The 56,667-nt window shown below is 62.8% G+C and carries 49 protein-coding genes, 1 tRNA gene and 4 pseudogenes (1 of these 54 only partly in view); 27 read left to right on the forward strand and 27 right to left on the reverse strand.

All coding sequences use genetic code 11. The features are described 5' to 3' along the window. The 6 genes and pseudogenes from C7G61_RS15870 to pcsA all read right to left on the reverse strand — a co-directional run. Positions 1-115 (reverse strand): annotated as a pseudogene (locus tag C7G61_RS15870) (IS110 family transposase); the annotation flags it as partial. Between the two features lie 98 nt (positions 116-213). Further along, a complete protein-coding gene (locus tag C7G61_RS43935; RefSeq protein WP_145963629.1) occupies positions 214-567 on the reverse strand; it encodes a hypothetical protein in 354 nt (117 codons plus the stop codon). Positions 568-622: 55 nt separating this feature from the next. Beyond that, a complete protein-coding gene (locus tag C7G61_RS15875) occupies positions 623-1,096 on the reverse strand; it encodes a hypothetical protein (protein WP_108515746.1) in 474 nt (157 codons plus the stop codon). Between the two features lie 363 nt (positions 1,097-1,459). Next, positions 1,460-2,434 carry a quinone oxidoreductase family protein gene (locus C7G61_RS15880; RefSeq protein ID WP_108515748.1) on the reverse strand — a complete coding sequence of 325 codons (975 nt, stop codon included), beginning with the start codon at positions 2,432-2,434 and terminating at the stop codon, positions 1,460-1,462. Between the two features lie 94 nt (positions 2,435-2,528). Further along, positions 2,529-3,254, reverse strand: a complete 726-nt coding sequence (locus tag C7G61_RS15885; RefSeq protein WP_108515750.1) for a TerC family protein — start codon at positions 3,252-3,254, stop codon at positions 2,529-2,531. After that, the gene (gene pcsA, locus C7G61_RS15890; RefSeq protein WP_108516306.1) at positions 3,251-3,985 is read right to left on the reverse strand and encodes a phosphatidylcholine synthase; all 735 of its coding nucleotides are present in this window, start codon (positions 3,983-3,985) and stop codon (positions 3,251-3,253) included. Before pcsA ends, C7G61_RS15885 begins: the two co-directional genes overlap by 4 nt. A gap of 134 nt (positions 3,986-4,119) precedes the next feature. On the opposite strand from pcsA, the gene C7G61_RS15895 reads away from it, so the two are divergent. Continuing rightward, positions 4,120-5,310, forward strand: a complete 1,191-nt coding sequence (locus C7G61_RS15895; protein ID WP_108515752.1) for a UbiH/UbiF family hydroxylase — start codon at positions 4,120-4,122, stop codon at positions 5,308-5,310. Between the two features lie 136 nt (positions 5,311-5,446). Here the strand turns inward: C7G61_RS15895 and C7G61_RS15900 are convergent, their stop codons facing one another. Continuing rightward, positions 5,447-6,400: an AEC family transporter gene (locus C7G61_RS15900; RefSeq protein ID WP_108515754.1), complete on the reverse strand. Its 954-nt coding sequence runs from the start codon at positions 6,398-6,400 to the stop codon at positions 5,447-5,449. Positions 6,401-6,523: 123 nt separating this feature from the next. Here C7G61_RS15900 and hspQ point away from each other — a divergent pair, with 123 nt between their 5' ends. Further along, positions 6,524-6,856 (forward strand): heat shock protein HspQ, encoded by a 333-nt coding sequence (gene hspQ / locus C7G61_RS15905; RefSeq protein WP_108515756.1) that lies wholly within the window; start codon positions 6,524-6,526, stop codon positions 6,854-6,856. Between the two features lie 115 nt (positions 6,857-6,971). Here hspQ and C7G61_RS15910 read toward each other — a convergent pair whose 3' ends face one another. Continuing rightward, positions 6,972-7,742 (reverse strand): invasion associated locus B family protein, encoded by a 771-nt coding sequence (locus C7G61_RS15910; protein WP_108515758.1) that lies wholly within the window; start codon positions 7,740-7,742, stop codon positions 6,972-6,974. 260 nt (positions 7,743-8,002) lie between these two features. On the opposite strand from C7G61_RS15910, the gene C7G61_RS15915 reads away from it, so the two are divergent. The 3 genes from C7G61_RS15915 to C7G61_RS15925 all read left to right on the forward strand — a co-directional run bounded on the left by C7G61_RS15915 (position 8,003) and on the right by C7G61_RS15925 (position 12,719). Continuing rightward, a complete protein-coding gene (locus C7G61_RS15915) occupies positions 8,003-9,829 on the forward strand; it encodes an extracellular solute-binding protein (protein WP_108515760.1) in 1,827 nt (608 codons plus the stop codon). 46 nt (positions 9,830-9,875) lie between these two features. Beyond that, a complete protein-coding gene (locus C7G61_RS15920; RefSeq protein ID WP_108515763.1) occupies positions 9,876-11,381 on the forward strand; it encodes an AMP-binding protein in 1,506 nt (501 codons plus the stop codon). A 93-nt stretch (positions 11,382-11,474) separates the two neighbouring features. Beyond that, positions 11,475-12,719 (forward strand): hypothetical protein, encoded by a 1,245-nt coding sequence (locus tag C7G61_RS15925; protein ID WP_108515765.1) that lies wholly within the window; start codon positions 11,475-11,477, stop codon positions 12,717-12,719. Between the two features lie 123 nt (positions 12,720-12,842). Here the strand turns inward: C7G61_RS15925 and mfd are convergent, their stop codons facing one another. Together mfd and C7G61_RS15935 are read right to left on the reverse strand one after the other, a co-directional pair. Next, on the reverse strand, positions 12,843-16,361 hold the full coding sequence (mfd, locus tag C7G61_RS15930; protein WP_108515767.1) for a transcription-repair coupling factor: 3,519 nt from the start codon (positions 16,359-16,361) through the stop codon (positions 12,843-12,845). After that, positions 16,358-16,648 (reverse strand): FAD assembly factor SdhE, encoded by a 291-nt coding sequence (locus C7G61_RS15935; protein ID WP_108515769.1) that lies wholly within the window; start codon positions 16,646-16,648, stop codon positions 16,358-16,360. The genes mfd and C7G61_RS15935 overlap by 4 nt, the downstream gene beginning before the upstream one ends. A 233-nt stretch (positions 16,649-16,881) precedes the next feature. Here C7G61_RS15935 and recG point away from each other — a divergent pair, with 233 nt between their 5' ends. After that, positions 16,882-18,990, forward strand: coding sequence for an ATP-dependent DNA helicase RecG (gene recG / locus C7G61_RS15940; RefSeq protein ID WP_108515771.1), 2,109 nt, complete (start codon positions 16,882-16,884; stop codon positions 18,988-18,990). Here recG and C7G61_RS15945 read toward each other — a convergent pair. From C7G61_RS15945 to glmS, 3 genes and pseudogenes are all read right to left on the reverse strand, one after another. Further along, a pseudogene (locus tag C7G61_RS15945) lies at positions 18,942-19,927 on the reverse strand (dihydrodipicolinate synthase family protein). The gene recG and the pseudogene C7G61_RS15945 sit on opposite strands and share 49 nt — an antisense overlap. A gap of 7 nt (positions 19,928-19,934) precedes the next feature. Next, entirely contained in the window at positions 19,935-20,717 is a 783-nt protein-coding gene (locus C7G61_RS15950; RefSeq protein WP_108515773.1) for a DUF502 domain-containing protein, read from the reverse strand. Between the two features lie 145 nt (positions 20,718-20,862). Further along, positions 20,863-22,689 carry a glutamine--fructose-6-phosphate transaminase (isomerizing) gene (glmS, locus tag C7G61_RS15955; RefSeq protein ID WP_108515775.1) on the reverse strand — a complete coding sequence of 609 codons (1,827 nt, stop codon included), beginning with the start codon at positions 22,687-22,689 and terminating at the stop codon, positions 20,863-20,865. Positions 22,690-23,325: 636 nt separating this feature from the next. On the opposite strand from glmS, the gene C7G61_RS15960 reads away from it, so the two are divergent. After that, on the forward strand, positions 23,326-23,904 hold the full coding sequence (locus tag C7G61_RS15960; RefSeq protein ID WP_145963630.1) for a hypothetical protein: 579 nt from the start codon (positions 23,326-23,328) through the stop codon (positions 23,902-23,904). Between the two features lie 178 nt (positions 23,905-24,082). Here the strand turns inward: C7G61_RS15960 and C7G61_RS15965 are convergent, their stop codons facing one another. Both C7G61_RS15965 and glmU read right to left on the reverse strand, forming a co-directional pair. Beyond that, a complete protein-coding gene (locus tag C7G61_RS15965; RefSeq protein WP_108515779.1) occupies positions 24,083-25,060 on the reverse strand; it encodes a Bug family tripartite tricarboxylate transporter substrate binding protein in 978 nt (325 codons plus the stop codon). A gap of 256 nt (positions 25,061-25,316) precedes the next feature. Next, positions 25,317-26,675 (reverse strand): bifunctional UDP-N-acetylglucosamine diphosphorylase/glucosamine-1-phosphate N-acetyltransferase GlmU, encoded by a 1,359-nt coding sequence (glmU, locus tag C7G61_RS15970; RefSeq protein WP_108515781.1) that lies wholly within the window; start codon positions 26,673-26,675, stop codon positions 25,317-25,319. A gap of 169 nt (positions 26,676-26,844) precedes the next feature. Between glmU and C7G61_RS15975 the strand changes: the two genes are divergently transcribed. Both C7G61_RS15975 and C7G61_RS15980 read left to right on the forward strand, forming a co-directional pair. Further along, entirely contained in the window at positions 26,845-28,149 is a 1,305-nt protein-coding gene (locus tag C7G61_RS15975) for a hypothetical protein (protein ID WP_108515784.1), read from the forward strand. Between the two features lie 96 nt (positions 28,150-28,245). Next, on the forward strand, positions 28,246-28,626 hold the full coding sequence (locus tag C7G61_RS15980; RefSeq protein WP_108515786.1) for a hypothetical protein: 381 nt from the start codon (positions 28,246-28,248) through the stop codon (positions 28,624-28,626). On the opposite strand, the gene C7G61_RS15985 is transcribed toward C7G61_RS15980, so the two are convergent. Then, a complete protein-coding gene (locus tag C7G61_RS15985; protein ID WP_108515788.1) occupies positions 28,586-30,211 on the reverse strand; it encodes a glycoside hydrolase family 17 protein in 1,626 nt (541 codons plus the stop codon). The genes C7G61_RS15980 and C7G61_RS15985 overlap by 41 nt on opposite strands. Before the next feature lie 245 nt (positions 30,212-30,456). Between C7G61_RS15985 and C7G61_RS15990 the strand changes: the two genes are divergently transcribed. The 3 genes from C7G61_RS15990 to C7G61_RS16000 all read left to right on the forward strand — a co-directional run bounded on the left by C7G61_RS15990 (position 30,457) and on the right by C7G61_RS16000 (position 34,147). Further along, a complete protein-coding gene (locus tag C7G61_RS15990) occupies positions 30,457-31,029 on the forward strand; it encodes a beta-1-3, beta-1-6-glucan biosynthesis protein (protein WP_108515790.1) in 573 nt (190 codons plus the stop codon). 219 nt (positions 31,030-31,248) lie between these two features. Further along, positions 31,249-33,927, forward strand: a complete 2,679-nt coding sequence (locus tag C7G61_RS15995; protein ID WP_108515792.1) for a glycosyltransferase — start codon at positions 31,249-31,251, stop codon at positions 33,925-33,927. Positions 33,928-34,071: 144 nt separating this feature from the next. Beyond that, positions 34,072-34,147: transfer RNA gene (locus C7G61_RS16000), tRNA-Lys, on the forward strand. A gap of 87 nt (positions 34,148-34,234) precedes the next feature. On the opposite strand, the pseudogene C7G61_RS47400 reads toward C7G61_RS16000, so the two are convergent. Then, positions 34,235-34,426 (reverse strand): annotated as a pseudogene (locus tag C7G61_RS47400) (hypothetical protein); the annotation flags it as partial. A 174-nt stretch (positions 34,427-34,600) separates the two neighbouring features. Between C7G61_RS47400 and C7G61_RS16010 the strand changes: the two are divergent. Genes C7G61_RS16010 through C7G61_RS16020 form a run of 3 tightly spaced genes read left to right on the forward strand, consistent with a single transcriptional unit; the run spans position 34,601 to position 36,566 of the window. Next, complete coding sequence (locus C7G61_RS16010; RefSeq protein WP_190241842.1) at positions 34,601-35,473, forward strand: class I SAM-dependent methyltransferase; 873 nt, start codon at positions 34,601-34,603, stop codon at positions 35,471-35,473. After that, positions 35,470-36,159, forward strand: a complete 690-nt coding sequence (locus C7G61_RS16015) for a glycosyltransferase family 2 protein (RefSeq protein WP_108515797.1) — start codon at positions 35,470-35,472, stop codon at positions 36,157-36,159. The genes C7G61_RS16010 and C7G61_RS16015 overlap by 4 nt, the downstream gene beginning before the upstream one ends. Beyond that, a complete protein-coding gene (locus C7G61_RS16020; protein ID WP_108515800.1) occupies positions 36,156-36,566 on the forward strand; it encodes a DUF2304 domain-containing protein in 411 nt (136 codons plus the stop codon). The genes C7G61_RS16015 and C7G61_RS16020 overlap by 4 nt, the downstream gene beginning before the upstream one ends. 43 nt (positions 36,567-36,609) lie before the next feature. Here C7G61_RS16020 and C7G61_RS16025 read toward each other — a convergent pair whose 3' ends face one another. Continuing rightward, a complete protein-coding gene (locus tag C7G61_RS16025; protein ID WP_108515802.1) occupies positions 36,610-38,307 on the reverse strand; it encodes a hypothetical protein in 1,698 nt (565 codons plus the stop codon). 142 nt (positions 38,308-38,449) lie between these two features. Between C7G61_RS16025 and C7G61_RS44670 the strand changes: the two genes are divergently transcribed. Then, positions 38,450-38,599 carry an NAD-dependent epimerase/dehydratase family protein gene (locus C7G61_RS44670; RefSeq protein ID WP_108515804.1) on the forward strand — a complete coding sequence of 50 codons (150 nt, stop codon included), beginning with the start codon at positions 38,450-38,452 and terminating at the stop codon, positions 38,597-38,599. Between the two features lie 97 nt (positions 38,600-38,696). Here C7G61_RS44670 and C7G61_RS16035 read toward each other — a convergent pair. Beyond that, a pseudogene (locus tag C7G61_RS16035) lies at positions 38,697-39,012 on the reverse strand (NAD-dependent epimerase/dehydratase family protein); the annotation flags it as partial. A 2,309-nt stretch (positions 39,013-41,321) separates the two neighbouring features. On the opposite strand from C7G61_RS16035, the gene C7G61_RS16050 reads away from it, so the two are divergent. From C7G61_RS16050 to C7G61_RS16070, 5 genes are all read left to right on the forward strand, one after another. Further along, the gene (locus C7G61_RS16050) at positions 41,322-42,377 is read left to right on the forward strand and encodes a glycosyltransferase 61 family protein (protein ID WP_108515809.1); all 1,056 of its coding nucleotides are present in this window, start codon (positions 41,322-41,324) and stop codon (positions 42,375-42,377) included. Positions 42,378-42,963: 586 nt separating this feature from the next. Further along, positions 42,964-43,410 carry a GtrA family protein gene (locus tag C7G61_RS16055; protein WP_108515811.1) on the forward strand — a complete coding sequence of 149 codons (447 nt, stop codon included), beginning with the start codon at positions 42,964-42,966 and terminating at the stop codon, positions 43,408-43,410. Further along, a complete protein-coding gene (locus tag C7G61_RS16060) occupies positions 43,394-44,053 on the forward strand; it encodes a haloacid dehalogenase-like hydrolase (protein WP_108515813.1) in 660 nt (219 codons plus the stop codon). The genes C7G61_RS16055 and C7G61_RS16060 overlap by 17 nt, the downstream gene beginning before the upstream one ends. A 920-nt stretch (positions 44,054-44,973) precedes the next feature. Then, positions 44,974-45,414, forward strand: coding sequence for a hypothetical protein (locus C7G61_RS16065; protein ID WP_108515815.1), 441 nt, complete (start codon positions 44,974-44,976; stop codon positions 45,412-45,414). 188 nt (positions 45,415-45,602) lie between these two features. Next, positions 45,603-46,010: a hypothetical protein gene (locus C7G61_RS16070; protein ID WP_108515817.1), complete on the forward strand. Its 408-nt coding sequence runs from the start codon at positions 45,603-45,605 to the stop codon at positions 46,008-46,010. 64 nt (positions 46,011-46,074) lie between these two features. Here the strand turns inward: C7G61_RS16070 and C7G61_RS16075 are convergent, their stop codons facing one another. From C7G61_RS16075 to C7G61_RS16085, 3 genes are all read right to left on the reverse strand, one after another. Continuing rightward, positions 46,075-46,554, reverse strand: a complete 480-nt coding sequence (locus C7G61_RS16075) for a response regulator (protein ID WP_108515820.1) — start codon at positions 46,552-46,554, stop codon at positions 46,075-46,077. Positions 46,555-46,565: 11 nt separating this feature from the next. Continuing rightward, positions 46,566-48,563 (reverse strand): PAS domain S-box protein, encoded by a 1,998-nt coding sequence (locus tag C7G61_RS47820; protein WP_108515822.1) that lies wholly within the window; start codon positions 48,561-48,563, stop codon positions 46,566-46,568. A gap of 265 nt (positions 48,564-48,828) precedes the next feature. Then, complete coding sequence (locus tag C7G61_RS16085; protein WP_108515825.1) at positions 48,829-49,227, reverse strand: hypothetical protein; 399 nt, start codon at positions 49,225-49,227, stop codon at positions 48,829-48,831. A gap of 222 nt (positions 49,228-49,449) precedes the next feature. Here C7G61_RS16085 and C7G61_RS16090 point away from each other — a divergent pair, with 222 nt between their 5' ends. Beyond that, positions 49,450-49,695, forward strand: a complete 246-nt coding sequence (locus C7G61_RS16090) for a hypothetical protein (RefSeq protein WP_108516310.1) — start codon at positions 49,450-49,452, stop codon at positions 49,693-49,695. Here the strand turns inward: C7G61_RS16090 and C7G61_RS16095 are convergent. Continuing rightward, entirely contained in the window at positions 49,687-50,091 is a 405-nt protein-coding gene (locus C7G61_RS16095) for a DUF5413 family protein (RefSeq protein ID WP_108515827.1), read from the reverse strand. The two genes, C7G61_RS16090 and C7G61_RS16095, sit on opposite strands and share 9 nt — an antisense overlap. 398 nt (positions 50,092-50,489) lie before the next feature. Here C7G61_RS16095 and C7G61_RS16100 point away from each other — a divergent pair, with 398 nt between their 5' ends. From C7G61_RS16100 to C7G61_RS16110, 3 genes are all read left to right on the forward strand, one after another. Then, positions 50,490-51,089 carry a formyltransferase family protein gene (locus C7G61_RS16100; RefSeq protein ID WP_108515829.1) on the forward strand — a complete coding sequence of 200 codons (600 nt, stop codon included), beginning with the start codon at positions 50,490-50,492 and terminating at the stop codon, positions 51,087-51,089. Positions 51,090-51,291: 202 nt separating this feature from the next. Further along, positions 51,292-51,645, forward strand: a complete 354-nt coding sequence (locus C7G61_RS16105; protein ID WP_108515832.1) for a hypothetical protein — start codon at positions 51,292-51,294, stop codon at positions 51,643-51,645. Beyond that, positions 51,590-52,144, forward strand: coding sequence for a hypothetical protein (locus tag C7G61_RS16110; protein ID WP_190241843.1), 555 nt, complete (start codon positions 51,590-51,592; stop codon positions 52,142-52,144). The genes C7G61_RS16105 and C7G61_RS16110 overlap by 56 nt, the downstream gene beginning before the upstream one ends. 133 nt (positions 52,145-52,277) lie before the next feature. Here C7G61_RS16110 and C7G61_RS16115 read toward each other — a convergent pair whose 3' ends face one another. Together C7G61_RS16115 and C7G61_RS16120 are read right to left on the reverse strand one after the other, a co-directional pair. After that, the gene (locus C7G61_RS16115; RefSeq protein WP_108515834.1) at positions 52,278-52,478 is read right to left on the reverse strand and encodes a hypothetical protein; all 201 of its coding nucleotides are present in this window, start codon (positions 52,476-52,478) and stop codon (positions 52,278-52,280) included. A gap of 111 nt (positions 52,479-52,589) precedes the next feature. Then, complete coding sequence (locus C7G61_RS16120) at positions 52,590-52,988, reverse strand: RidA family protein (RefSeq protein WP_108515837.1); 399 nt, start codon at positions 52,986-52,988, stop codon at positions 52,590-52,592. Between the two features lie 249 nt (positions 52,989-53,237). Here C7G61_RS16120 and C7G61_RS16125 point away from each other — a divergent pair, with 249 nt between their 5' ends. Further along, complete coding sequence (locus C7G61_RS16125; RefSeq protein ID WP_108515839.1) at positions 53,238-54,116, forward strand: DMT family transporter; 879 nt, start codon at positions 53,238-53,240, stop codon at positions 54,114-54,116. Positions 54,117-54,291: 175 nt separating this feature from the next. After that, the gene (locus tag C7G61_RS16130; RefSeq protein ID WP_108515841.1) at positions 54,292-55,713 is read left to right on the forward strand and encodes a caspase family protein; all 1,422 of its coding nucleotides are present in this window, start codon (positions 54,292-54,294) and stop codon (positions 55,711-55,713) included. Positions 55,714-55,802: 89 nt separating this feature from the next. On the opposite strand, the gene C7G61_RS16135 is transcribed toward C7G61_RS16130, so the two are convergent. After that, on the reverse strand, positions 55,803-56,042 hold the full coding sequence (locus tag C7G61_RS16135; protein WP_108515844.1) for a BrnA antitoxin family protein: 240 nt from the start codon (positions 56,040-56,042) through the stop codon (positions 55,803-55,805). 2 nt (positions 56,043-56,044) lie between these two features. After that, a protein-coding gene (cysK, locus tag C7G61_RS16140; RefSeq protein ID WP_108515846.1) for a cysteine synthase A crosses the window boundary here: on the reverse strand, positions 56,045-56,667 show its 3' portion. The gene runs 355 nt beyond the window's last position; 623 of the gene's 978 nt are visible here — the last part of the coding sequence; its start codon lies beyond the right edge, outside the window — the gene reads right to left on this strand; it ends in the stop codon at positions 56,045-56,047.

Consider the following 56,667-nt stretch of genomic DNA (forward strand, 5'->3'; position numbering starts at 1 on the left):
ACCACCTCTGCCGCAGCACGATGGCGCCGCGGTCATCATGACCCACGAGGTGGAACGAGTTCTTGCCGATATCGATGCCGATCACGGCGATCGCTGCGTTGAGTTTCTGAGACATGGCGTGCTCCTCGTCTTGAGCGCCCCTTGCCAGTTTCTCGTACTGGCAGGGCCGGAGCACGGCCGGACCATTCCATTAGCAGATATGGAGCCTCGCCATTACCAGTTGGGGAACTTGAAACGTAAATAGGAAGAAAGCACTACCGCAAATATGCCAACTACCGTTGTTGCCGCGCCTGCATATTCTCTTGCCCGCCGCTGTAGCGGATCGAAAGCCGCGCAAACTAAGCAAATTGCGACGACGGCAATCGCAATTGAAACGATCAACCCAACCGTGACATTCATGCCCGGCTGTCCGACAACACTGCCAATCTTATCAGATAGCGGTGCGATCTTTTCGTGAACCGTGAGGACCGGCATTGCAGAAGCTGTAATCACCACAATGGCGATATACGGACCGACTATGGGCGACCAAATCGCAGCGAGCGAGCAGGATGCCGAAAATGACTGCAATGGGCTTCATGATGCTATCTCGTACCTCACTATCGAGGCACTTCCGCCATTGTCTCTAGCCGACTTCGGACGCAATCGCCGCTGATATCCGAGATTGGGCGGGCGGGTGCAGCCATCTATCCAGATAGTACAACGGCACCATTCCGACCAAGTGAATCGCTGTGCCGGCCATCAGTGGAACAGCGCCATAGACCAGACCCAAGTAAAATGTGACCGGAGCGAGGGTAAACGTGAGCAGGGAGATGATAGTCAGAAGCGTCAGAAAGATGCAGATAGGAGCGCCGAGGAAGTAGCGGGCGAGCATCCATTTATCAATTGCGTTGCGCTTTCGTGTCACGCTCATTGCCTGGCCGAAAGCGAGGAAGAATGCGATGAATGGGGTCAGCGTCGGAAGCAACCCCAACGCGCCTATCCAAACGCGCACTAGGTCAGGATAGAGTGGCCGAATCGTCACCACAGCCAGATATGCCACGGTCGTGGTCCAGATCGTCAGGTAGGCGACAACAACTGCCTTCGTTCGAACGTTCATGACCTGTCTCATGCGCAACAAGCGGGGCCGAGCAACCCAAAGATCAAAAATCGCCTCATGAGGCAAATTTAGTCGAAACTGCCGAGATGATCGTGGTCTGGACGGGTTTACCGTTAACAAACTCAACATCCACCGAATTAAAGTGGCACTTCCGCTGTTGGCACATCGCGAAATTTCCTGCCATGCAAAACTCGGTCGCTATCGGGGCATGGCGGACATCGAGCAAGCCCTCACCCCGTTCAATTTGGCTGAAGCTACCGACTAGAGGTCCCGGCCATCTACGTCTTTCTTTCCGGCTGCAAAGACGTGGATGCCCGGCACAAGGCCGGGCATGACGAGTCTGAGGTGCGATCTTGCGTAAGACTACGGCCGCAAAATCGCCGCCCCCGTCGTCGCACGGCTCTCAAGCTCCGTATGCGCCTTCGCCGCATCCTTCAGCGCATACGCATGATTGATCGGCACGTGGAGCTTGCCGTTGATGACGGCGGCGAACAGCGTGTCGGCGCCTTCGAGCAGTTCCTTGCGGGTAGAGACGTAGTCGTTGAGTTTTGGCCGCGTCGCGAACAGCGAGCCGTGATTGTTGAGTTCGGCGAGCGGGAACGGCGGTACCGGGCCGGAGGCGTTGCCAAAACTCACGAACAGGCCGCGTGGCCGCAAGCACGACAGCGAGCCCGGGAAAGTGGTCTTGCCGACGCCGTCATAGACGACATCGCAAAGTTCGTTGCGGCTGATCTGTTTGACCCGCGCCACGAAGTCCTCCTCATTGTAGAGGATGACGTGGTCGCAGCCATTGGCGAGCGCGAGGTCGGCTTTTGGCTTGGAGCCCACGGTACCGATCACATGCGCGCCGAGCGCCTTTGCCCACTGGCAGGCGAGTAAGCCAATGCCGCCCGCGGCGGCATGGATCAGCACCCGGTGGCCGGGCTCGACCTTGAAGGTCTTGTGCAGGAGGTACCAGACCGTCAGCCCCTTGAGCATCAAGACGGCGCCCTGCTCGTAGGTGATATGGTCGGGCAGCTTGACCAGCTTGTCCGCCGGGATCACCCGCTCGCTGGCGTAGCCGCCGAGCGTGAAATAGTAGGCGACGCGATCGCCGGGGTGAAAATTGGTGACGCCCGTCCCGACCGCCACGACCTCGCCCGCGGCTTCGTTTCCGGCGATGAACGGCAGTCCCGGCGCCTTGTAGAGGCCGGTGCGGAAGTAGACGTCGATGAAATTCAGGCCGACGGCGTGCTGACGGATACGGACCTCGCCCGGTCCCGGCGCCGGCACGTCCACGTCCTCATACACCAGGGCTTCCGGACCCCCCACCTTGTGCACGCGCACGGCCTTGGTCATGACAGTCTCTCCCTCGGTATTTCCTGAAGCACCCAACTTGAAAGCGAAACGAAAGCCATCGCCGCCCGGATGTCAACTCGCCGGCCGAAACCGGCTACCGGGCGGCCTTCCGGCGGTTGCGCCTGGCGAGCACATTGAACAGTTCGACGGCGGCCGCGAACAGCATGGCAAAATAGATGTAGCCGCGCGGGATATGGAATTGGAAACCGTCCGCGACCAGCGCCACGCCAATCAGCACCAGGAACGCCAGCGCCAGCATTTTTGTGGTCGGATGATTTGCCACAAACCGCGCCACCGGGCCCGACGAGACGTACATGACGATGCACGCGATCACGACGGCCGCGATCATGATTTCGAGATCCTGCGCCATGCCGATCGCGGTGATGATTGAGTCCAGCGAAAACACCATGTCGATGATGATGATCTGAACGATCACCCAGAAAAATGCGCTGGCCTTTGGTTCGCCATCAGGTTCGGCGTCGCCGGCCTCGACCTCGCCATGTATTTCATGCGTCGCCTTGGCAATCAGGAACGCCCCGCCGCCTATCAGGATGATGTCGCGCCACGAAAACTCGACGTTTCTCACGGTGACGACGGGCTCCGTCAGGCCGATCAGCCACACCAGCACGCTGAGCAGTATGATGCGAAACACCAGCGCAAGAAGCAAACCGATCTGGCGTGCGCGTTTGGCCTGCGCGGGAGGAATGCGCGACACGATCACCGAAATGAAAATGACATTGTCGATGCCGAGCACGATTTCCAGCGCCGTCAATGTCAGCAGCGCTGCCCAGGCTTCCGGGCTCGTCAGTAATTCCATCATGCCTTGAACGACTTTATTCGCCGGATCACCGCGTCACTTCCTATTATGTAGACCGCGATAGCGCACAACCCCGCGACGATCGGAGCGCCCACGTCGAAATCGCGGGCGAGCGTATATATCGCGAGCACGGCTCCGATGGCCATCAGCCACAGGGTCAGCCAGCGCAGACGCACCACCCGGACCGGGTGCACGACATGAAACGGGGCGAATGTGAGCGCGATCAGAACAGCGATGCCGAGGCTGGAAAGCACGGGCGGCAAGTGTAGCAAGAACAAATAAAACGCCGCGACGTTCCACAGCGCCGGGAAGCCGCGGAAGTGATTGTCCGACGCCTTCATGCGCCGGTCCGCGAAATAGAGCGCACCCGACACCATAATGCCGATGCCGAGAATCGGCGCCACCACCGGCAGCAGCATCCCGCTAGCGGTGATGGCATAGGCCGGCACGAAGACGTAGGTCACGTAATCGACGACGAGATCGAGCACCTCGCCCGACCAGTTCGGCTGCAACCGAACGACCTCCAGTTTTCGCGCCAGCGGGCCATCGATCGCATCGATGATCAAGGCGACGCCAAGCCAGCCGAACATGTTGGCCCAGTGTTCGCGCACGGCCTCCAGCATCGCCAGCAACGCAATGCCCGCGCCCATCGCCGTGAAGACATGCACGGCGAATGCTGCGGTCCGCATTCGGTTGGTCGCGGGTGCGGAATCTGGCTCGGTTGTCGGGTCCATTGCTCCGGCAGTGCTATCAGGAATCGCTTCGATTTGCATATCGGCGCTTGCGGCGTTCCGCCGCGCGATAGGGCGGAAACATTTCGGCCAGTTGATGGCTTGAAAATGCCGCCCCGAACGTCGATTGTCCCAATATGAACGATGCATCGCAAGTTTATGACGCCGCCGTGATCGGCGGCGGTCCGGCGGGATTGACCGCGGCCATCGCGCTGGCCGCGACTGGCGCGAGAACCGCCCTGCTCGCCCGCCGTGTCCCCTATGCCGACAACCGCACCACGGCGCTGCTCGGGGCTTCCACCGAGCTGCTCGAACGCCTGGAGGTCTGGTCCCGCTGCCGCGACAAGGCCGCCGCCTTGCGGACCATGCGCCTCGTCGATGACACCGGCCGGTTGATCCGCGCGCCCGAGGTGCGATTTTCCTCGGAGGAGATCGGTCTCGAACAGTTCGGCTACAACATCGACAACCGCTCGCTGATGGTCGCCCTCGAAGAGCGCGCCGCCGGGCTTTCGAACCTGACCCGATTTGACGATGAGGCGGCAACGATCGATCCGCAGGACGCGATCGTCACCATTCATACCGGCAAGGGCGAGCAGCTCACCGCGCGGCTGGTGATCGGCGCCGACGGGCGGCAATCGCCTTCCCGCGAGGCGGCCGGAATCGGCATCAGCCGCCGCGACCTGCACCAGTCGGCGCTGACCTTCAACATTTCCCATTCGCGGCCGCACAACGGCATCTCCACCGAGTTTCACACTCCGCAAGGTCCGTGCGTATTCGTGCCCCTGCCCGGCAACCGCTGCAGCGTGGTGTGGGTCTCGGCGACCAGGGAAGCCGAGCGGTTGATGTCGCTCAGTGACGACGAATTGTCGGAGGCCGCGGAAACGCAGTCGCACTCCATTCTCGGCCGCGTCCAGGTTGAAGCCGGCCGCAACATCTTTCCGCTGACGATCGAGCGTCCCGACCAATTCGCCAGCCATCGTGTCGCGCTGGTTGGCGAATCCGCCCATGTGGTGCCGCCGATCGGCGCGCAGGGCCTCAACATGGGATTGCGCGATGCCGCCGATATCGCCGATATCGCAGGCGGTGCGATCTCGCTCGGGGAGGATCCCGGATCGCTGGCGGTGCTGGCGCGTTATCAGTCCGCCCGCCGCGCCGACGTCGCAAGCCGGCTGATCGCCATCGATGTCGCCAACCGTTCATTGCTCAGCGATTTCTTGGGCATGCAATCGCTGCGCGCGGCGGGCATGCACCTGCTGGGTTCGTTCGGCCCGCTGCGGCGGCTCGCGATGCGCGAGGGGCTGGCGCCGACCTGGAAGCGCGTCAGCTGACTACACTGCCGTAGCCCGGGCGAGCGAAGCGACCCCGGGAACCGGTCCCCGGGGGTGCTTCGCTCGCCCGGGCTACGCGTGTTTTCTACTTTGCATGGGGTTGTTTTCGATCTTTTATGTTTCGAGAACCCGCCCCCTACGGAAACACCAGCCGGCCGCTCTGGATGAACCACATCACGCTGGTCAGCGTGACCACGGAGGCGAAGGTCCCGATCAGGACGGCGACCGACGCCGGCTCGATCCAGGTATTGTTCTGCCGCGCCATCACGAACACGTTCAGCGCCGGCGGCAGCGCTGCCATCAGGACCGCGGTCGCCGCCCACGGCTGCGCGAACGGCCCGAACAGCAGCATCAAGCCGAACACGATCAGCGGATGGACCAGCAGCTTGATCGCGATCACGCCGGGCACTTCCCAGGGCACGCGATCGAACGGGCGCAATGCCACGGTGACGCCGAGCACGAACAGCGCGGTCGGGGCGGCCGCGTTCTGCAGGAACAGCAGCGTTTTGTCGACCGCAACGGGTAATTGAATTTGTAGCGCCGCAGCGAGCGCCCCGGCGGCAGCCGACATGATCAGCGGGTTCAGCACGATCTGCCGCACGGCGACGCCAATCGCGTGCAGGAAGGACGGATGCTTGCGATCGGTCAGCGCCATCAACAGCGGCACGATCGAGAACAGGAAAATGCTGTCGCAGCAGAAGATCAGCGCCGTCGGCGCCGCCGCCTTGCTGCCAAGCACCGCCAGCGCCAGCCCCGGTCCCATGTAGCCGATATTTCCGTAGGCACCGGCAAGGCCCGAGATCGTCGCCTTGCGCAGCGAGAGGTCGCCGATGATCCGCCCTGTCACCATCGCCAGCACGAAAGCGCTGACCGTGCCGACCGTCGTCGCGATCAGGAATGGCGGGTTGTTCAGTTCGGAAAACGGTGTCTCCGACATGATGCGAAACAGCAACGCCGGCAGAGAAACGTACAGCAGGAAGAAGTTCATCCAGGCGAGCCCCGATTCCGGCAGCCCTCTGGTCTTGCCGCAGGCAAAGCCGATGAAAATCAATCCAAAATAGGGAAGCGCGAGGTTGAGGATATCGACCATCTCGAAAACGTCTTTTCGTCAGTGATTTCTGGGGCATGGCGCCGGACGTGGCCACCACATGTAAAGGTTAATTCGTCCTATTGCCCCTAGCATCGGCCACAATCATGGTCTATTCGACGGAACATGATCAAAGCGCGCACCGCCAAATTTCAGATCGGGCAGATCGTCCGCCACCGGGTGTTTTCATTCCGGGGCGTGATTTTCGACATCGATCCGGAATTCAACAATACCGAGGAATGGTGGTTGTCGATTCCCGAGGAGCTTCGGCCTCACAAGGATCAGCCGTTCTATCACCTGCTCGCGGAAAATTCGGAGTCCGAATACGTCGCCTATGTCTCCGAACAAAACCTGCTGCCGGACGATTCCGGCGAGCCGATCCGCCATTCGCAGGTGGCCGAGATCTTCGTGAAGGACAAGTCGGGCGGCTATCGCCCGCGCAATCCGTCGCTGAATTAGCGCGGCCGACGCGAGGCCGCGGGTCGGGCCTCCTCACTGACCGGCACGATAGAAGCCGAAATAAAAAAGGCGCCCTGCCCGGGCGCCTTTTGTGTTTTGTCGAGCGATGCGGCTCTTACTTCGCCGCCGGATTGGCGCCGCCGCCACCCTCGAGCTTCTTGCGCTGCTCTTCAGCACGCTTCTGCAGCTCTTCCTGCAGCTTCTTCTGGTTTTCCTCGAACACCTTCGGATCGGTCGGCGGACCGTCATAGGCCTTGGCGAATTCACCCGTGAGCGGCAGCGGCAGCGTCAGCGGCGCGCCGTTGGAATTGATCGCCTGAACAACGAGATTCTGGCCCTTCTTCAAGCTGGCGATCAGCTCGGGCGTTGCTTCGTAGTCGGACATGCAGCCGTTCTGGAAGCAGATGACGTAGGGGCCCTGCAGCGGCGCATTGCTGTCGACGATGATCCGGGTTCCGTGCACCAGCTGCATGCCGAGCGGCAGTGTCACGCGCAAGAGCTTCTTCGGCTCGCCTTCCGGCTCGATGATGACGGCGGCGATGACGGGCTGGCCGGACTCGATGCGGCCGTCCTTGCCGGTGAAGCAAACCTGCTTGGCGCCGGCTTCCTGACCCTTGAGGCAGAACTTGGTCCAGGGCGCGTAGATCAGCTGGACTTGCTGTTCCTGCGGCTGGGGGGCAGCGCCGGCGGGAGGAGCGCCAGCCGGAGGGGCTTGCGCGGCCGGAGCCTTGGGAGCGGCCTTCGGAGGCGCCTTCGGCGCGCCGGGCGCCGGCTGCTGGGCCTGCGCGCCCGAAGCGATCAACGTTGCCGACAATGCCGAGGCCGCCAACAGGGCGATGATCTGCCCACGCGGCCGGATCGACCCGGCCAAGATACGGAAATTCATTGCGGAAAACCCTTTCTGAACCGCAGCGCCCGAAACCGCTACAGGCACCGACACCTAGCCGCGCTGAGGCGGCTGTCTCGTTGGCAATTGAGGCGGATACGTGACAGGTGTTCCCGCCATCATCAATTGCCCGCCTTCAATACAGCGACAGGCGAAAAGATCAATGCCGACAGGCATCTTTGGCATTCCCCGAAGGTCCAGGCCGAAGCCTATGGTAAAGCTTTCGGGTGCGCATTTTCGAATCAAATCCCTGCCAGCCTATGACCGTTTGCGGGCGTATTCGCCTGCGTGTGTTGGCGTGTGTTGCCCTCGCGCTGGGTGTAACGCCGCTCGCGCCGTTCTGCGCAGCAAAGGCAGCCGAAAGCCACGCGCTGGCGATGCACGGCGCACCGGCCCTTCCCCCCAACTTCACGCATATGCCCTACGCCAACCCCGATGCGCCGAAGGGTGGGCGGCTGGTCTGGGGCATACTCGGAACCTTCGACAGCCTCAATCCAATGATCGTACGCGGCATCGCCGTTCAGCAGATGCGGGGCTTTGTGGTCGAGAGTCTGATGGCGCGCGGCAATGACGAGGCTTTCACGCTTTACGGCTTGCTGGCCAAAAGCGTCGAGACCGACGACGCGCGCAGCTATATCACCTTCCGCCTCGACCCCAAGGCGCGCTTCGCCGATGGCAAGCCGGTCACGGCAGACGACGTCCTGTTTTCGTGGGAGCTGCTGCGCGATAAGGGCCGCCCGAATCACCGGCAGTATTATTCCAAGGTCGCAAAGGCCGAAGCGCCAGACCCACTCACCGTGCGGTTCGATTTCGGCGGCGCCAACGACCGCGAGCTGCCGCTGATCCTCGGCCTGATGCCGGTCCTGCCGCGCCACGCGGTCGATCCCGCGACGTTCGAGGAAACCACGATGACCGGACCGATCGGTTCCGGCCCCTATAGCGTCACCGCCATCAAGCCGGGCGCCAGCGTCACGCTGACCCGCAATCCCGAATACTGGGGCCGCGACCTGCCGGTCAATCGCGGGTTGTGGAACTTCGCCGAGATCAGGCTCGACTTCTATCGCGAATCCAACGGCCTGTTCGAGGCGTTCAAGCGCGGCCTCTACGACTTCCGCGTCGAGCACGAACCGCTGCGCTGGCACGACGGCTACGATTTTCCGGCGGCCCACAACGGCGAGGTGATCCGCGATACCATTAAGATCGGGATGCCGCAGCCGTCGGAATTCCTGGTGTTCAACACGCGGCGTCCGATCTTTTCCGATATCCGCGTACGTCAGGCGCTGACGCTGTTGTTCGATTTCGAGTGGATCAACCGGAATTACTTTTTCGGGCTCTATACGCGCTCAGCGGGCTTCTTCGCCGGGTCGGAACTCTCAGCCTATGGTCGTCCGGCCGACGATCGCGAGCGCGAGCTTTTGAAACCGTTCACCGAGCGCATCCGGCCGGATATTCTCGACGGCAGCTACCGCCTGCCCGTCACCGACGGATCGGGCCGCGATCGCACGACGCTGCGCAGCGCGCTCAAATTGCTGTCGGAAGCCGGTTACGAGCTTGATGGAACCGTGTTGCGGCAGCGCGCGACCAAAGTCCCCCTCGCCTTCGAAATCCTGGTGACGACGCGCGATCAGGAGCGGATCGCACTGGCCTATCAGCGCGACCTCAAGCGCGCTGGCATCGAGGCCAGCGTTCGCGCGGTCGATCCTGTGCAGTTCGACCAGCGCCGGCTCGGCTACGAGTTCGACATGCTGCAGAACCGCTGGGATCAATCGCTATCCCCCGGCAACGAGCAGTCCTTCTACTTTGGCAGCCAGGCCGCCGACATTCCCGGCACGCGGAATTACATGGGGGCGAAGGAGCCCGCCATCGACGCCCTGATCGCGGCGCTGCTCGAGGCACGCGAGCGCCCGGCTTTCGTCTCCGCGGTACGGGCGCTCGACCGCGTCCTGATGTCGGGCTTCTACGCTATCCCCGTTATTAACGTGCAGGAGCAATGGATCGCGCGCTGGAATCGGGTAGAACGACCTGTAGCGACCGCGTTGACGGGCTATCTGCCGGAAACCTGGTGGCAGAAGCCGGGAACGAAGTGAACTCACCCAAGTGATGCAACCCCCGTGACAGAGCCGAAGTAACGCCGTGACCCAGCCCACCGCTTCGCCAACGCTCGATACATTGTTCAAACGGAACCTGGCGCGACAGCCGGATGCGCTGGCGCTGGTCGACCCCCTCAACAAGCAGCGCATCACGGGGCAGCCGCCGAAGCGTCTTACCTTCGCGCAGGCCGACCGCATGATCTCGTCGCTATCAGCGCATTTCATCGAATCCGGCTTGCCGTCGAATTCCGTGATCGCGGTTCAACTACCCAACACCATCGAATTCGCGCTCACCGTGCTCGCCGCCTTCCGCGCCGGCCTCGTCGTCGCGGTGTTGCCGCTGCTCTGGCGGCAGTCGGAATTGACCATGGCGCTCAACCGCACCGCCGCGCGGGGGATCGTGACCTCGGGCAAGATCGACGGCGTGGTCTATTCGGACATCGCCATGAACGCCGCCGCCGAAGCGTTCTCGATCCGCCATGTCTGCGGCTTTGGCAGCGACCTGCCCGAAGGCATGGCCTCGCTCGACAACGCGATTTTCCGGGAATCCCTGACCTCGCGCGCCGTGATCCAGGACGGCCGCAAGGCAGCGCTGATTTCCTTCGACGTCACCTCGGACGGCTTCCGGCCGGTTCCGCGCGCCCATCTCGGCCTGATTGCCGGCGGCCTTTCCATGTCGCTCGAAAGCGACGTGCCGCAGGGCGCAACGGTGCTGTCGGCCTTCTCGCCGATGTCGTTTGCCGGCCTTGCCTCGTCGCTGGCGGTCTGGCTCTTGTCGGGCGGAACGCTGGTGCTGCACCATCCGTTCGACGAGGAGGCGCTGGAACAACAGATCATCGAGCAGGCCTGCGATACGCTGATTGCACCGGCTCAACTGGCGCTGCGGCTGGACGAAATGGACCTCGCTGCGCGGATGCCGAGCCTGCGCAATGTCGTCGGCCTGTGGCGCACGCCGGAACAGGTCGGCTCCAGCGCGTGCTGGACCGCGCAGCAGGCGACGCTGACGGATGTCTATCTGTTCGGCGAGGCCGGATTGTTCGGCGCGCGCCGGATCGCGGAGGACGGCTCGCCGGCGCTGATCAAGCCCGGCCCCCACGGCGCGCCCCGCGAGTTGCCGGGATCGTCGATCGCGGGCGAGATCCTGCTGACGCCGCGCGGCACGTTGGGATTGCGCGGGCCGATGGTGCCGGTCGCAGCCTATGCACCGCCTCCGCCGCCGAGCGACTCCCTGATCGCCTCGCCGCCGCGCGACTACGTCGATACGGATTACGCAGCGCGGCTCGACCGCGTGACCGGCGCGATCAACATCACCGCGCCGCCGTCCGGCGTCATGGCCGTCGGCGGCTACCGCTTCCTGGCGCAGGACCTGCAAGAGTGGGCGCGGCGACTAGGCCAAGGCGCGCTCTTGACCGCATTGCCCGACCGCCTCAGCGGCCACCGGCTCGCCGGCCGCGCGCTCGACAATGCGCGCGCCCGCGACGCGCTGACAGAGCTCGGTCTTAACCCATTGATGGTAGAAGCATTTCGCGATCGGAGCAGCGCGGCCTGAGAGCCTCCAGGCGAGGCCGGCGTTGACGCCGCATTAAGCGCCGCAAACTAGAGTCGCAGGCTCCAGATGCGCGCTTGATCCGAGTTTCCCAAGATGTCCCAGCAAGGTCCGATCCTCGTCGTGTCGACCGCGAGACGGCCGTCCTTTGCCGCCACGCTCGACCTCGCGAAGCTGTTTCCGGTGGTCGAGACCGAGTGGGCGGACGCGGTGCGCGCCGTCGAACAGGTGCAACCGGCCGCCGTGCTGGCTGATACCTCCGACACCGATGCAGCTGGCCTCGCGGAGCTGGCAGCGCGGGCTGCAGCACGCCAGCCATATCTGCCGCTGATCGCGGTCGACCCGCGGCTCCCGCATCCGGACAACGTTATTCCCTTCTTTCAGACCCAAACCTCGCACCCTCAAGGCGGCTCCGACCGTCTGGTGGCCCGCCTGCGTGCCGCGCTACGCGTGCGCTCGCTCCATGCGACCGTGATGCGCCGGCGGCTGGTGCCCGCAACGTCGATGGCGCTGTCGCATATCGATCCGGCGCGCGACGCTACCGTGCTGCTGATCGGCCGCGGCGGCGCCTATCCGACATTGTCGGTCGCGCTTGGCGAGCGCACCGGCGTGGTCGGCGCACTTTCGATCGAGGCGGCGGCGAAGCATCTCAACGTCAGAGACATCGACGGCATCGTGCTCGGTGAAGGTTTCAGCCCGCGCGTGGTCGACGCCTTCCTCACCGTGCTGACGGAGGATGCCCGTTTCCGCAACCTTCCCGTCGTCGTGACGGCAAACAATCTGGCGCCGGCCTACGACCTGCCGAACCTCGAAATCGTCTCCGACGACGCCACCCTGGTGGTTGCGGCGGCGCTGCCACTGATCCGCCAACATGCCTTCGAAGCGCATCTGAGCCGCACGCTGAAGGCCATCGACGCCGACGGCCTGATCGACGCGCGGACCGGCCTGCTCACCCGGGAGGCTTTCGAGCGCGATTTCGCCAGCGCCATCTACCAGACGCAGCAGCGCGGCGGCGGATTGTCGGTTGCACGCTTTGCGTTCGATCCCGAGCATCCTCGCGCGCAATTCGACGGTGCGCGGATCATCAGCCGCCTGATGCGGCAAATGGATTTCGGCGCCGCCCAGCAAGACGGCTCGGTTGTCGTGGTCTTTGCCGAAACCGACCTGAAGACGGCACACACCATCGCGCGGCGGCTGTCGAGCGTGATGCGCCATACCAGCCACGGCACGCGCGACGCTCGATCGGAGCCGGCGGTCACCGTGGCAACGCTGCTGCCGAACGATTCCGCAAAATCGCTGCGGTCACGACTGCAGGAAGAGGCGCATCGCGCGGCGTCGTGAAGCGCCGCCAGATCTATCCCCGTCATTGCGAGCGAAGCGAAGCAATCCACGGTTCGGCTCGGGGATAGATGGATTGCTTCGCTTCGCTCGCAATGACGCGGAGATGGCGCTGCGCCTAACCATTTACGCCGCCTTCTTGCTCTCCGCGAGATTGGCGAGTTGCCGCAAGATCTCGGTCGTGCCCATCAACCGCTCCTCCGGCGTCTTCCATGTCTGCAGGAACACCACCTTCATGTCCGGTCGCACCTTCGCGGCCTGGCCGTGCTGGCGGATGAAGAACACCAGCCGGTCCGGTTGCGCGAATTTGTTGTCGCGGAACGAGATCACCGCGCCCTTCGGTCCGGCATCGACCTTCTCGACATTGGCTCTGCGGCAATAGGCCTTGATGGCCGCGACCTTGAAGAGATAGCGCACTTCATCCGGCAGCACGCCAAAGCGGTCGCGCATTTCGGCGGCGAAATTGTCGATCTCCTCGTCGGTCTCGAGATCGGCGAGCCGCCGGTACAGCGACAGCCGCACGGCGAGGTCGTTGACGTAATCCTCGGGGATCAGCACCGGCATGCCGATGGTGATCTGCGGCGACCAGCGGTCGGCCGCGGGCTCCACCACGCCGGCCTTGAGGTTGAGGATCGCCTCCTCCAGCATCGACTGATAGAGCTCGAAGCCGACTTCCTTGATGTGGCCGGACTGCTCCTCGCCGAGCAGATTGCCGGCGCCGCGGATGTCGAGGTCGTGCGAGGCCAGCTGGAAGCCCGCGCCGAGCGTTTCCAGCGACTGCAGCACTTTCAGCCGCCGCTCGGCCTGGGCTGTGATCTTCTGCTGCGCCGGCAATGTGAACAGCGCATAGGCCCGCAGCTTCGAACGCCCCACCCGGCCGCGCAGCTGATAGAGCTGCGCCAGCCCGAACATGTCGGCGCGGTGCACGATCAGCGTGTTGGCGGTCGGGATATCGAGGCCGGACTCGATGATCGTGGTCGAGAGCAGGATGTCGTATTTGCCATCGTAGAACGCCGACATGATGTCTTCGATCACGGTCGGCGGCATCTGGCCGTGCGCGACCGCGACCTTCATCTCCGGCACGTTCTTGTCGAGGAAATCCTTGACGCTGGCGAGGTCCTCGATCCGCGGCACCACGTAGAACGCCTGGCCGCCGCGGTAGCGTTCGCGCAGCAGCGCCTCGCGAATCATCAAGGGATCGTGCGGCGCCACGAAGGTGCGCACCGCGAGGCGATCGACCGGGGGCGAAGCGATGATCGAGAGGTCGCGCACGCCGGTCAGCGCCAGCTGCAGCGTGCGCGGGATCGGCGTGGCGCTCAGCGTCAGCACGTGTACTTGCGCGCGCAATTGCTTCAGCCGCTCCTTGTGGCTGACGCCAAAATGCTGTTCCTCGTCGACGATCAGAAGCCCTAAATCTCTGAACTTGATCGCCTTGCCGAGCAGCGCATGGGTGCCGACCACGATGTCGACATTACCGTCGGTCAACCCCTTCTTGACCTGCGTCAGTTCCTTGGCCGGAATCAGACGGGAGGCCTGCGCGACATTGACCGGGAAACCGCGAAAACGTTCGGCAAAATTCTTGCTGTGCTGCCGCGCGAGCAGCGTGGTCGGCACCACGACGGCGACCTGCTTGCCATCGAGCGCGACGGCAAACGCCGCGCGCAGCGCCACTTCCGTCTTGCCGAAGCCGACGTCGCCGCAGATCAGCCGGTCCATCGGCCTGCCGCTTTCGAGATCCTTCAGCGTGGACGTGATGGCCCCTAACTGGTCCTCGGTTTCCTCATACGGGAAGCGCGCGCAGAACTCGTCATAGACATGCGGCTGCACCGGCATTTTCGGCGCTTCATGCAAATGCCGCTCGGCCGCGATCTTGATCAGTTCGCCGGCAATCTCGCGGATGCGGTTCTTGAGTTTCGCCTTGCGCGCCTGCCAGCCGCCGCCGCCCAGCCTGTCGAGTTCGACATTGGCGTGGTCGGAGCCGTAGCGTGACAGCAGTTCGATGTTTTCGACCGGCAGGAACAGTTTTGTTTCGGCGGCATAATGCAGTTCGAGGCAGTCATGCGGCGCGCCGCCGACCTCGATGGTCTGCAATCCGACGAAGCGTCCGATGCCGTGCTCGACATGGACCACGAGATCGCCGGTCGAAAGGCTCGTGACCTCCGAGATGAAGTTGTCGAGCTTGCGGCTCGATTTGCGCGGCCGTACCAGGCGGTCGCCGAGAATGTCCTGCTCGCTGATGACGGCGAATTCGTCGGTCTCAAAACCGCTCTCCATGCCGACAACCGCCAGCATGGCCTCGTTACGCGGCGTCGCCTGCACCGTACGCCAGGCGTTGACGCTGGTGAGATTGGCGAGCTTGTGATCCCGCAGCATGCTACCCATGCGGTCGCGGGAGCCTTCGCTCCACAGCGTGATCACCACCTTCTTGCGCTGCGCCTGCAACGCCAGCACGTGCGCCACCACGGCTTCGAACACGTTGACCGAACCGTCGGCGCGCTCGGGCGTGAAATTGCGGCCCTGCCGCGCACCGGCGTCGAACACATCAGCGCTGCCCTCAGGCACCGCAAATGGCGTCAACCGTGCCAGTGCGGCCTCGCTGAGGCGCTCGGTCCACTCGGCTTCCGTCAGGTAGAGCCGATCCGGCGGCAATGGCTTGTAGATCGCGCCGGAGCTTGGGTGTTCCAGCGCCTCGCGCCTGGCCTCATAATAATCCTGGATCTGCTTGAAGCGTTCGCGCGCGGCGTCCTCGCTCTGCGGCTCGATCGCAACCGGCGCGCCGTCGAGATAGTCGAACAGCGTATCCATCCGCTCCTGGAACAGCGGCAGCCAATGCTCCATGCCGGGATGGCGGCGGCCCTCGCTGACGGCCTCATAGAGCAGGTCGTCGCGCTGCGGCGCGCCGAAGGTCGCGACATAGCCCATGCGAAAGCGACGGATGGTTTCGGTGACGAGCTGAAATTCCGAGACCGGAACCAGATCGAGCGCGCGCATGTCGAGCAGCGTTCGCTGGGTTTCCGCGTCGAACGTACGGATCGATTCAAGGCTGTCGCCGAAGAAGTCGAACCGCACGGGCTGGTCGAGACCGGCCGGAAACAGATCGAGGATACCGCCGCGCACAGCGTATTCGCCGGGCTCGCGCACGGTCGAGGAGCGGTTGTAGCCATTGTGCTCCAGCCAGGCCACGATCGAGTCCATCGGCACGACATGGCCGGGCGCCACCGACAGCGCCTGCGCCGCCACCACCTCGCGCGCCGGCACGCGCTGCACGATGGCGTTGACCGTCGTCAGCACGATCAGCGGCTTGTCGCTGCCCTGCAGGCGCGCCAGCCGCGCCAGCGTGGTCAGGCGCTGCGCCAGGATGCCGCCATGCGGCGATACCCGGTCATAGGGCTGGCAGTCCCAGGCCGGAAACTGCATGACCGGCAAATCGGGGGCGAAGAACTCCAGCGCCCGCGCGAGTTGCTGCATCCGCGGGCCGTCGCGGCAGACGACGGCAAGGCTGACTGCCGGCGGTTTTGGCCGTGCCGCCACCGCGCGCGCCAGATCGGATACGACCAGCCCCTCGGCGCCTTCGGCAACGTTGGCAAAGGTCAGCGCACGGCCCGGAGCCAGCAGCGCGGCAGGCGATTTGACAGGCGACTTCATGCGTCGTGATCCACGGCGCGAAACGCCTTGATGCGGTCGAACAGCGCGGTCGCATATTCCGGATCGAGCGGCGTGTCGCCGATCACCGCGGCATAGAGATCGGGATCGGGTACCTCGATCAGGCGTTCGAGTTCGGCCAATTCGTCATCGCGCATGCCCGATATCTCGGCATCCGCGAAACGGCCGAGAATGAGATCCATCTCGCGGGTACCGCGATGCCAGCAGCGGAATAAAAGCCGCTTGCGGCGGTCGTCGAGGCCACCGCTTGATCGTGTCGTACCCGTCATTTCTCTGATCCCATCCGAACGCCAAAAGCCCGGACGTTGCCGGGCGGGGTTGATATAGCGGTCGGGATCGCCAATGTCAGCCCTTGTTCCTACGTTACCTGCGCAAATGCTCGTCATGGCCGGGCTTGTCCCGGCCATCCACGTCTTGACCTCAACACGGGGCCAAACAAAAAAGACGTGGATGCCCGGCACAAGGCCGGGCATGACGGCGAGAAACGGATTTAAGTCTTCTGATGCGCCCCACCTTGCTCAATCCGCTGTTTGCACCGGTCACGACCCTTCCCGGCGTCGGACCGAAGCAGGACAAGCTGTTGCGCTATCTGCTGTCGCGCGATGAGACGCCGCGGCTGGTCGATCTGCTGCTGCATCTGCCCGCGAGCGTGATCGATCGCCGGGCGCAGCCGAAGATCCGCGAGGCGGTACAGGGAACCATGGTGACGCTGGAAGTCACCGTGGATCGCCACCGGCCGCCGCCGCCGCGCAATTCCCGCGCGCCCTACCTCGTCTACGCAAGCGACGATACCGGCGACGTGGTGCTGACGTTCTTCCGCGCCAAGCCCGGCTATGTCGAAAAGCTGCTGCCGGTCGGCGAGACGCGTTACGTTTCCGGTACGCTCCAGATGTATGACGGCATTCCGCAGATTGTGCATCCCGATCGCGTCGTGGATGAAGCAGCGTTTTCAAAACTGTCCGGCATCGATCCTGTCTATCCGCTTACCGAAGGTCTCGCGCTGGGTTCGCTCCGCCGGGCGATCGCGCAGGCGCTACTAAAGCTGCCGGAACTGCCGGAATGGATCAGTCCGGAAGTGATCCGCCGATGCAGCTTTCCGCCGATCCGGGAAGCGCTGAACCGCGTCCATGTGCCGCTCGAACTCACCGACATTTTGCCCGATGGCCCGTTCTGGTCACGGCTCGCCTTCGACGAACTCTTGGCCGGTCAACTGGCGCTGGCGCTGGTGCGCGCGCAATTGCGGCGCCCGGCGGGCGACCGCAACGCCGGCGACGGTCGTCTGCGCCACAGGATCATTGACGCGCTGCCTTATGCCCTCACCAACTCGCAGCGCGAGGCGATGGCCGCCATCGCCGAGGATCTGCGCCAGCCGGTTAGGATGCTGCGGCTGCTGCAGGGCGACGTCGGCTCCGGCAAGACGGTGGTGGCGCTATTGGCCGCCGCCGCGGTTACGGAAGTCGGCAAGCAGGCCGCCCTGATGGCGCCGACCGAAATCCTCGCCCGCCAGCATATCAAGACCATCACGCCGCTGGCCGAACGCGCCGGCCTGCGCGTGGCGATCCTGACCGGCCGCGAGAAGGGTAAGGAGCGCCGCGAGATACTGGCGCAGCTCGAAGCTGGCGAGATCGATTTCCTGGTTGGCACCCACGCGCTGATCCAGGACGACGTGATCTTCAAGGCGCTCGCGCTCGCCGTGGTCGACGAACAACACCGCTTCGGCGTGCGCGAACGGCTGGCGCTGACCAACAAGGGCGAAGCGGTCGACGTGCTGGTCCTGAGCGCGACGCCGATCCCCCGCACGCTGGTGCTCACATATTTCGGCGACATGGACGTCTCCGAGCTGCGCGAGAAGCCGGCCGGCCGCCAGCCGATCGAAACCCGCACCATATCGATGAGCCGCCTCGACGAGGTGACCGATGGCATCGGCCGCGCGCTGCAGGCCGGCAAGCTGGTCTACTGGATCTGCCCGCTGGTGGAGGAATCCGAAGCCGAAGGGACCGAGCACCTCACCAACGCGACGGAGCGGTTTGAAAAGCTGCGGCAACGCTTCGGCGACAGGGTTGGTCTCGTCCACGGGCAGATGAAGGGCACGGAGAAGGACCGCGTGATGGCGCAATTCTCCGCCCACGAGATCGGGCTCCTGGTGGCGACCACGGTGGTCGAGGTCGGCGTCGACGTCCCGGCCGCGACCATCATGGTGATCGAGAACGCCGAGCGCTTCGGGCTCGCGCAATTGCACCAGCTGCGCGGCCGGATCGGGCGCGGCTCGGAGGCGTCTACCTGCCTGCTGCTCTACAAGGAGCCGCTCGGCGAAATGTCGAAGGCGCGGCTGAAGGTGATCCGCGAGACCACCGACGGTTTTCGGATCGCCGAGGAGGACCTGAAGCTGCGCGGCGAAGGCGACGTGCTCGGCATCCGCCAGAGCGGCCTGCCCGGCTATCGCATCGCCCGCTCCGACGTGCACGCGCAACTGATCACGCAGGCCCGCGACGAGGCGCTTCGGATCATGAAGGACAATCCAAAACTCAAGGGCGAGCGCGGCGAAGCGCTGCGCTGCCTGCTTTACCTGTACGAACGCGACGAGGCCGTGCCGCTGATCGGTGCGGGATAGCGCGCTCCGGCGGCGGCGATGCGAAGCCGGTAGTGCTCGGTGCCCTCGACGATCTTGTCGATCAACGCCTCCAGCGCCCAGAATTTTTCGTGGACATCGAAGGTGACGGCGCGGCTGTGTCGGTGCAGGCAAACGTGCCGAGACGCCGGTGGTAGAGCTTTGCGAGCTTCGGATAGCCCATCGGTTCGGCCATCGCCGACAGCGCGAGGTAGACGGAAAGCTCGTCCGCCAGCGCCGGATGGGCGGCCGCCTCGGTCATCAGCCACTGGTAGAGATCGGGATGAAAGTTCGTGAACACGCCGGTAAAGCCGCGCGAACCGGCTTTCATCGCCTCATAGGCAATCGCCGCATTGGCGTTGACGATGGCGAGCGGCGTGCCTCTCGTCAGCGCCACCCGGCGCTTTACCGTTTCGAGGTCGCAGGAGACGTCCTTGAGGATGACGAAGCGGCCGGTACCCGCGCAGAAGGTCAGTTCATCGTCGGTGAGCAGACGGCGATAGGGCGCCGGGCACTCGTAGAGGCCGAGGGGAATTTGCTTCGGCAGCCGCGCGAGGAGCCAGGTCAGATCGTCGATGAACTTGCCGCCGCCTTCCCGCCTGGCGTCGAGACGGTTGGTGACGAGCACCATGCCGTCGACCCCGGTCGCGGCAATCGCGGTCAATTCGGCAAGCTGGTCTTCCAGGCTCTCGCTGATGTGGCCGGAAGCGATCACCGGCACGCGGCCCGCTGCGGCTTGTCTGACGAAGTAGGCGAGTTCAACCCGTTCTTCCAGGTTGAGATATTGCATCTCGCTGGACTGACAGACCGCAAACAGCGCGTCGGAACCATTGTCGATGTACCATTCCACCAGCCGGCCGAGGCCCGGATAGTCGATCTTGCCGTTCGCAGTGAACGGCGTGATCATCACGGGAATGATGCCTTCGATCTTCTTCGACACGGAGACCCTACTCCACCTTCACCTTCGCCGGAGCCGGCGCCAGCGCGGCCGAATTGGCCACACGCGCCGCGTTCGCCATGCCGGCCAGCGCGCCGTTGCGTTTCTGTTGATCGGAGCCGGGCTGCACCACGCCGGCAGACATGATCAGGGTCGCGGCGTCTTCGGTGCTCATGTCGACTTCGATGATCTTGCTCTTCGGGACGTAGAAGAAGAAGCCCGTGGTCGGGTTCGGCGCGCAGGGCAGGAACACCGAGATATGCTCCTCCTGGCCGGGAAGCTGGCTGGCGATGTTCACGCTCGGCGACTGCGAGATCAAAACGATCGACCACATGCCCGGCGAGGGAAATTCGACCAGGCCGACCTTGCGAAAGCTCGACCCCTTGCCCGAGAACAGCGTCTCGAACACCTGCTTCAGGCCGCGATAGATCGCGCGCACCACCGGCATGCGGCCGAGCAGGCGTTCGCCGAGATCGACCAGCGTCCGCCCGATCAGGTTGGCGGTGAGGAAACCGAGCAGCGTCAGCGCGATCACGGCGACGATCAGCCCCGACCCGGGCAGGCCGAATGGCAGGTAGGTTTCCGGCCGGTAGACCGTCGGCACGAACGGACGGACGATGCTGTCGACCCAGTTCACGAACCACCAGGTCAAATAGAGCGTGATCGCGACCGGCCCTGCGACAATCAGTCCGGTCAGGAAATAGTTCCGGAAACGGGCCATCAGCCCGGCATGGTGCGCGTCCGGCAGGGGTTCCTCCGGGGACGCGGTCGGGGGCAGTTCTTCGCGGTTCATCGTGGTTCCAGGTCAGGGCAGCCGAACTCGACATTCGGGCGCGATCGGACGCAAAACCGGGTCCCACTTTTGCTGATCGCGCCTATGCCAGCTAAGCCATCCTAGCAGGTTTTTGAAGGGCCAGCGTGACAGTCGATTGACTTGACTATTCGACCGTTACCGATTTGGCGAGATTTCGCGGCTGATCGACGTCGGTCCCCATCACCACGGCGGTATGGTAGGCCAGCAGCTGCACCGGGACGGCGTAGACCATCGGGGTGAACGCCGCCGCCATGTCGGGCAGCACGATGGTGACCAGGGATTCGATGGTGGCTTCCGCCGCCCCCTTGGCGTCGGTCATCAGGATGATGTTGCCGCCACGGGCTGCGACTTCCTGCATGTTGGAGACGGTCTTCTCGAACACCCGGTCGAACGGCGCGATCACCACGACCGGCATGTTTTCGTCGATCAGCGCGATCGGCCCGTGCTTGAGTTCGCCGGCGGCATAGCCCTCGGCGTGAATGTAGGAAATTTCCTTCAGCTTCAGCGCGCCTTCCAGCGCCAGGGGATAGCTGGTGCCGCGGCCGAGATAGAGCACGTCCTTTGATTTCGAGATGTCGCGCGCCAGTTTTTCGATCTGCGGTTCTGCTGTCAGCGCCGCCGCCATCAGGCGGGGAATCTCAACGAGGCCGTGGACGAGTTTGGTTTCGTCCTCCTCCGACAACTCGCCGCGCGCCTTGCCGGCGGCGACCGCGAGCGAGGCCAGCACCATCAACTGGCAGGTGAACGCCTTGGTCGAGGCGACGCCGATTTCGGGACCGGCCAGCGTCTGCAGCACGGTTTCGCTTTCGCGCGCGATCGTCGAGGTCGGCACGTTGACCACCGATACGGTGTGCACGCCCTCGGCCTTGGCGTAGCGCAGCGCGGCCAGCGTGTCGGCGGTCTCGCCCGACTGCGAAATGAAGATCGCGAGATCGCCCTTGCGCAAGGGCGCCTCGCGGTAGCGGAACTCCGAGGCGACATCGACTTCGACGGGTACGCGCGCGAACCGCTCGAACCAGTATTTGGCGACGTAGCCGGCATAGCTCGCGGTGCCGCAGGCGGTGATCGAAATGCGCTGGATGTCCTTGAAGTCGAACGGCAGCTTGACCGGCAACATCACGCGCTCGCTCGCCATGTCGACGTAGCGCGCCAGTGTATGGCCGACCACTTCCGGCTGTTCGTGGATTTCCTTGGCCATGAAGTGGCGGTAGTTCGCCTTGTCGACCAGCGAGGTCGAGGCCGTGTGCTTGACCGCGTCGCGGCGAACGATCGCGTTGTTCTTGTCGTAGACGGTCGCGCCCTTGCGCGTCAGCACCACCCAGTCGCCGTCTTCGAGATAGCTGATCGTATCGGTGAACGGCCCGAGCGCGATCGCATCCGACCCCAGATACATTTCGCCGTCGCCGTGACCGATCGCCAGCGGCGGGCCGTTGCGGGCGCCGATCATCAGGTCGTCGTCGCCTGAGAAGATGAACCCGAGCGCGAACGCGCCGCGCAGTTCCGACAGCGCCGCCCTCACCGCCTCGACCGGCTTGATGCCCTGCTGCAGCAAATTGTCGACCAGGTGCAGAACGATCTCGGTATCGGTTTCGGTCTTGAACACCACCCCCTTTTTCTCGAGCGCTTCGCGCAACTCGCGGAAATTCTCGATGATGCCGTTGTGAACAACGGCGACGCGATCGGTCGCATGCGGATGCGCGTTGTTCTCGGTCGGCTTGCCGTGGGTTGCCCAGCGGGTGTGCCCGATTCCGGTGTTGCCCTTGAGCGGTTCGGCATCCAGCCGCTTTTCGAGGTTCTTCAGCTTGCCCTCGGCGCGGCGTCGCGCAAGGCGGCCGCCTTCCAGCGTGGCAACGCCTGCGGAATCATAGCCGCGATATTCAAGCCGCTTGAGTGAATCCACCAACTGCTCCGCGACCGGAGCTTTCCCAAGAATGCCGACAATTCCGCACATGCGGTTCAATTTCCCCAAATCGACGAATAGCGTCGCAACCCGCTAGTCTCTTAACGAGAAATGAAGTCCGACAGATACTCAATAATTGTTGCGTATTGCGACAGTCTTAAGCGGAAAGCGTAACGGCCAGCCTAACCAGGGATTACCCTGTCACATCTGCGAGGCGTACGGGCCATGCCGCCAGGGCGCAGGCCTCACTTGGGCCGATGCTTGATCCGATGGGTGTCTGGCGCGATCCGTGATGCGGACGCAGCCATCAACCGAAGAAACGGGCGCGGTACGAGCACAGTAGCTGAAAGCGACCAATCAAAGACGTTGGCAGCTGCCGCTGCCAAAAAAATTGCTCTGCATCTTGACGACCGGCCGGCTAATGGGTGTCACCGTAATCCCGTAATTCGATCGACCGCGCGGACACGTTGACGGTGCCCTTGACGACTTGCAGGGCTAATCGGGATGCGGAACCATGATTTAGATCAAGATGGTCGCTCGACAGTCGCCCAAGGAATTCGCACAGTAAAGTTGCTCAACCCGTTTTTCTGGGCTGGACGCTTCGCGGCCGGGTCGCCGCGCTGGTGTCGGCCACCGCGATCCCAACCCCGCCGCCGCTTGCTGTTCGGTGATCTGGAGCATGTCACCATGAAACGCCGTCTCGCTGCTTTCGCAATCGTCGCCAGCCTGTACGCACCGGTTGCGCCCGCCAACGATGCCTTGGAAGCCAAGGTGCGGGCCTACGTTCCGGTCGTCTCCCTCGCCAAAGTATGTGACATCAGGATCAATGACGCCACCGCGGGTGACCACCGCGCCATGCTCGAAGCGGTGAAATCCGACCCGAACGCCAACAAGCTCGCCTACCGCCTCCATTACGAAACGCAGACGGCCTACATCAAGGCCCGCGACGGAGGTCAACGGGTCGCCTTCTGCAGGGACTTCATCGCAGCCAACAGCCAATACGCCAAGGCGCGCTTCACCGCCGTGGTCGAGGACCACATGAGCGACGTCAGCACTGGTGTGCAGAAAGCGATTGCCCACAACGTCTGCGGTGCGCCCCCCGTCAAGCTATCCAAGGCCGACTGGAAGCCGTACGCGCACATCAAGAAGATGCTTCAGACCGAGCATAAGCTGGCCAAGGAAAACGCCGAGACGAACGGCTGGAACGTCACCGAGGAAACGGCGGCGGTCACGGAACAGTTCTGCGCGGCGGTAAAAACCCGATGAGCATCAGCGCCGCCAATTGTCCGAGCCCGCTGATGCGTCTTTCCATTACGGTGACAGTGCTGGACTGCACCCCATCAGTGAGACACGATAATTTCTGTGACAGGTTGTCCCTGAGGTTGACCGATGACGGACAAGATGGCGATCAGAACGTTTCCGACGGCGTACAAATCGAAGGCACTCAAGGCACCTTGATCCCGGCACGCTCGATCACACGTGCGTACCCTGCGCGCTCCTTGGCGAGCGCCTCGGCGTAGGCCGGACCGGGCAGTTCGGTCTGGAGTACACCAAACTTTTCGAGTGCGGTGCGGACTTCGGGGATCTTGCCGACCGCGACAAGCTCTTCAATGAGGTTCTTCACGATGTCGGGCGGCATGTTGGCGGGGCCGACCCAGCCGAATGCCGGCATCAGTTCGAAGCCCGGTAGGGTCGCGGCTGTCGGCTCGATCTCCTTGGCGAGCGGATAGGGCCCAGGCGACGTGATCGAGACGGCACGCAGCTTGCCGCCTTTCACCTGCTCGTATGCCACGGCGAAGTTGTCGCAGGCGAGCCGGATCTGACCACCAATCAGATCCTGGATGCTGATGTTCGATGCGCGGTAGGAGACGGCCGTCATCTTGACCCCCGCGGCGTCCTCCAGCATCGCGCCGCAGATATGCTGCGTCGTGCCGGGGCCGGATGTCGCATACGGCGTCTCCGGGTTTGCCTTCAGCCAGGCGATCAGCTCCGGCATGGTGTTGGCCGGGACGGAAGGGTTGACGAGCCAGATGTTCGGCTGTGCTGCCATGCCATAGAGGTAGGTGAAGTCTTTCTCGACGTTGTAGGGGATCTTGTCCTTGATCAGGATCGGATTGATGGCGATTCCACCGGAGGTCGCCACCGCAATGGTGTAGCCGTCCGGCGCCGCGCGCGTCATCGCGTGCAGGCCGTTGACCCCGCCCGCACCGGCCTTGTTCTCGACGACGAACTGCTGGCCGAGCCGCTTCGTCAGTTGCTCTGCAAAAATGCGCGCCATGACGTCCGTGTTGCCGCCGGCGGCGAACGGTACGATGATCGTCACGGGCCTCGATGGCCACTTGTCTTGAGCCGTCGCAGCGCCAGCGAGCAAGCCGAGCGTCGAGGCCACCACGGCGAGTCTTGCGAGAATACGGTACAGCATTTTGTTCTCCGGCCTCTGACGAGTTGCATTGCAGCAAGAAAGTCGGTCAGCCCGAGGATCGACTGGTCGTTCCGAAGGATATTTTGCCAGACGTAAATATGTCAATGACGCGTAGGATTTCGAACCCTTCCCGTGGTCCTTTGGGTCCGAGAGGTCAAATTCACAGGGGGCGACTCTCGCTAATCCTTCAACTCTTGACGATAACCATATTGCGGCTTGCGACAGTCCTAAGCCGAAAGCTTAGCAAGCCCCGCGCTCACCCCTCTTTCGGAGCCTTCGCCCGCATCTTCATCTCGCGATACCTTGCCGCCCCGCCCTCGCGGTTGCTCTGCGGGCTGCGCTCCACGGCCATCGCGTCGTCGGGCACGTCCTTGGTGATGACGGAGCCCGAGCCGATATAGGCGCCGTTGCCGATTTTCACCGGCGCTACCAGCGAGGAGTTGGTGCCGATGAACGCGCCGGTGCCGATCGTGGTCTTATGCTTGAAGAAGCCATCGTAATTGCAGGTGATAGTGCCGGCGCCGAGATTGGCGTTGGCGCCGACATGGGCGTCGCCGACATAGGAGAGATGGTTGACCTTGGCGCCCGCCTCTAACGTCGCGGCCTTGGTCTCCACGAAATTGCCGATGCGAACGCCCTCGCCGAGCGAGGTGCCGGGGCGCAGGCGCGCATAGGGGCCGACGGAGGCTTTCTTTCCGATCGAGGCCTGCACGATGTGCGAGAACGAATGGATCACCGCGCCATCGGCGATGGTGACGCCGGGGCCGATCACCACGAACGGCTCGATGGTGACGTCGTTGCCGAACGTGGTGTCGGCGGCGAGATAGACCGTCTCCGGCGCGATCAGCGTCACGCCGGCGTCGAGGGCTGCCTTGCGCAGCCGCGCCTGCATCACCGCTTCGGCTTCGGCGAGCTGGCTCTTGTTGTTGATGCCGCGCACTTCGTCTTCGCTGGTTTCGATCACGACGGCCTCCAATCCCATTTCCCTGACAATAGCGACGGCATCGACCAGATAATACTCGCCCTTGCTGTTGGCGTTGCCGATCCGGTCGAGAATTTCCAGCGCGCGGCGGCCGTCAAACGCCATCACGCCGGCATTGCACAGCGTCACCTTGCGCTCTTCTTCGGTCGCGTCGGCATGCTCGCGGATTGTCACCAGGCGGCCGCCCTCGAGCAGCAGCCGCCCATAGCCGGTGGGGTCCGCGGCACGGAAGCCGAGCACGGCAAGGGCTGCGCCCTGCTCCAGCGGCGCGCGCAGCCGCGTAAAGGTTTCTGCCGAAATCAGCGGCGTGTCGCCGAACGCCACCAGCAGATCGTCGGCGCCGCGGGCGATGGCGTCGCGGGCGGCGAGCACGGCATGGGCCGTGCCGAGGCGCTCGGCCTGAATGAACGTTGCTGCATCGGTGCGGATGCGCGCGACCTCGTCGGTGACCGCCTTGTGGTCCGGCCCGATCACGACCGCCAGCGCAGCGCCCGTTCCGTGCGGGGCCGCGTCCAGCACATGCGCCAGCAGCGACTGGCCGGCGACCGGGTGCAACACCTTCGGCAGCGAGGATCGCATGCGCGTCCCCTCGCCGGCCGCAAGCACGACAGTCAGGCTGGATCGAGCGGTCATTCTATTCCCTAGCGGACAATACGGATGGGCGCCGGCCGTCTTTAATTGTTTTCCCCCGGAGATCAAACCGATTCGCCGCCCCGAAAAGGTCCGGATTCAAGTGGCCGGCGCTTTTCCTGTTAATGTTTGCCGTGTGATTCGGCAGGGCCTTGAGGAGGGCCAGGGGCGCTTGGCCAAAAAACCAGACCATCTCGCGGACTTCGAGGCGGATGACACCGGTGGCGTGCTGAGCAACCTGTTGGCCGACGAGGACGATCTTGACCGCCGCGCGCTGTGGCGGATCGGATCATGGGGCGTCGGCGCCACGGCCGCGGTGATTCTGGCAGTGATGGCCAACCAGTCGTCGCTCGGATTGAAGCGGGAACAGGTCGCCGCCGCCGATCTGGCCCGGCAAGCGCAGCAGATCCAAATGGTTGCGAGAGAAACCCAGAACGAGGCACGACGGCTTGCCGCCGCCATCGACACGCTCAATAGCGATCGCGACAGGCTGTATTCCCGGGTCACCGGTCTGGAACAGGGGCTCGACTCCGTCACCGGGGCTATCGCCCGGCAGGGTTCCGCTACGGCCTCGCCGCCGGTTGCACATGCGGAACCGCAGGCCGCCCAAAGCCTGCAGCCGTCGCCAGCCGTTGCGCCGGTAGCAACCGCCCCGGGCACGGCGCCCGTTGCCGCCACCCCGGAGCCCGCCCCTGCTGCGGTTTACTCCGCCGCAAAGGATGCCGCGAAGACCGAAGCAGCCAAAGCGGATAGCGCCAAGCCGGAAGCGGCAAAGGCGGAAACGGCAAGAGCGGAAATGGCAAGAGCGGAAATGGCAAAGGCCGACGCCGTTAAGCCGGAGCCCGCCACGCCGCTGATGGCGTCGCAGTCGATGATGGCCCCGCCCGATCCCGCCGCCGGCAAGCTGATCGAGCCGGGCAAGGCGCCAAACCCTGTCATCGCGAGCCCGATCCCTGATGTCGTGGCGGCGGCGCCATCGGCGACCGATGCGGAAACCGACGATGACACCGCGCCGAAAGTCTCGCTGCGGCGAACCGAGTTCGGGGTCGATCTCGGCAGTGCCAATTCGGTGAACGGGCTGCGCGCGTTGTGGCTCGGGCTGTTGAAATCGAGATCGAACGCCCCGCTGACGGCGTTGCGTCCGATCATCGTCATCAAGGAAAACACCAATGGGCTCGGCATTCAGCTTCGCCTGGTGGCCGGTCCGCTGAACGACGCCGGCGCCGCCGCCAGGATCTGCGCCGTCCTGGCCGAAAACAAACGGCCTTGCGAGACCGCGATCTTCGAGGGCCAGCGGCTGTCGCTGAAGTCGGATGATCCGCCGCCCACCGCCGCCAAGCCGACGCCGCGCCGGCCCGGCATCGCCAAACGGGCGGCGGCAGCGATCGTCGAGGAAACAGCGAAGAAGCCGGAACCGCCGCCACCGGCGACGCAGACCACATTGTCGTCCTTCTTCAACAGGAAAAGTTCACAATAATCTTTTGACACCAGCGCGTTACGCCGAATTTTTGACACGCGCTATCGCCATTGGCGAACGCTTGTCCCGGCAGCCAATCCCGACCATATTGCGCCTATGAAAAAATCCCCGTTCCGGCTCACGCCCTATCAAGTCCAATTCCTGCTGGTGGTCGGCTTCGTCACCGTCGGCTACGCGCTGTACCTGCGCTATCTCGCGGTCGAGCTCTCAACCGTCGCGCTGGCCTGCGACGCCGGCCTGCAAAGCATGCTTTGCAAGTCGCGGACGCTCGCCACTTATCTGTTCAAGAATTCGGTGTTCGGCATCGCCGCGCTGATCATTGCGACGCTTCACGTCATGCGGCCGTCGATCGTGCTGTTGACCGGCGGGCTGATCGCGGCGGGATTCGGGATCGTGCTCTACAATATCGTGCTGTCGGGAATTGCGATCGGCCTGCTCATTTTGGGATTTGCACGGCCCGCGCCCGCCACAGCGTGAGCGCCAGCAGCAGATAGATCGCGCAAGTCCACATCGACTGCCAGTTCTGGTTACCCTCGTTGAAGCCGGTGAAGAGCGCGGCGGCGACCAGCAGACCGGCAAAGGTGGATTCGGCGATCGGGCGCACGCCCTCCATCGGCCGGTTGAGCAGCATCAGGGCCACGAACGGCACCACCGCCATGGTCAGCGAGGCGAACGGAAAATCGCGGTAGCGCGGATCGAACGTAAAGCCGAGCGCGGTTTCCGCCGCGATCACCGTGGTGACGACAAGCACGAAACCCAACAGCGCCGTCAGCACCGATTTGGTCCGGCCGTCGCGCGGCCCGAACAATTCGAGGAATGTCGGCAGCGGCCGCCCCGACATCGCAGCGTTCGCGCACAGCAAGGGTGAGGTAATGCCGGCCGCCAGCAGCGCCCCCCATTGCAGCCAGCCGCCGGCGCCGTAGCTCTCATAATACATCTTGTCGACGGCGACCCCGAGCAGCATGCCGGCTGTTGTCGCCGACGTCCCGACCGCGACCCATGAGGCGAACCGCGGTTTCCACGGCCGCCGCCGCAGCGTCAGCCAGCCCGCCAGGAAGACGAAGGCGCTGAGCGCCATTCCGCTTCCCATCTGCAGTTTCCAGGACGGATAATTGCTGATCGGCTCTCCAGGCGGATATTTCACCGCGCGCTGCGCGTCATCGATCAGGCCCCAATAGCCGCCGACGGTGCCTTCGAGCTGGCGCTTCCACGGCTGGTCGTAGGCCTCGATCAAATTGACCCGAAACTTTTCGCGCTTGGCGAGGTCGAGGATTTCGGACACGACGCGCGCCTGGTTGGTGCGCGACGGCAGCGCGCCATCGCGCATCCGCCCCGCGCTCGGCCAGCCGGTTTCGCCGATCAGGATTTCCTTGTTCGGAAACGCCACCGCCATCCGCTTGCGGATATCGTCGACATGGCCGGCGGCGTGTTTCGCGCGCACCGGGATGTCTTCCCAGTACGGGAGAATATGAATGGTGACGAAGTCGACGGCGTCATAGACTTCGCGGTTGCGCAGCCAGAATTCCCAGACATCGGCATAGGTCACGGGCACGGTGACGCGTGACTTGACCGAGCGGATGTGGGCCGCGAGGTCCGATGTCGTCATCTCGCCGCGCAGCAGCACCTCGTTGCCCACCACCAGCGCGGTGATGACGTCAGGGTGTTCCTTGGTCAGTTCGACCGCTACCGAAATCTGAGCGAGGTTCTTGATCCGGTTGCTGGAAAGCCAGATGCCCTGGATCACCTTCAGGCCGACCTTGGCGGCCAGCGCCGGAACCTGGTCAAGCCCGTTCTCGATCGAATAGGTCCGCACGCAGTCGGTGATCTTGGCGAGCTGAGCCAGATCCTGCGCGATCTGTTCAGGAAGAATCTGCGTGGTCGGAATCAGGGGGGTCTGCGCGCCGCGGAACGGGGCGTAGGAAACGCATTGCAGCTTCGCGTTGGGGTCGATCGGCGCGCGCACGAGCGTAATCGGCGTGGCCAGCCACCACCAAAGGGCCGCGATCATACCAAGCGATGAAAGGAGAAGCGCCAGCGGCGTACGAAGAGAAATCGGTTCCATCCTCCGGGCGGGGACCGTCGATTACCCGTTCATCGGCGTTCTGCCAAGATGCAGGATCGTCCTATTGCCCCTCATCCCCTGCGGCAGTTTTACCACCGCCATGATAAAGTTGTGACTTTGCTGGACAAAATCCGAAATACCCGTCATGTGAATCGCTGGGCTTGTCCGCCGCATTGGGGACGAATTTGGGCGGCAACAAGCCACCATCACACCAGCCGCGCGGCTGGAAACTAATCGGGGAATGTATGCGTCGACGGGTGCTTGATCCAAGAGTTGCGGTTTTGCGGCGCTTCGCCGCTGCCGGCCTGGCCCTCCTGATCGGATCGGCCGGCGCGTTTGCCCAGAGCGGCACCCCGGCGCCCCAGGATCAATCCGGCAAGCCGCCCGCCAATGCCGCCGACGTCAACAAGGACAATCAGCGCAAGGCCGACGAATTCGTCGAGGCGGCCCAGGCCATCAACGGCCCGGGCGGAAACCCCGAATGCGTCTGGCTCGGCCGCCGCGTGGTTCGCCTGATGTGGCGCGACGACCTGGACACCGCGTTCCGGCATCTCGATCTCTACGACCGGTTCGGCTGCCCCGGCGGCCATGTCCAGGCCGCCTTCCGCTGCCTGACCCGCTTTGGCGGACAGATCGATCCCAAAGTGGCCGAAACCCTCGACAGCCGCATCCACGTCTGCTGGATCAATCCGGGCGCCCAGCCCCAGGCTGCCGCGGCGGGCAACCCGGCGCCTGCGACCGCCGGCAATGCGGCGCCAGCCGCGGCCGCTTCGCCCTCGCCGGCCCCGAGCGCCAGCCCCGCCCCGCCGGCGAAATAGCCGCCCGCCATTCAGGATTCGTTCAGCGGAACGATCCTATTTGTCCGGCGTTTGGCGTTTGGATTGGCCGCGCGCTCAAAACGCCGTCCTTAAAAAAGTCATGGCGTCATACCAGTTGTGAATTCGCAGGGCAGGACTATCCTTATGCCGCCGTGTCGGTCGAACCTAGGGGACAGGTTCGTTTCCCATCAATCGCAGCCCCGTATGGTTTAGCTGCCAATGCGCGCCGTCGTTGCCGTTCTGCTGTTTGTGACCGCAGCTCACGCCGGGCTGTGGGGCCTGTTCCAGGAAAAGCAGCCGGCCCCCGATTTCAGGGGCATTCTGCCAAGCGTCTCCTATGCGCCGTTCGAGGGATCGGCGCATCCCGACGTCGACAATATTCCGCAGATCGAAAAGATTCGCGCCGACCTGAAGAAGCTGTCGACCATCACGCGCGCGATCCGTCTCTACTCGTCGACCGGTGGCGTCGAGCTGGTGCCGCCGATCGCCGCTGAGTTCGGCCTGAAGGTCACCGTCGGCGCCTGGATCGACAAGAATTCCGATCGCAACAAGCGCGAGATCGAGGCGGCGATCACGCTGGCCAAGCGCAACAGCAACGTCAACGGCATCGTCGTCGGCAACGAAACCATTTTCCGCGGCGAGCAGAAGATCGACGACCTGATCGAACTGATCAAGCAGGTCAAGAAATCCGTCAACGTCCCCGTGACAACAGGCGAGATCTGGAACATCTGGCGCGATAATCCGGAGCTTGCTTCCTCCGTCGATTTCATCGCCGCGCACGTGCTGCCCTATTGGGAAAACTTCACCTCCAGGCAGGCCGTCGATCAGGCCGTGGCGATGTTCCAATTGCTGCGCGACCAGTTTCCGGGAAAACGGATCGTCATTGCCGAATTCGGCTGGCCGAGCGCCGGATATAATTTGAGGAACGCCGAGCCCGGACCGTTCGAACAGGCCTCGGTGCTGCGCAATTTCGTCACCCGCGCCGAAGCCATCGGCATGGACTACAACATCGTCGAGGCGATCGATCAGCCCTGGAAGTTCTTCGAAGGCGGCGTCGGACCCTATTGGGGCATTCTCGATGCTTCCCGCGAACCGAAATTCGCGTGGACCGGCCCGATCGTGAACGAGAACTACTGGAAGCTGGCGGCGATCGCGCTCCTGGTCGGCATCCTGATGTCGCTGCCGATCCTGCGGCTCGAGCAGCCGACCGTCATGCAGGCCGTGGTGCTTTCAGCCGCGGCCAACGGCGTCGGCGCCTGGGCTGCCACCGTGTTCGCCTACTGGGCCGGGCACTATTTCGTGTTCGGCTCGGCGTTTGCGCTGACGCTCGGCCTGATCCTGCTGGTGCCGCTGGTCCTGATCGCAATGGCGCGCATCGACGAAATCGCGGCGATTGCCTTCGGCCGCGGTCCGCGCCGGCTGATCACGAAGAGCGCGCCGCTGGCGCCAGCCACCATCGGCGAGAACGTCGCCTTCCCGAAGGTCTCGATCCACATCCCCGCCTATTTCGAGCCGGTCGAGATGCTGAAGCAGACCCTCGATGCGGTGTCGCGGCTCGACTATCCGAACTTCGAATGCGTCTGCATCATCAACAACACGCCCGATCCGGAGTTCTGGCAGCCGATCCAGGACCACTGCCGCTCGCTCGGTGAGCGCTTCAAGTTCATCAATGCCGAGAAGGTGCAGGGCTTCAAGGCCGGCGCGCTGCGCATCGCCATGGAGCGCACCGCGGTGGATGCCGAAATCATCGGCATCATCGATGCTGATTATGTCGTGCATCCGGACTGGCTGAAGGATCTCGTGCCGGTGTTTGCCGACCCGCGCGTCGGCCTGGTGCAGGCGCCGCAGGAGCATCGCGACGGCGACCGCTCGCTGATGCACTACATCATGAACGGCGAATATGCCGGATTCTTCGACATCGGCATGGTCCAGCGCAACGAACACAACTCGATCATCGTGCACGGCACGATGTGCCTGATCCGCCGTTCCGCGATGGACATGGCCGGTGGCTGGTCCAGCGACACCATCTGCGAGGATACCGATCTCGGCCTGACCATCCAGCAGCAGGGCTGGCTGACGCATTACACCAACGTCCGCTATGGCGAGGGCCTCCTGCCCGACACCTACGAAGCGTTCAAGAAGCAGCGCCACCGCTGGGCCTATGGCGGCTTCCAGATCGTCAAGAAGCATTGGCGGCGGTTCATGCCCGGCGCGAGCCGGCTGACACCGGACCAGCGCCGCGAATTCTCGCTCGGCTGGCTGAACTGGCTCGGCGCCGAAAGCCTCGGCGTGGTAGTGGCGATTCTCAATCTGATCTGGGTGCCGATCGTGGCATTTGCGGACATCGCCATCCCCGACAAGATCCTGACACTGCCGATCATCGCCTCCTTCGTCGTCTCGCTGGTTCATTTCATCGCGCTCTATCGGTTGCGGGTGAAGATCAAGGCCGGCCAGATGCTGGGCGCCATGATCGCGGCCATGAGCGTGCAATGGACGGTGTCGCGCGCCGTGGCCCAAGGCCTGATTACCGAGCATCTCGCCTTCGCCCGCACCTCCAAGGGCGGCCTGTCGCGGATGTCGATAGAGTTCCAAGCGTTCTGGGAGGCCGTGATTGGCGTGCTGCTCCTGATCGGCGCTGCCGTGCTGATCGTGACGAACGGCTACAAACAGGTGCACGAGATCTACATCTTCGCGGGCGTGCTGGTGCTGCAGAGCCTGCCGTTCCTCGCGGCGGTCGCGATCGCGCTTTTGGAGAACTCCCGCGCCAATTCCTTCGCCTTCTGGCGCAACAGCGCGGTGCGGACGGCGGAACTGATCGGGCTGCGCCCGGTCAGCCTGCCGGCGGTCGGCAGCCAGTCCCAGCCGGTTGCGTCGGAAATTCGCCGCGAGGTGAACTGACGGTGGATGAAGAGGTTCCGTCCGCTTCAACAAGCCTTGCTAAGCGTCACGGGCACAAGGAAAATTTGGATTACGCGAGTGCCGCTTTTGTCGCGCCGGCACTATTGACCCGCAGGGGCCCGCCCCCTACACAGCGCGGCAAGTGAGCGCGTAGCTCAGGCGGTAGAGCACGTGACTTTTAATCATGGGGTCGAGGGTTCGAGTCCCTCCGCGCTCACCAAAAACCTCATAAAATCAAGCGCTTCCAGACTAGACCTTTTTTGGCTGCTGCCTAAAAGCTCTCCCAGGTAGCGAAGGTAGCAAGTTATCAGCGCTGATCAGCACGTTGGTCAGGCGTGCGATCTACGGAGGGAGCCGCACGCTGGTCGGTCTGACTTCCGAGTGCGCCGAGTGCGCGCGAGCGTTTGCTGATCAAGTTGTCCAAATACGCGACGATCTCGCTTTCGACCCATGCCTCGCGCCTTTCGCCGAGGCTGACGCGCCTCGAAAATTTGCCTGCAGCCTCGAGCCGGTCGAAATAAGACTCTGACCGGGGTCGCGGTTGACGCCGAAAGGGTCAATATTCGAAGCTGAGACAAAGCAACCTGCGACCCCGTGGCCGTTCGCCAAGCGGAACAGTTCAGCATCGGAGGCGTTTTTTTTCGCACTGAAGAAACCCCGTTGGGGGACGCATGTGCTGACGCGAAACGACCGAACTGCGTTTACGCTCAAGTGTCCCGCGTGCAGTCGGGCGACGCCACATCGGTTTCTTTACATCAAGAACGGTTGCGACATCTTTCAATGCCGGGACTGCGGACTGGGACGCACCGAGGCATCGAGCTTCGATCCCCTCGCTTATTATGACGATGGCTACTTTTCCGGCCGTCAGTCCGACGGCTACGCCGACTATCGCGGCGCCGAACCCGTGCTACGGCGCGAATTCGCCCGCACGGTCGAGTTCATCCAGCACCGCAAGCCACACGGCTGCCTGCTCGAGATCGGTTGCGCCTACGGCTTCTTTCTCGATGAAGCCCGCCGCGGGGGATTTGAGGTGAGCGGTATCGAGCCGGCGGAGTCGGCTGCCGCCCATGCCGGCGATCTCGGCTTGAACGTCATCTGCGGCCTGCTGAACGAAGGGACTCTCGGGTCGCTTGGCACCCTGGATGTTATCGTCCTCCTCGACGTCATCGAGCATCTGCCCGATCCGCGGGAGGCCCTCGCGCTGCTTGCGGACCATCTCCGGCCGGACGGAATCATCGTGCTGACGACCGGAGACTTCGGTTCCTTGGCGGCGCGGTCGACCGGCGCGCGCTGGCGCCTGATGACGCCTCCCCAGCACCTGTGGTTCTTCAATCGCGCCAGCATCGCGTCTCTGGCCCATTCGGTCGGCTTTCGCGTCGAGAGTTCCGATTACCCTTGGAAATTCGTGCCGTTCTCGCTGATCGCCTTCCAGGTCGGTCGCATGCTCGGCCGCAAGTTCGCGGCCAGCCCGACCGGCAACCAGTTCGCCATTCCGGTAAACCTGTTTGACGCGATGCGCGTGGTCTTGAGCAAGGCGCCACCATGACCGGCCAGATTCGTAATCCCTGGGTCGTTGTCGCGGCGTACAATGAAGCGGCAGTGGTCGGCAGCGTCGTGTCCGGCATTCGCCGCGCCGGATACGCGGTCGTCGTGGTCGATGACGGCTCCAGTGACCGGACCGGCGACGTCGCGTTGCTCGCAGGCGCGGTCGTCGTCCGGCATCCGGTCAACCTCGGACAGGGCGCCGCGCTGCAGACCGGCATCGACTACGCCCTCGAGCAGCGTGCAGATGCGCTCGTCACGTTCGACGCCGACGGCCAGCATTCCCCCGTGGCCATCGCGGCGCTGCTCGCGGCGATCGAGCAGCCCGGCATCGATTTCGCGCTCGGCAGCCGCTTTCTCACCGGCGCGACAGCAAATCTGCCGGTGTCGCGCCGCATCCTGCTCAGCACCGCGCTTTGGTTCACGCGCGCGAGCACCGGACTGCCGGTCACCGATACCCACAATGGCCTACGGGCGATGACCGCGCGCGGCGCCCGCGCGATCTCCTTGCGACAGAACCGAATGGCGCACGCGTCAGAGATCCTGCACCAGATCGCGCAGAGCCGCCTGCGCTTTGTCGAGGTGCCGGTGAACATCGAGTACAGCGCCTATTCGCTGGCCAAGGGTCAACGCATCACCGATGCGCTGGCCATCCTGATCGATCTGTTTGCGCGGAGGCTCTACCGATGATCGCGCAGCTGTTGTTGACGGCCATTCTGGCGTTGGTTCTGGTCTACGCCTGGTCGGCGCATCGGACGGTGCCGATCATCGGCCTGCTCGCAAGCGGCGCTGCGCTCGCCGGCCTCTACTTCGTCTGGGTACCGGAGCATGCCACCGCCCTTGCGGCCGTCGTGGGAATCGGCCGCGGCTCCGACCTCATCCTCTACACCTGGGTCGTGATCAGCCTGCTCATCATGCTCAATTTGCATCTCAAGTTGCGGCTCCAGCTCGATATGATCACGCGGCTGGCGCGCGCCGTAGCGATCGACCGCGCCAAGGAGAGCCGGCGTGAGGCAGGCCCGCCGCGAAAACGTCGCCCGGTCATGTTGGGCCGAAAGGCCGAGGCGCCCCCGATCGAATTGCAGGCGAAGAAGTAGATGCCATTGTCAAATCGCGCCAAAGTCGCGCCGGGACTTGGCCTCAGTCGCCAAGCCCGCGACGATTGGCGTAGATCTGGGCGAACGGGCGCCCAAATCGCGTGACCTCATCAACCAGTACGGCCGACGTGCCGTCGGCACAGGGCCAACGCTCGGTGGCGATCAGGTAGTCGGCCTTCTGCAGATCGGTTTCGGCAATCCAGTTGCGACGGAACATCACGCCGGCCAGTTGCTCGCGCCAGCCCAGGCAGACCAGCACGCGCGGTGGATCGCCCGAGAACCGGCCTTCGGCGTCAATTCGACCCTCGAGGCGGCGCAGCGCCTCGGGAGCCGCCATGCCCCAATAGTCGAGGTCGAATCGGCCGTAAGCGCCGGCGACGCCGCCTGCCAGACTGTTCATTGCGATATATTCGAGCGGATGCAGGATGACGAGCGTCACCACGATGACGGCCGTGTGCGCGACCCCGAGGGCCGCGGGCACAATCGGGAAGCGTCGCAAGAAGGGCAAGAGACTCGTCAGCCCGCGCGCGGCCACGATGGCGAGCATTGGGATCACGAACAATACGTGGCGGACACCGTCGTAGAGCGTCGAGCCCTGCAGGATGAGCACTCCGATGGGCCCGAACGTCGCCACGCTGACGACCAGCACCGCGCGCGATCCTGCGAGCTCGGCCACGACCGGTCGCAATCCAACGACGCCGGACCGACGCAGGGCGCCGAGGGCGGCGCGCGTCCACGACCCTGCAGCACCGATCCAGACCGCCATGCCGAGCAACAGCAACGCCAAAAAGCCCTCGGGCAAACGCGCCACGAGCTGTCCGGGGATGTACCAGGCGGGCAGTTTATCGGTGAACGTGCGCCGGCCCCAGTTCTGGAATCCGAACGAGGTGTCGAGCGGCGCAAAGTGCCGATAGGCCTCGAGGAATCGCATGAGCGGATGTCCAGTCTGCAACCACGGCCAGAGCGCAATCGCCGTCAGCCAGGCGACGAGGATGACGAGCAGCGTATGCAAGGCGATCTGGCGCAATTGGCCATAGCCCGCGCGGCCATGGCTTAGCAGCGCCTCGAGCGCGCACAGGCTCATGCCACCGACGAGGTAGGCATGCGTGATCACCCCGCCGGTGCGCGTCCCAATGGCGAGGCCAGTAGCAAGGCCCGTCGCAAGGGTCAGAGGCCAGCTCGGCACCTCCTGCCGCACCATCAGGACGATCAAGAGCGTCGACCAGCTCATGGCGAACAGGAACGGCACGTCGATCGGGGCGAAGAACAGGTTGCCGTACAGGTAGCCGGTCAGCAGGCACAGGGTTAGCGCCGTCAACCCAGCCCAGTACCCGATCGTGAGCCGGGCCATCGGCACGACGGCGGCGAGCCCAGCGAGGCCGAACAGGAAGGTCATGGCGTGCCGGACTGTGATGGGGCTCGCGAGCTCAAGCGACTGCACGGCCGCGACGAGCATCTGAAACCACGGTCCATACATCCACAGGTACTCTTCGACCGTCTCGAACTGAGACCGGTCCGCAAAGGCGCTCGTGTACCAGGCAAGCGCCTTGGGGCCGTAATCGTCGGTGTTGAATTCGTCGGTCGACAGCCCGTAATCCGCGGCGGTCGCAAGCCCGATAACCAAGGCCACGCTCAGCACAAGGAGCACGAGCAACGTCTCGGCATGGCGAGCAGCAAATGCGAGGCCGAGCTTCGGCGTCGCAAACCCAGAGCCGTCGTCATCCACCTGTTCAAGCGCCATGCAGGCGACACCCAGCTAAATCGCTAAATCGGGAATGAACCCCCAGCGCACCTCAAGTGTTGTCCCTGGCATCGGCTTTCATAACGCGCCTGAAGGGAACTTTGTTCCGAAGTTCAAATCAGGTCTCCCTAAGGCGATAGCAATGGCGATCCTTATCACCGGAGGTGCCGGATACATTGGCAGCCACATGGTGTACGAACTCGCTGATCGCGGCGAACTGCCCGTCGTGATCGATGATTTTTCGTCGGGCTTCGAATGGGCAACACCCATCTGGAGTTTCGGTTTTCGTTGAGGACATCGGGGATCAGCGACGAGTTGCGCACCTGATCGCGAAGTATGGGATTTCGGAGATCATTCATTTTGCGGGTTCTGTCGCCGTGCTGGAGTCGCGTTGCCTGTCCAGTGCGCAGAGCGGGATCGGCGCCTGCTACGTTGAAATACCTCAAGATGACGTAACGTAGGCCATGAGCGCGTGCAGCATCACGCAGCATTGTTTCGGCCATGAATTTGGATGAGCCGTAAGGTGATATAGGCGCAACAGGGGGTCTCTTCCGTGACAGGATTTGCCGGCGGATTCCCGTACACTGCAGCCGTCGACGAGAGGATGAAACGTCGCACCCCACTCCTGATTGCGATCTCGAACAGGCTTCGGGAATTCGCGGTGTTGTTGCGATAATATCGAAGTCGATCGGCGCCAGCGCATGGGCGAGTCTGCGAGGCCGTCCCGGGCTCGCACGAAAGAGGCCGCCGACTGAGGCGGCCTTACTTCTCCTGATCCGGCAGCAAGTTTCCCAATGAGGTAGGAGGTTGCAGTCCGGGCGATCTCAGCCACTCATTGATGTGAGCGGCCGTCTCAGCCTGGCGAGCCCGCCGTAGAAGTAGTTCCCGGGCCGGGCCGTGAGGGAGCTTGTCTGCTGCCTCGTTAAAGCGTCGGGCCTCTTCCGCCAGTCGCTCTTCAAACGTCTTCTCGTTTTTGATGCGTCCCCGTTTTCCCATGGCGCTGCCTCCCTATGAGGCCATTTAAAATTCCCCGCCCTCCAGCCGTCTGTCCGGTACCAGACTCTACATCGAGTTTCGGGAAAAACTGGAACGAGAGGAGCCGGAGTGCGTTTTAGGTACGCGCCGGCTTTGCCGCCTGGCGCATTGGAATGACGGCCCCAGCCTTAAGCCCCCTGCTGGGGCCGTTTCTTTTCTCAAACGAAAGCCCGGCTTCGGGCCGGGCGATTCGCAAACATTCCGAACGTGATGAAACGCGAACATCTTAGATCAGAATAGAGCAAACGTCGGTTCGCTTTGTTACCTAGGAATCGGAATTTGGCCCCATCGGGGCAATCAGGATCAAAGGCACCTACCTGTAGTTCGGGAACAAGTGGTAACGTTCCGGAATTATATGGGCGTCTGGAGGACACCGGACATTTGCTAACACGGCCCCAGCGAACCGTCCCCGAGGCACTGGGGCCGTTCTCTTTTGGCCAGCTTGTGAGCGAGGGACCGAAGCCCCGCGCTCTTCCCCTGAACATGGCCGCGACGAGCTCCGCGCGGCGAACCTCCCGTGCAGCGCGCGCTGGCGAGATTTTCAAAGCCATAGACGGCAATCTTAGGCCCGGTCAGGAATGGACCTTGGAGGTGACCGACGAAGCCAGACGCCCGCTATATATTATTCACATCGAAGCCAAGCAGATGGGGTAACGCCGCCACGGTTGGCAGCCCTCGAAAGTCAAGGCGGCCCGACGCACGACGTTGCCGGACGACATACGCCGGGCCTTACCACTGCGGTTCACCCACCGGAATGGCCTATTCAAGCTGGGTGTGATTCTTGGCAGAATTGCGCGTCATGCAGAAACCCGCCGGGTTGAGATCGGCGGGTTTCGCACTCTCGCGGGGGCTTGGGCGGGTTTCCGCGATTGGGAAATTCGTAGCAGCCTGAGATTAACGATTTCTCAAGCTTGCATCGGATGCCAGTGAGCCCTGCTTCCTCGCGGCAAAGCTGGCCAGCGCCATTGGGCAGGTGCTCGGGTCGCTGTAGACTGTAAGACGCCGCCAACCAAAATACGGCCCCAGCTGGCTTGGGGGCTGAGGCCGCAAGTAGGGATTATGCGTCAGTGCCGAGAAACAAACTGAGTTCGGCACATCCACTTGATAGCAAATGGCAGGTTACCTCGTACCTGCTCTATTGGGTGTCCCATCGGATCTTTTGGGGTGCCCCATCAGGAAGCTGCGATGCGGGCCCGCCAGCGTGAACCGGCCTCAATTCGCTATGCGAAGCTGTCGTTTCAGGACACCAATGGCACAAATCTGCTGTTTCTGGCCTCGAACATTCACTATCCCAATAGTGGCCTGATTCAAGGCCATCCAGGCGGGGATCCGTACGCGGAAGTTTTTCCATCCGTCGCCCTCCACATCATCGTGCGGCTGCGCTGCGGCCCATCATCATCGCGTTGCAAAGCTCATTCCTTGGGGTCATCCCGCGGCTCCCTGACGGGCTCAGTCGGCGGGAATATGCGCTCGTATATCGCGCGGGCCTCCCGAATTAAACGAGCCCGGTCGAGATCAGACTTTGAGATAAATCGCACAACTTCGCCCATGTGAGCTCCAAGGCAGGATGCGACAGGGGATGCGAACATCATGCCAAACTGAGACCGCGGGACCGAAGCCTCGCGTCCCGCCTGTCGTCAGCCCACAAGCCGCTGTTGAGGCTGCTTTCCAGCACGCCGCAAGGGTTCAGAGCCATCCGGGTCTAATGCGTAGGATCGCCTGATCGAGATCCCCCTCCCCGCTGCTGGCACTGTGCCGTGGTGCCGCTGGATAGACTCCCGGACTGAAGCTGGTACGATATCTGCGCACATTTTAAATGTGCACGCAGCCCGGCTCTGTTGGCTGGGTTGATCCGCGGCCGAATTGCCCGGAAGCTATTGATTGCAGCAAAGGCGTTAGTTGAGTTGGTCGAGAGAGTCTTAATTGCGGATTGCTGATGAATTATTGCGTGCAACTTTAGTGTCATTGCGGAGACGGAATTGCTGATCCCGCTTCATGCGGCCCCGTTGCTAAGGAATGTGCGCCGCTTTTTTGGAGGTCCGGCGAGTCCCGCCGAGATCGCATTTGAGCAAGAGGTTCTTTGTACGAGTGAAGATTCGGAACTTAACCCGTCCGTTTTCCTGGATGGCCAAATTGAAAAAATTCTTGGAACACCGGCCGAGTCTCATCTAGACGCCGAAATAGATCACGTCTTGCGTAGAACCGTCAGAAGCGCGCCGACGATCGCCTACCACATCAAAGACGCCGTATTGTTGGATGGCAGCATCTATGCAGGGCGCATGAGGCACGTGATCGGGAAAAAGAACGCTGCGCTAAGCAGGAAGATTGTCCACCTTGATACCGGAGCTATCTCCAGTTCTGCAGCCGGAAGCACCTATTTCGGTCATTGGCTTGCCGATGATGTTCTCGCTTACATGCTTGCGGAACGATACAGCAAGCCGGTTTGCTGTTCGCCGAATTCGTCCTTTGAACATAGGCCACTATACGCAGGGATATTCGGACAGGATTGGACCGCGACAGACCGGGCTCACATTGAACACTTGATTCTTTTTCAAGACTTCGCACAAACATCGCTCAAGAGGCATCGTCAACTTGAGCTGCGGCGCAAGATACTGACGCAATTTGAGCCTGCCGCCGGCAACTATCTAATATACCTGAAGCGCGGCAACACCGGCGCGTCGCGACCGGTCGCAAACGAACAAGAGATCATTGACGAGCTTTCCCGCAGGGGATTTACAGTTCTGGACATTAAGACGGATAGCCTTGATCGAATTTTGTCCCACCTCGTCTCAGCCAAAATAGTAGTTTCAGTTGAGGGAAGCCAAACATACCACGGCGCTTATTCGCTTCCGCCAGGAAGCGCCCTCCTTCTTCTTCAGCCTCCGGGCCGGTTTACTGCGACGCAGCGGGACTGGAGTGAAAACATCGGCGTAAGATTTGGCTTCGTCGTCGGCGACCAGAGGGAGAACTCCACTTATTTCCCGCTCAACGACATTCTGAAAACCATGGACTTGTTCTTCAAGGATAAAGCGTAAAGTGAGACTTCCTGCCGGAAGTCTTTTTGGCTCCCAGGTGCACATCTGCGCATACATATACCCGCCCATCCCTTATGCAGCATGGTGCCCAATGTTTTCATCGAACGCATGTTCTTTGCGCACGCATATTTGTCTCGGAAACGTAAATATTCTGCATAAGCACATAGGAGTATCCGCCATGCTTATCGGCCTTGGAATCCTTGCTACACTAATGTTCATCGCAGTCACCGCAGTTAGCGCTTCACAACGCTGAAGACTCGGTACCCCGCTATCGAGCGCCTCGATCGTTAATTCCTGAATTAACCCGCAGCGCGGACATCAAGCTTAACAAACGACTTTTGTTGCGATGAGATCGTCTAGTGACTGGACACCGGACAATTTCCTGATGTCCGAACCCACACCGGCAATGCCCCCAAGCGATCATACTCCGCTTGACGGCATTGTTCTAAGGGCAAGGTCACGGCACTCTCCGCGTGATCAGAGAACAGTTCGAGACTGGAAAGACCGCCTTCTGGCGGTTTTTTTGTTTAGCATGTCGGAACAATAGCGCGGACTTTGCCAGGCCAGGTCGATAAACTCCTCGGCCATGGAACTTATTCTGATCCAAATTATCGACGCGTGGCGTAGAGGCAGCGTGCTTGCAAAGCTGATGAGCTTTGCCTCGATCGGCGTGTTGAATGTCGCCGTGGACGCCACCGTATTCACTGTCGCCTACAAGCTGCTGCAGCTGCCACTGATCATGTCCAACGTTCTGGCCTGGGCAGTAGCAGTCACCGGTTCTTACGCAATGAACACGAAGATAACGTTCGGTCGCGAAACCGGGGGAGCATTTAGCTGGCGCCATTATTTACGCTTTGCGGCCTCAGGCATTTTAGGCGTGATCGTGGCAACAACCACCCTCGTGGTACTCTCCCACTATGCCAGCGTGTTGACATCAAAACTCGTCTCCATCGTTGCTGCCTTCGGTGTGAACTTTTCCATGTCGCATTTTGTGGTGTTTCGCGGGAACACTGCAGATGCGAAGCGCCCTTGAGCATATTTCATCAATCGAGCTGATACAGCTAACCTACTGTGAGAATTGCATGCGAAGTGCGCCCGATTTGCTGCTGGGTCTTCCCATCTCAATGCCGTTAGTTCTGGATATGGATGGAACGCTGATTGCAGGTGACATGCTCTTCAAGAGCTTTATCGCTAATATTCGCCGCAATCCGCTAATTGCGATAAGCTGTGCCGGATGGTTGATACGCGGTCGCGCCTTCCTGAAAAGTCAACTCGCTGCGCGATATCACGTCGAATGGGCAAGCGTACAATTTCACAAGGAGGTGGTGGACCTGGCAATTCGTGAGAAGAATGCAGGCCGAACGGTCGTCATTGCAACAGCCGCCGACGTTGCGATCGCCACAACGGTAGCATCCAAGCTCGGATTTATTGATCGTGTATTCGCGTCTGACGGCGAAAGAAACTACAAGGGTGCCGCAAAAGCACAGGTCCTGGAAGAAGCGTTCCCCGGGGGTTTCATTTACGCGGGAGACAGTGCCGCCGACTTGGCAATCTGGAAGCAGGCATCCGGAATAGTGCTCGTGAATGTACGGGAATCGGTCGCAGAGGCGGCCCGGAAATTAGAGCGACCTGTGCTGGAACTATCCGCACACACCAAGGTGGGCGCCGTTTTGTAAGCCTCGAACGCGAGCCCGCCCACGGTGCGGTTGGTCAGTTCGGCTATCCTTGGCGCGGAATATCGTTGAGCCAGATGTCTCAACTCGTTGATGTCCAGCTCGGGTCCAGCGACGTCGCATCCAAATCGTATTCGGAAAGAAAGAGTCGGGAAAAGTAGAAAAGCGCTCCTCGGCGGTTGCGCAATTTAACCGTGATTAAATCGATTGACCTTGGTTCCGAATGGTGACATTATTGCCACATTCAACTATTAAATTGAACAGATTAAACAGGCGTCGCCTTTTTCTGCCCGAACATCCTCAGGCCGCTTTCCGGTCGGCGCCTTTTTGTTAATGACTATCGAGCTTGGAGCGATGCCTCATGCATACGCGATCCAAAAGATATCTTCGACGCCACCGCGCACGATTGAGAGCGGAACGTCGGGCGTCGTTCACGCCGTTTCTTCAGTGTGGAAACCGACTGGTCCAAAAGATTGCCGTCGGGATGAAGAAACGTTGGCCTGACATCGCTGGATATTCCCGCGCGGACGACCTGAGCGACGGGGGCGGACGAAAGCGGGGCGGTCGCGCCTCGCCAAGCCTGATCCTCAACTAGGCTGATCTTCAACAAGCCTGATCCTCTACCGACATCAGCCTTAAAGGCCGCCTCCGGGCGGCCTTTTGTTTTCACGCCTCGGGCTGGCCAAGCTCAGCTCCGCTGAATGCGCGGCGATTGCCCGTTCAGCCGCCATTGCGTGATGGTCTCCTTTATCGCCTACCGACTGCCGCAGGAACGTCGCTCCGGAAGGACCGTCATAATTTCGGTAGGCCGGGCCTTCCCGAGCGCACACGCAGCATCGATATGGAAACGCACTTTCCCCTGGCCATTTCCGGAGCGAAGATCGGCCGCAGGGAGATTGAGTGTTCACCGGAGGGACCGAAAGATGTTCGCCAGCATTGCCGGCATAGCCCTCGCGCTACAATTGGGAGTACCAGCCCATTCGCCGAACGAAAGCACGCCCTCCTTGGTCCAGGAAATCTTGACCCATGAATTCTTGGCCCAGGATACCTTGGCCCATGAATTCTTGACCCATGAAATCCGGTACCGCCGTCACGGCCGTCCGCCGCCGTGCGGCCACGGTTACGATCTCGATGAGCGGGACGGCAAGTGCTACCCGAACGGGACGGTGCCGCCGCGGTTTCAATCGGGCCGGTATTATCCCCTGGAGTACGGCGGCGGCCGGCGCCCGGTACCATGCGGTCACGGCGCAGACAGCGATATTCGCGATGGGCTCTGCTACCCGACGGGCACGGTGCCACGGCAGTATCAGGAAGGCCGCCCGGGCTATCACTATCGACGAAACGGCTACTACGAAATGCGCTAGCGCGGCGACGCTGAACAGCTGTTCGCCGTACAGCGGCTGTCCCGTGGCGGCCGTGCAGGGATTTGACTTCCGATACTTGAAATGCGTTCACCGGATATTCAGCGCGCGTTTTGTATCAACGCAATGCAGCGACCGGCCAGCACGTCGTGGAAACGCCGGCAGCTTCTGGTTTGATCGGAGAAGGACCCATGATCGTCAGCATTGCCGCCGCGGCACTGGCCGTTCAGTTGAGCATGACGCCTGGAAGCGCTGTTGCACCCGTCCTGGATGCACCTGTCTTGCCTCAAGCCGTGCAATACGGTGTGCCCGCCCGTCCGCCGCCATGCGGCCATGGCTGGGACCTGAGCGCGCGCGATGGCCTCTGCTATCCGAACGGCTATCTGCCGCCGCAAGACCAGGCCGCAAGGCAATATCCGCGTTACTATCGCGGCGGCCGCTACCCCGTTCCTTGTGGCCATGGCGCCGACCTCGATGTCAGGGATGGCCAATGTTACCCGAACGGGATGGTACCGCCGCAATATCAGCAGGGGCGTCAACGGTATTACGGCGACGGGTACTACCAGCGCCCGCCGCGGGGCCGATACTACGATGACTGAGCCTTCCGGTCGACTGAAGCGGATCGGCAACGGGAAAGCACCTGCAAGCGCGCTTGCCGGAGCGCTACGGTCGGCGGCGTAGCTCCGCGACAGCTTCGGCAACCACCGCGACGAGCGAAGCCATGGTGTACGGCTTCGGCAGCCATCCGAGCGGGGCATAGGGCTCGGCGCGTCCGCGCGTGTGCGCATCGTCATGCGCGGTCGCAAAGATGCAGCGAATGGCGAAGTCCTGATAGAGTTGCCGTGCGGCGTCGATGCCGTCGCGGGTGCTGGCGAGACGAATGTCCATCACGGCGAGCGTCGGTTGTGCCTCGCCGGCCAGCGCGACGGCTTCCTCGGCGGTCATGGCCGGCCCGACAACCTCAAAGCCGGCTGCCGTCAGCGCGACTTCGGTTTGCATGGCGATCAGAAAATCGTCCTCGACGACGAGAACGCGTAGCGGGCCCTGCTTGTCTTCTATCCGCCGAGCCTCTTCGGCAGGCGGCGGGTTCCGGTCCGGCTTGGACGGCAACGCAAAATGCCCTGCGCGCTGCTGAGGCGTCATTGATCACCGCTCTAGATTTTTGCAGCGGGGAAATCGAGGCATGCCCGCGAGGGATTTTTCGTGACGTTGAGCGTTCCGTGCAGCTGGCGCGCGAGGCCGAGCGCGAGTTGCAGTCCGGACGAGGTCTTGCGTACCTCCTCGAGGTCGAACCCCTCCCCGTCATCCTCGACGCAGAGCGCCAGCCGCCCGCCCTCGCCGGTCAAGCTGACCCGGACGCCCTGCCTCGCATGATCCTTGACGCCGTGCTTCACGGCGTTTGTCAGCAGCTCGTTCAAAATCAGTGCGAGCGGCATCGCCACGTCGTTGGAAAGCACGCCGCGCGCAATGCCGCATTCAATTCGCGCATCCGGCGGCAGCAATTGCCGGATGGTTTCGCATACCTCCGGCAGGAATTCTTCCGCTGCGAAATGGCTTGCATCGCTGCGGCCGTACAGCACACGCTGCGCCGCCGCCATCGCCGCGATCCGCGCGCTGGCTTCGTTCAGGACTTTCCGCGCCTCCTCGCTGTGCGCGGTCCTTGCCGCGCAGAACAGCAGCGACTGCAGCACCTGCATGTTGTTCTTGGTGCGATGATTGAGTTCATCGAGCAGAAGCCGCTGCTGGGTTTCCGCCTGCCGCCGCTCGCTGATATCCACCAGCATGTTGATGGCGCCGGTGATCCTGCCGAAAGCATCCCGCAGCGGCGTCGGGAACGGAATGAAGGGCACCCGCGTTCCGTCCGGCCGCTCGGCGACCGCTTCAGTGCCACGCACGGCGCGCCCTTCCCTGAGCGTAACCGCCATTGGGCACTCATCGTGCGGGAGCGGCGTGCCATCCGGCATGAACAGCTTCCAGGTGACGCACCATTCGTCGCTGCCGAGCGTCGGCGTCCGGCCGGAGAAATCAACCGCCGCCTGGTTGAAATAGGTAATTTTCCCCTGCGCGTCGGTCGTGTAGATCGCGGCCGGTATAGCCGCGAGCAATTCGGTCAGACGCTGCTCGCTCTCCCTGAGCTTGCGTTCGGCGTCCTTGCGATCGGTGATGTCGCGGGCGATCTTCGATGCGCCGACGATGCTCCCCGTGCCGTCGCACACGGGCGAGACGGTCAGCGAAATGTCCAAAAGGCTGCCGTCCTTGCGCCGGCGAACGGTTTCATAATGGTGGATGCGTTCGCCGCGCCCGATGCGCGCGAGTATCCCGAGCTCCTCATCCTCGTGTCCTGGCGGGAAAAGAATGGTCACGGGCTTGCCGATCGCCTCGCCGGCAGTATAGCCGAACAGCCGCTCGGCGCCTGGATTCCAGCTCCGGATGATCCCGTCCAGGTCCTTGCTGATGATCGCATCGTCGGAGAATTCCACGATGGACACGAGCTGCCTCGCACGCTCTTCGGCGGCGCACCGCGCCTGTTCCGTCCTCAATCTCGCGATACCGAAGCCCAGTTGCCGCGCCAGCGTCAACGCGACGTCGATCTCCGGTTCGACGAAGTGATGCGGCCTGTCGTAATAGGCCATGAACTTTCCGGCGAGCCGGCCGCCGATCATGATCGGAATAAAAGCGACCGCCGCGATATGTTCTCGCGCGATCGTTTCCTTGAGCCGATCCGAAAGCGCTGAAACGCCGATATCCTCGAAGGTGACCGGACGCGGATTTGCTTCGCCCCTGTCCCATGGCGAATGGCCTTCGACGGCCATCCGGTAGCCGTCCGACAGGCCCCGCCATCCGACGAAATGCATCGCGTCGCTGTCGTCAAATAGCAGAATGGAGGCGCGCTCGCAGGCGAGTGCCGCGAGGATGGCGTCCAGACCGGCGTCGTAAACATCTGGAAGTGACGTGGCGTATTGGAGCTTTTCGGAGAAGTGGAACAGGGCCGCCTGCTCTTCGCTGCGGCCCGCCAGCGCTTGTTCGGCTTTGACAGCCAGCCTCTCTTCGCGCGCGCGCAGCCTTCCTTCGCGAAGCGCCCGAGCGACGTCCGGAGTGGCGGACTGGCCCGGCGGGGAAAGAGTCTTGGCCGTCCGTTGCTGGATGCTCATTCCCGCTATTCCTGCCCCGTGAGGGCAAATCTTGCATCACACGATACTCGGCTTCAGCACATGCAGGATCAGCACGCATGACCGCCAAGCTCTTAAGTCCAGCAAGAGAAAATCGTTCCCCGCGAAGGCCGGGCATCGAAACGTCCGCTTGCGTGGTCGCTGCTTGCGGAATGGATCGCAATTCGAGCGATAGAGCATGATCTCCGGGCAAACGCTCCGCGTTTGTCGCGAGGGAAAACCGGGGGCTACTTTTCCGGATCGTGCTCTAGCAACCCCGGCAGATCCCCGTGAAACTGCTCACCTCCGGTCGCGTCCGCCGCCGAACCGGCGGCTTTTGCTGGCGAGCCTGACGCGGGCTGATGATCCGCTGCGAAGCGCCCGCATAGGGCGGCGTCACCAGGCGTGCACGCGCCGGCTGATCGACCGATCCGTAGGATACGGGCGGCGGTGGAGGGTTGGGCCTGAGCGGCGGGATATTCGCGGCGTTGCCGATGCCGCTGGGATCGGAGAGCGCCCTGGGATTGGCCGGGCCGAACGGTACACCTGATATCGACGAGTTGCCGGCGCCGGCCGAGCCGGCTGGCGGCGTCAATTGTGCGAATGCCCTGGCGGGGGCGATCAGGGCGAGCGCCACGAAAACAACAAGCGCCGGATTGCGGGACATCGAGATCGCTCCAGGAGGCACTCATGCAACCATCATATGGGGCGCGCGTTCCCTCGGCTCCAGATCCTTGGCTTCAGGATCCTTGGCTCCAAGATCCTTGGCTCCAGATCCTCTGCTTCCAGCGCGTCGGCTTTTTCTGCCGTCCGTCCGGCTACGGAGTAGGCGTCGGCGAAAGAATCAGACCTAATCATGGCGCGGTCACGTTTTGAGATTTCGGCGGCAATGAACCAGCCTGAGGTCCTCGATTCCGATATCCACGCCCTGCAGCAGTGGCTGCGCGCTGCCTGGCGGCAGCTTGGCGATCCCTCCCTCACCAGCTTCAGCCGGCGCGAGTTGCGCAACCAGATGAAGCAGTATAGCGCCGACCTGCGGGCGCGGCTGCAGATGGCGGCCGAACAACAGTCCGAGCCGGTCCAGCAACCGATCCCGGCCTACTCACGGCCAGCGCTGCGAATCCTTTCATGGTGACGGAACAAGGTCAGGCGCCTGCCGTTCGGCCGCCAGCCATGAACACAGCGCTGACGGCACCGCGCCGATGAGGCCGAGCAGCAGGACATACGGACCGTGGCCGAATCCGATCCAGAACGCCGCTGCAAACGGCAGGTAGCTGATCGTGTAGCCGAACAGCGCCGTGAGCGCGATGCGGTACGAGACGTTGCGCCTTGCCAGCGCATGATCGAACCACGCGGCCGATAGCGCCGGGATCAACCCGACCAGATATATCGTCGGCAGCATCATGATCTGGGCGACATCGAACGTGGTCGGGCTGCCCGCAAGCCAATTGGCAATCTGCAGCATCACCCAGAACGCGACGATGAAGCCGAGCGGCGGCGCGACCGCGGCGAAGATCAGAAAGCGTTTCATGCTGATGGTCCGTGGTTGCTATTCCTGGCCCGAACCGTAGCGCTGCGTCGTTCGTTGCCGCTGTGATGCCACTCACGCTGGCGGGTGCCCAGGCTCCACCCGATGGTCGCAGGCGCATTGGGGGAAATCTACGATGACGAGAACCGGCCTATGCCTGGCGCAGCCGATCCGCTTCTGGCCGATCGTCCCCGGCGAGGCCGCGCCCTACCCTAGTTGCGCCGTCAAAGGCTAGATTTTTGATTTGACGCGTTTTCTTGACGCGAACCGGCCTCCACTTCGCTGGAAAACGCTATGCGCCACCCTGTTGATAACCCCAACGCTCCGGGGCCGGCGTCGAAACAGGCCGCCATGGTGTGCTATCGGCATACCGGCCTGATTAACGACGACGGACAGAACACATGCGGATCACCCTGGTCGGTTCCCGCCATTTCGGCGTGACGACATTCAATACGCTGCGCCAACACGGGGTCGATATCGTCCTCGTCGTCGTTCACGATGGCGAGGACCGGCTTGCCGCTGCCGCGCAGGCCGCCGGGATCGAGGTCGTCGTGCAGGCCGATCCGAAACGCGTGGTCGCATCGGAAATCGCACCCAATACCGACCTGATCGTGACCGCCCATAGCCATGCCCGCGTCACCCGGGAAGCGCTGGCTACCGCCAAACTCGGCGGCATCGGCTATCACCCTTCGCTCCTGCCCCGGCATCGCGGCATCGCCGCCGTGGAATGGACCATCAAGGAAGGCGATCCGATCACGGGCGGCACGGTCTACCACCTCGCCGACCGGATGGATGCCGGCGCCATCGCCGCGCAGGAGTGGGTCTTCGTCAGAAAGGGAGAGACCGCCCGCGAGCTCTGGGAGCGCGCGCTGGCCCCGCTGGGCCAGAAACTGCTCGCTGACGTCATCTTTCACGCCAGGACCCACCACAACCTCCCTGCCACGCCGCAGGAGGAAGAATTCGCCACCCAAGCGCCGAGCCTGTCCGACGGCAAGCACTGACCCTTACGAAAATACCTCAAGCCGCCCATTCGCGCCGAATTTGGCACCAAAGGGCGGATTTTTTCGTTCCCCTGCCGGAACCAGATTCACCTTGATGTGTTTGAAATCCCGGGAACTTTCCACAGTATTGCGTCGCACCCAAGTTTGGACACATTGTGACCAGATAAGGCACGCCATCACACACATCTCAAGGAATTGATCCATGCGCGCCAATCGCATCAGCGACATTTTGTTTGCCTCGTTTCTTGCCGCCGCCGCGACCCTGGCCGCAGCTCCAGCCTCCGCCCAGTCGCCCTATGACGGCCTTTGGCAAGTTACCGTTGTCACAAAAACGGGCAGTTGCGATGCGCAGACTACGTCGACCGTGAACGTCGCCGACGGCAAGATTTCGGGCGGTCCGGTTTCCGGCAGCGTCGGCAGCGGGGGACTTGTGCGAGTCTCGATCAATGGTGCATATGCGAACGGTCAACTCAGTGGCAACTCCGGATCGGGGAAATGGAATGGGGCTTCAGCTGGTGTCGCGTGCAGCGGTCGATGGGAAGCGTCCCGTCAGTAAGGCAAGCCAGACTTCAGAATTTTTCGCCAAAGCGCGGCGGCTGACATTCGCAGCCGTCGCGTTTTTTTTGACGGCCTTCGCCGCCTCCATGAGCTACGCCCAGTCCAGTGCGTTCGCCGGCATGGCAGGCACCTGGTCCGGCCCCGGCACCGTGACGCTGGATGACGGTTCGAGCGAGCGGATCCGCTGCCGAGCGACCTACAAGGTGAACGGCCCCACCATGGAAATGGTCCTCACCTGCGCCAGCGACGCCTACCGGTTCAACCTGCAAGCGGCGGTGGTCGCAGCGGGCGGCGAAGTCAGGGGCACCTGGAGCGAGACCAGCCGCAATGTCGGCGGCAACATCCAGGGCCGTGGCGCCAGCGGCAGCTTCCAGGTAATCGCCGAGGCAGCGGGCTTCAACGCCAGCATCGCGCTGAAGACCACCGGCAACAAGCAGCAGATCGCCATGAAGGCCGACAGCCAGTTCCGCGCCGCCAATATCTCGTTGTCGAAGTAACAAGTCGCAGTCGTCATACCCGCGAAAGCGGGTATCCAGTACGCCGCGGCTTCTCGGTTCACCGCCGTCTCTGGAATACTGGATCGCCCGCTATCGCGGGCGATGTCTGCTTCGGGGCCTGGCTACCGGCGGCTTAACTCGTCTTTGGCTTCTCGAGCTTCGCCGCGGTCTCCTTGATCGTCTTGGCGATCAACAAAGCCTGCTCCTTGTTGAACGCAAAATCCTGCACGCCCCGCTGGGTGGTCAGCGACAGCACCATGATGTCGGGCTGGTGCTCGGGCCAGCCGGTTGCGAAGGCGGTCACGAAGTCTGCAGAAGTCGATCGACTGGTCATTGGCTCACGATATCCTTTTGTCTTTTCCGGCGCGCCTGACGTGGAAAGCGCGCTCCTTGTGATGTCTGGTTTCGCCTTGGCCACTAAGGCTTTGGCACTAGGCCTTGGGCTCTAGGGCTTGGGTACGTAAGCGGTGACTTCGATTTCGACCTTGGCCCTGACGTCGACCAGTCCGTCGATGTAGAGCAGCGTCGATGGCGGGAAATTGCGGCCGAGCGTTTCCTTCCAGGCTGCGCCGATGCCGGGACCTGCGGCTTCGTATTCGCTGCGGCTGGTCAGATACCAGGTCAGGCGTACGATGTGCTCCGGTCTCGCGTCGGCTTCTCCGAGCAGCTTGACGATGCGCTTCAGCGCCGTACCGACCTGAGCGGCCATGTCAGGGGCATAATCGCCCTTCTCGTCGCCGCCGGTCTGGCCGGCCAGCACGATCCATTTGCCGGGACCGTCCACCTCGACACCGTGCGAGAAGCCGCGGGGTTTCGACCATTCGGCCGGTTGCAAGATACGCATGCGTAGTTTCCTTCCTTCTTGGTCATTCCGGGATGGTCCGAAGGACCAGACCCGGAATCTCGAGATTCCGGGTTCGATGCTTCGCATCGCCCCGGAATGACGCTGAAAGTTTGCCGCTCTTAGCACTGAACCGGCAACCGCTCCCACAGCGAAATTACGATCCCGCGCATCGCTGCCCCCGCGCATTTGCGAGTTGCAAATCACGGCGCGCTCGCCGATACCGGCCTGCCCCAATCTCTCGCTGGCCCAATGGACCGCACACAATCCAAAACCTTGGCCGCGCTGTGGATGGCCGGCTGGCTCAGCCTGACGGTGATCGTAGCGGTCGCCGGACGCGAGGCGGCGCGCGAGATCAACCTGTTCCAGCTCATGGAGATGCGCTCGATCCTCGGCTTCCTGATGCTGTACCCGCTGATCCACGCGAGCGGCGGATTTGGCGCGATGCGGACCGCGCGGCTGCCGCAGCATATTGCGCGCAACCTCATTCACTACGGCGCGCAGTTCGGCTGGTTCTTTGCGCTCACCCTGATCCCGATCGGCCAGGTGGTGGCGATCGAATTCACCATGCCGATCTGGACCGCGATCCTGGCCGCGACTTTTCTCGGCGAGCGCATGACAATCTGGAAGATCGCGGCGATCGTGCTCGGTATTGTCGGCGTCGTCGTGATCGTTCGACCAGCGGCCGGCGAGATCAATCCGGGCCAGTTGGTCGCGCTGGCGGCTGCGGTCGGGTTCGGCGTTTCGGTTGCGATGGTGAAATCCCTGACCCGGACCGAACAGACGCTCGCGATCCTGTTCTGGATGCTGGTGGTGCAATCGGCGGCAGGTCTCCTTCCCGCGCTCTACGTCTGGACGTGGCCGCCAGCGCATATCTGGGGCTGGGTCGTGGTGATCGCGTTCTGCGGCACAGTCTCCCATTACTGCATGGCGCGCGCGATGCTGCATGCGGATGCCACCGTGGTGATCCCGATGGATTTTCTGCGGGTTCCGCTGAGCGCCGCCGCCGGCTGGCTGATCTATTCGGAACGGCTGGACCTGTTCACCGTTCTCGGCGCGGCGCTGATCCTCACCGGCAATCTGTTGAACCTAAAACCGAATCCTTCGACTAAGGCATCCGTCCAAAGCTGAAATTTATTTGCCGGGCTGTGATCTAGATCACGCGACAGCGCGTGGCACAACGGTAACGGATGGCCCCGGATTTGGTTATTCGCCCGCTTTTTTGTGGCGCGAAGCGGGTGATTTTCGGTACTGTCCGTCTAGAGTTAGAACCAAAGCCTTTATCGATTCTGCAGGGGGATTTCCTATGCGCTACCCAACCCTCATTTTGTCCGCCATCTGCATGCTTTTTACGGCGGGCACAGCCAGCGCCGACAAGCGTGTTGCCTTCGTCGTCGGTAACGGCGCCTACAAGAACGTCGCCCCGCTGCCGAACCCGTCGGTCGATGCGAAAGCGATAGCCGCGACACTGCGCAATGTCGGATTCGAAGTCGTCGAGGGCTCCAATCTCACGCGCGACAAGATGACCGAGCGGCTGCTCGACTTCGGCAAGAAGGCGCAAGGCGCCGACGTCGCGCTGTTCTTCTACGCCGGTCACGGCATTGCCATCTCCGGCACCAACTATCTGTTGCCGATCGACGCTGACATCAAATCCGAAATGGACGTCAAGCTCGGCGCCGCGATCAACATCGACCTCACCCTCGAGCAGACCATGGGCGACGCCAAGGTCAAGCTGGTGTTCCTCGATGCCTGCCGCGACAACCCGTTTGCAGCCAAGATCAAGTCGAACGCCGCGACCCGCAGCGTCAACGTGCAGACGGGTCTGGCCGAAATGAAATCCGGTGAAGGCACGCTGATCGCGTTCGCGACCGGCCCGGGCCAGACCGCGCTCGACGGCCAGGAAGGCAACAACAGCCCGTTCACGCGCGCCCTGCTCGCCAACCTCACCCAGCCCGGTGTCGAGATCCAGCAGGCGATGACCAAGGTCCGCGCCCAAGTCAATGAGGAGACCAACAAGGGACAATTACCTTGGGGTCACACCAACCTGATCGGTACGGTCTACCTGAACGGCGCGCCCGCGCCTGGCGCCGTAGCGGCGGCAGCGCCGGCGGGGTCCGCTTCAAAGGCGTCGGACGTGGAACTGGAGTTCTGGCGCTCGATCAAGGATTCCAACAAGCCGGAAGAACTCAACGCCTATCTGACCAACTATCCCAACGGTCAGTTCCGCTCGCTGGCCTTGTCGCGCATTGCTTCGCTTGAGTCCGGTCCCAAACCCGATGCCACCCGCAACCTGAGCACCGGCATCGATCCCGCGACCTTCAAGGAGGAAGCGGACCAGACCACCGAGGACCAGATCGGCCTCGACAAGGGCCAGCGCCGCGACGTGCAGCGCCGCCTCACCGGGCTCGGCTTCGACACCAAGACCACTGGCCAGTTCGATCCGGCCACCCGCGGCGTCATCGCGCGCTGGCAAGCCGCCCGCGGCTATCCCAAGAGCGGCTACCTCAACAAGCTGCAGCACAAGGCGCTGCTGACCGAGATCGTCGCGGCCGCGCCGACCGCGAGTTCCGACGAGGAGCGTCCTGCCAAGCGCCGTGCCAGCAGCCCACCGCAAGCTCAACCGCAAGTGCAAGCTCAACCGCAACCGCGCCAGCACAGTGCGCCCGGTCCTGACCCCGCCGGCGCCGGGCGCTTCATCGGCGGCGTCGTGGGCGGCATGCTGCGCTAAGGCGCAAGCGACCCATTTACAAAAAGGCCCGGGTTCATCCCGGGCCTTTTTCATTCTGCGCTTCGCAAAATTAAAATGCTCGCGGCGATCTATTTGCCCGCGGCCTTTCGCAATGCCTCGTTGATGCGGTCCTGCCAGCCGGGGCCGCCCTCCTGGAAGTATTCCAGCACATCCTGATCGATGCGCAGCGAGACCAATTCCCTCACGCCGGGAAGCGTGGGCGTCTTCGGCGGCGCTTCCGCCACCTTGGTGGTGGTGCGCTTGAACGCCGCCTCGGCCTCGGTGCGCGCGTCGTTCAGGGTTCTCGGCCGCCGCGGCTGGTCCGCCATCGCTAGATTCCTTCAAACAGTGCGGTTGACAAATAACGCTCGGAGAATGACGGCACGATCGCGAGGATGGTCTTGCCGGCGCTCTCGGGACGCTTGCCGATCTCGAGTGCCGCCGCGATCGCGGCGCCCGAGGAAATGCCGCCGGGAATGCCTTCCATGCGCGCCAGCGCGCGCGACATCTCGATCGCGGTCGGCCCGTTGACCCTAACGATCTCGTCGATAACAGCGCGATCCAGAATGTCCGGAACGAAGCCGGCGCCGATGCCTTGAATCTTGTGCGGCGTATGCTGTCCGCCGCCCAGCACCGGGCTTTCCTCCGGCTCGACGGCGACGATCCGCAACGACGGCTTGCGCGGCTTGAGCACCTGTCCGACGCCGGTAATGGTGCCGCCGGTGCCGACGCCGGCGACGAAGAAATCGATATTGCCGCCGGTATCGTTCCAGATTTCTTCCGCCGTGGTGCGGCGATGAATTTCGGGGTTGGCGAGGTTCTTGAACTGCTGCGGCATCACGGCGTTGGGCGTGGTTCGCACCAGTTCCTCCGCGGTCGCGATCGAGCCCTTCATGCCCTGGGCCGCCGGCGTCAGGATGATCTCGGCGCCGAGGAAGGCCAGCATCTTGCGCC

Origin of the sequence: Bradyrhizobium algeriense (assembly GCF_003062295.1) — a bacterium.
In the GTDB taxonomy this organism is placed as follows: Bacteria; Pseudomonadota; Alphaproteobacteria; order Rhizobiales; family Xanthobacteraceae; genus Bradyrhizobium; species Bradyrhizobium algeriense.

Coding starts and splice junctions, on each gene's coding strand:
- pcsA (WP_108516306.1), bottom strand. CDS start 3,985: ATGGACCCGACAACCGAGCCAGATTCCGCACCCGCGACCAACCGAATG.
- C7G61_RS16095 (WP_108515827.1), bottom strand. CDS start 50,091: ATGAAACGCTTTCTGATCTTCGCCGCGGTCGCGCCGCCGCTCGGCTTC.
- C7G61_RS16085 (WP_108515825.1), bottom strand. CDS start 49,227: ATGTCCCGCAATCCGGCGCTTGTTGTTTTCGTGGCGCTCGCCCTGATC.
- C7G61_RS15900 (WP_108515754.1), bottom strand. CDS start 6,400: ATGGTCGATATCCTCAACCTCGCGCTTCCCTATTTTGGATTGATTTTC.
- C7G61_RS44670 (WP_108515804.1), top strand. CDS start 38,450: ATGGCGATCCTTATCACCGGAGGTGCCGGATACATTGGCAGCCACATG.
- C7G61_RS16025 (WP_108515802.1), bottom strand. CDS start 38,307: ATGGCGCTTGAACAGGTGGATGACGACGGCTCTGGGTTTGCGACGCCG.
- C7G61_RS15935 (WP_108515769.1), bottom strand. CDS start 16,648: ATGACGGGTACGACACGATCAAGCGGTGGCCTCGACGACCGCCGCAAG.
- glmU (WP_108515781.1), bottom strand. CDS start 26,675: ATGACCGCTCGATCCAGCCTGACTGTCGTGCTTGCGGCCGGCGAGGGG.
- C7G61_RS16015 (WP_108515797.1), top strand. CDS start 35,470: ATGACCGGCCAGATTCGTAATCCCTGGGTCGTTGTCGCGGCGTACAAT.
- C7G61_RS47820 (WP_108515822.1), bottom strand. CDS start 48,563: ATGAGCATCCAGCAACGGACGGCCAAGACTCTTTCCCCGCCGGGCCAG.
- C7G61_RS15895 (WP_108515752.1), top strand. CDS start 4,120: ATGAACGATGCATCGCAAGTTTATGACGCCGCCGTGATCGGCGGCGGT.
- glmS (WP_108515775.1), bottom strand. CDS start 22,689: ATGTGCGGAATTGTCGGCATTCTTGGGAAAGCTCCGGTCGCGGAGCAG.
- C7G61_RS16020 (WP_108515800.1), top strand. CDS start 36,156: ATGATCGCGCAGCTGTTGTTGACGGCCATTCTGGCGTTGGTTCTGGTC.
- C7G61_RS16070 (WP_108515817.1), top strand. CDS start 45,603: ATGATCGTCAGCATTGCCGCCGCGGCACTGGCCGTTCAGTTGAGCATG.
- C7G61_RS15875 (WP_108515746.1), bottom strand. CDS start 1,096: ATGAACGTTCGAACGAAGGCAGTTGTTGTCGCCTACCTGACGATCTGG.
- C7G61_RS16060 (WP_108515813.1), top strand. CDS start 43,394: ATGCGAAGCGCCCTTGAGCATATTTCATCAATCGAGCTGATACAGCTA.
- C7G61_RS15915 (WP_108515760.1), top strand. CDS start 8,003: ATGACCGTTTGCGGGCGTATTCGCCTGCGTGTGTTGGCGTGTGTTGCC.
- C7G61_RS15925 (WP_108515765.1), top strand. CDS start 11,475: ATGTCCCAGCAAGGTCCGATCCTCGTCGTGTCGACCGCGAGACGGCCG.
- recG (WP_108515771.1), top strand. CDS start 16,882: ATGCGCCCCACCTTGCTCAATCCGCTGTTTGCACCGGTCACGACCCTT.
- C7G61_RS15880 (WP_108515748.1), bottom strand. CDS start 2,434: ATGACCAAGGCCGTGCGCGTGCACAAGGTGGGGGGTCCGGAAGCCCTG.
- C7G61_RS16130 (WP_108515841.1), top strand. CDS start 54,292: ATGCGCTACCCAACCCTCATTTTGTCCGCCATCTGCATGCTTTTTACG.
- C7G61_RS16110 (WP_190241843.1), top strand. CDS start 51,590: ATGGGGCTTCAGCTGGTGTCGCGTGCAGCGGTCGATGGGAAGCGTCCC.
- C7G61_RS16125 (WP_108515839.1), top strand. CDS start 53,238: ATGGACCGCACACAATCCAAAACCTTGGCCGCGCTGTGGATGGCCGGC.
- C7G61_RS16055 (WP_108515811.1), top strand. CDS start 42,964: ATGGAACTTATTCTGATCCAAATTATCGACGCGTGGCGTAGAGGCAGC.
- C7G61_RS15950 (WP_108515773.1), bottom strand. CDS start 20,717: ATGAACCGCGAAGAACTGCCCCCGACCGCGTCCCCGGAGGAACCCCTG.
- C7G61_RS16065 (WP_108515815.1), top strand. CDS start 44,974: ATGTTCGCCAGCATTGCCGGCATAGCCCTCGCGCTACAATTGGGAGTA.
- C7G61_RS16075 (WP_108515820.1), bottom strand. CDS start 46,554: ATGACGCCTCAGCAGCGCGCAGGGCATTTTGCGTTGCCGTCCAAGCCG.
- C7G61_RS15965 (WP_108515779.1), bottom strand. CDS start 25,060: ATGCTGTACCGTATTCTCGCAAGACTCGCCGTGGTGGCCTCGACGCTC.
- mfd (WP_108515767.1), bottom strand. CDS start 16,361: ATGAAGTCGCCTGTCAAATCGCCTGCCGCGCTGCTGGCTCCGGGCCGT.
- C7G61_RS15885 (WP_108515750.1), bottom strand. CDS start 3,254: ATGATGGAATTACTGACGAGCCCGGAAGCCTGGGCAGCGCTGCTGACA.
- C7G61_RS15960 (WP_145963630.1), top strand. CDS start 23,326: ATGAAACGCCGTCTCGCTGCTTTCGCAATCGTCGCCAGCCTGTACGCA.
- C7G61_RS16090 (WP_108516310.1), top strand. CDS start 49,450: ATGAACCAGCCTGAGGTCCTCGATTCCGATATCCACGCCCTGCAGCAG.
- C7G61_RS16120 (WP_108515837.1), bottom strand. CDS start 52,988: ATGCGTATCTTGCAACCGGCCGAATGGTCGAAACCCCGCGGCTTCTCG.
- C7G61_RS15980 (WP_108515786.1), top strand. CDS start 28,246: ATGAAAAAATCCCCGTTCCGGCTCACGCCCTATCAAGTCCAATTCCTG.
- hspQ (WP_108515756.1), top strand. CDS start 6,524: ATGATCAAAGCGCGCACCGCCAAATTTCAGATCGGGCAGATCGTCCGC.
- C7G61_RS15910 (WP_108515758.1), bottom strand. CDS start 7,742: ATGAATTTCCGTATCTTGGCCGGGTCGATCCGGCCGCGTGGGCAGATC.
- C7G61_RS16100 (WP_108515829.1), top strand. CDS start 50,490: ATGCGGATCACCCTGGTCGGTTCCCGCCATTTCGGCGTGACGACATTC.
- C7G61_RS15995 (WP_108515792.1), top strand. CDS start 31,249: ATGCGCGCCGTCGTTGCCGTTCTGCTGTTTGTGACCGCAGCTCACGCC.
- C7G61_RS15985 (WP_108515788.1), bottom strand. CDS start 30,211: ATGGAACCGATTTCTCTTCGTACGCCGCTGGCGCTTCTCCTTTCATCG.
- C7G61_RS16105 (WP_108515832.1), top strand. CDS start 51,292: ATGCGCGCCAATCGCATCAGCGACATTTTGTTTGCCTCGTTTCTTGCC.
- C7G61_RS16135 (WP_108515844.1), bottom strand. CDS start 56,042: ATGGCGGACCAGCCGCGGCGGCCGAGAACCCTGAACGACGCGCGCACC.
- C7G61_RS15990 (WP_108515790.1), top strand. CDS start 30,457: ATGCGTCGACGGGTGCTTGATCCAAGAGTTGCGGTTTTGCGGCGCTTC.
- C7G61_RS16115 (WP_108515834.1), bottom strand. CDS start 52,478: ATGACCAGTCGATCGACTTCTGCAGACTTCGTGACCGCCTTCGCAACC.